Genomic DNA, 57671 nt, shown 5'->3' with positions numbered 1-57671 from the left:
GAGGCTGGAATACCGCTGGAAGCAGCGATACTGGCAACGATTATTTCGTCTGTCGCCGGCTGTTTGATTATGGGATTTTATGCAAACGTGCCGATTCTTTTAGTACCAGGTATGGGGATCAATGCTCTATTCTCTTATACGATTGTCCAATCAATGGGAATCACATGGCAGGAAGCGCTGGCCGTTGTGTTTATTTCCGGCTTATTGTTCATGTTCATTGCATTTTCCCGGTTTGCGAAAAGATTAAGTGAGGCGATCCCCCAATCGTTAAAAGAGGCTATCACGGTAGGGTTAGGGTTGTTTTTAATGCTGATCGGCCTCGAAAAAGGCGGGCTGGTAGAAAAAGGGACCAACTCGATTATCGCGCTTGGTGATCTGGGCGAACCTCAGGTCCTTGCCACGATACTAACTTTTTTGATTGCCATCATCCTGTTCATCCGCAACATACCAGGAAACTTCTTGATTACCGTAATTGCCGGCACATTGCTTGCATGGCTATTCGGTTTGATTGATGTGCAGTCTGCTGAAGAAACAGCATTCTCTTTCTCCGAATACATGGAAGTTTTCGGTGTGATGTCATTTGATAACATTCTTTCATTGACCTTTTGGATTGCCGTGTTTTTAATTACCATGGTACTAGTGTTTGAAAATATCGGACTTACCCATGGCCATGTTGCTTTCATCAACCGTCCGGAGAAATTCGCCCGTGCATTTCAGGCAAATTCCGTGTCTGCAGCGTTGTCCGGTTTGTTTGGCACAAGTCCGACGGTTGCAACGGTCGAAACAACTGCAGGAATGGCTGCAGGCGGCAGAACAGGCTTAACTACCGTAACTACGGGCGTCCTTTTTTTACTTTCAGCATTTTTCATCCCGGTCATTAAGCTTATTCCAGATAGTGCGATTGCACCGATTTTAATGATTATCGGGGCACTGATGCTCGAAAATATTCGCCACTTAGACTTGGAAGACTTAAGTGAAAGCTTTCCGGCGTTTCTCATAATTGCCATGATTCCGTTCACCTATAGTATTGCAGACGGAATTGCAGTAGGGTTTATTCTTTACCCAATTTTAAAAATCGCCATTGGTAAAGCAAAGGAAGTCTCATTGGCATTGTATGTAATTGCCGGATTGTTTTTGTTTAATTTCATCTTTCATGTGATGAGTTGAGTTTCATGGGAGAAGCACATCATTGTGCTTCTCTTTTTACTGTTTTTATTATCGATTAGAAAGCTGAATTCTAACTGTATCTGTTGGATTACATAATAAAGCACCAGCGGATGAAATATCAGCTGGTGTCCTTTTTGTGTGGTTATGGCAACTTATTGCCTGCCGCCCGATATAGTTCGTACCATTCTTCCCGTGTTACTTCGATGTCAGAGGCTTTGGCGATATCCGCCATACGTTGTGGGTTCATCGTGCCAACAACTGGCTGGATGCTGGCCGGATGACGCAAAATCCAAGCAATGGCGATGGCAGAGTCTGTGACACCTTTCTTCTCGGCCAGTTCCTGCAGCTTGGCGTTCAATTCAGGGAATTTATCATTACCGACAAATACACCTTCAAACATTCCAAACTGGAATGGCGACCAGGCTTGGACGGTCATCTCGTTTAGACGGCTATAATCAAGGATACTGCTGTCCCGGACAACCGAAGGGTCATGCTGCATATTTACATTCAAGCCAGCATCAATCATTGGGGTAAACATCAAACTTAATTGCAGCTGATTGATGATCAGGTCATCCTTTAAGTATTTTTTCAGTAGTTCGATTTGCATCGGATTCTGATTACTGACCCCGAAGTGGCGGACCTTCCCGCTTTGCTTCAGCTTGGTAAAAGCTTCCGCGACCTCTTCAGGCTCCATTAATGCATCCGGTCGGTGGAGCAGGAGAATATCAATATAATCCGTCTTCAACCGTTCCAGACTGCCATCTACAGAAGCAAGGATATGCTGTTCGGAAAAATCAAAAAAGCCATCGCGGATACCGCACTTCGTCTGAATTTTTATTTTTTCCCGTATGGACGGGGACATATTAATTGCGTCAGCAAAGACTTCTTCTGATTTTCCGCCGCCATAAATATCGGCATGATCAAACAAATCAACGCCTTGATCAAGTGCGTTTTCGATTACCCTGGCTGCATCCTGCTTTGACAACTTGTCCATGCGCATACAGCCAAGAGAAATTTCGCCTACCTCCAAATCACTCTTACCCAACTTTATTTTGTTCACAACGCCACCTCTTTTCCTATAATACTTTTATTCTACCAGTTTGCCTGCGGAAAGTCGCAACGAATACTCGCTGCGCTCTTTAAATGAATTCAACGTTTTTGCAGTGCCGGGGAAGTGGAGCGATTATCCCGGAAAGTAGAGCAACTCCGGGGGAGTGGAGCAACTTTCCCCTAAAGTAGAGCTACTTTCAGGTGAAGTAGAGCGATTGTCCCGGAAAGTAGAGCAACTGCCATCCGAAGTAGAACAGTTATCCCGAAAAAGCAGATTCCCTTCCCATTATTGTTAATTTATTCACAATAACGACATATCTTATTGAACAGTATGTGAATTAATTCACAATATCCTTTCGTAGGATGGAAATCATGCTAAGATATAAGTGTAGTAAGAAAACAAACAAGATCTTATCAAAAATTATGTGAAATGTTGAACAAAATAACACCAATTAATTTAAAAGGAGATGTTTCATTATGTTTGACGTATTAAGAAGAAACAATGTGATTGCCGGTATGTTAGCCATCATTCGAATCTATCTTGGATACCAATTCCTACACGCGGGCATTGAAAAAATAGCAGGCGGCGGGTTTGACGCAAGTGGATTTCTGCAAGGTGCCGTCGCTTCTGCTACTGGAGAGCATCCGGCCGTACAGGGCTGGTGGGCAGCTTTCCTGGAGCATGTCGCACTACCAAATTCCAGCCTCTTCTCTTTCCTGGTTATGTGGGGAGAAGTACTTGTCGGAATTGCCTTGATTCTTGGACTTTTGACCAACTTTGCAGCATTGATGGGAATGGTGATGAACTTCGCCTTCCTGTTCAGCGGCACTGTCAGCACTAATGGACAAATGATCTTATTAGCCTTCTTCGTCATCGTTGCCGGAGCAAACGCTGGAAAATACGGCTTGGACAGATGGGCAATCCCTTATCTTCGCAGCCTTACTCCCAGCAAAAAAGTAAAAAAAGAAACAGCAACGGTTTAAGTAATAATAAATACTTTAAAAGAGATCAGCATTATGTGCAGCTGGTCTCTTTTTTCTGCTTCTTTCAGTCAATGCAACCTTTAGTAGAGAGAATTTCTTCAGAAAGAAGGCTCGGAGTATGTCAGAATCTGCCCAAACGGCTGCTGCAAATAAAACACGGCGCCCGCTAGTCCTGGCAATCTTGGGAATATCGATGTTTATGGCTGCCATCGAGGGAATTTTTAACACAAAAAAGCCTATCAAATGTTGATTCATTTGATAGGCTTCTAAAACATCTGCTTTGCTATAGATTAACGCTGCTCCAATCGTGCAATTCGTTCATCCAGATCCGGGTGGGAGGAAAACAGCTTGGCTACCCCACTCTTTCCATTGATTTTCATGGTCTGGATTGCTGCGTCATCCGTACGATCGTTATTTAGATGGGCCCGGTTCACTTGCGCTTTCAGTGAGCGCAGCGCATGGGCCATTTTGTCACGGCCCGCCAAGTCTGCACCTCCACGGTCAGCCCGGTATTCCCGCCAGCGGGAATAGGCACTAACGACGATGCTTCCCAGAATGGAGAATAATATTTGGAAAACAATAATTGCCGCAAAACGGACAACCATTTGCATTTCCGAACGGACTAAACGCGACACAATAATGGCAACAATTCTAGACAAGAAGACGACAAAGGTATTGACCACTCCTTGCAAGAGCGTCATGGTAACCATATCACCGTTTGATACGTGAGCAATTTCGTGGGCAATTACACCTTCCACCGCGTCGTCATCCATTGAACTTAACAACCCTGACGATACAGCAACAAGTGACCGTTTCTTTGTCGGACCGGTGGCAAACGCATTAACTTCCGGCGATTGGTAAATTCCAACCTGCGGCATATGCATCAGCCCAGCTGCGCGTGACAAACGGTGCACCTTTTCAACCAGCGCCCGTTCTTGGGCTGCCAATGAACCATCCGGGTCCAGGACTTTCACTTTCATCATTTTTTTAGCCATCCAGCGTGACATTGCCAGCGACATAAATGATCCAATAAAACCGACCAGCAAGCTGAATACCATTAACGAACCATAATCAATCCCTAATCCTGATCCGCCTGTCTCAAACGAACCTCCGATATCGGTGAACGTAGTAATTATCGACCAGACGATAACAATCGTCGTCATAACAAGTATATTAGTTAATAGAAAAAATAACACGCGTTTTCCCAATTCCTGCACCTCCATTTTCAATTTGCACTTGTTACTATTTTAACATGATTTTACTTTTTATACGGCATAGAAGACAACAGGAACAGAAAAAGGCTGCTAATATTTTAATAACATGTCACAAAAACGCCAAATATTACTTATTGCTGGATAAGTTGAGCAGCTATAAAAAAACAATCGGAGCATGAATGCTCCGATTGCCTTTCTATACGCTAATGCATTAAATCGACAACGATTCTGGAAGAAAACGCCGGCGTTTCAAAAGTTATTCCTTCCTCTTTCAAATCAAAGGCTGCCACAAACGCATTATCCTCCCGCTGGTAATCGATGCTTGAAATAACTGGACTGTTGTTTATTTGCAAGGTACCGCCCGATTCACCCAATTCTCCGCCAATTTCTCCATAAGGTATTTCTAAACGTAATTGGCCGTCCTTTTCTTCCAGCTGATAGTTTGTCACCGTTTTGTTAAGGTCAAACACAATCCGTGAATAGTCAGCATGGATGCCGTAGCGGATATTCTCTACCAATGTGGTTGACACATCAACCTTCCGGGAGGCAGTGTACTCACCATAAGACGCAAGCAATTCCCCTTTCCCTTCACCTTCTGCCTGGAAGACGCCATCGACTACTTGTCCAATATCACCAGACACCGACCAATCAATCTGTGCCGGATCAATCTCCAGACTATCACCCTCTTCGTCATATCCCTTCACTGCCAGTTCCACAGATTCTCCCAGTGAAGCAGAGAGATCCAAAGGCAGTATTCCTAATACTCCGTTGTTTTTATAAGGCTGAGAGCCGCTTGGATAAGGGTTGTATAGCAGGTATTGATTACGGACTTCCTCTGTCCAAGTGTTCAATTCATCCTCCCAGGAAGCGATAATTTGTTCGACTGGCTGGTCGTCCAAAATCATACTTGGTACATCAGGATCACCGATTAGGTTAGCGTAACTGGAAGTCATCTCGAACGCTTCGGGATCCTGGTCGCGCATGGCATCGACCAAATGGAGACCAAGAGCAACTAAATCAATATCGGAAGGATTGTCGATATGCACCTGCACCCCGCCGATTAATTGCCCTTCATGTCTGCCAAACATTGGCGTATAATATGCAGAGCGAAAACTTACACCGTCAAGACCGCGGCTATTCATTTCTTCCGCTAAATCCTCCCCATCGATCCCAGGGCCGCCAACAAGTTCAAACGGTTTAGTTGTCCCCAGCCCTGTAGACAGGTTTGTATCCTCCACCAATTCTGTGCCGGCATACAGGTAAGCTGATTCCTGCGTCGGAATGTTAGGGGAAGTCATTACCCAGGGAAGCCCTGTATCCTCATAATGCATCGTCCGTTTCCAGCCTTTCATTTTGGCTACTTTCAAGTCTACACCCATACTGTACTCATGGTTCCACATTGTCGCCAATTCACCGACGGTCATGCCATGCCTAACCGGAAGTAAAAATCTCCCCATAAAACTGACGGTCTCTTCCGATCGCAGCGGACCTTCTACTCGTGTACCGCCAATCGGATTCGGCCTGTCCAGCACGATAATCTCCTTGTCAAATTCCGCTGCCGCTTCCATGGCAAAACCTAACGTGTAAATGTAGGTATAAACATTGGAGCCGATGTCCTGGATGTCAAATAACAATACGTCAACGTCCTCCAGCATTTCTTCTGTCGGCTTCCAGGTCGGCCCATATAAACTGTACACAGGAAGGCCAGTTTTTTCATCAATGTAGGATTCCACATATTCCCCCGCTTCCTGATCGCCTCTAATCCCGTGTTCCGGGCCAAACAGCGCGGTCAATTGCACGTCTGGATGCTCGTATAATAAATCACTTGTGCTTACCAGATTCCGGTCCACACCGGTTGGATTGGTAATCAAGCCGACACGCTTGTCCTCCACCCAATCAAGATGATTATCTAAAAACACTTCCACCCCGGGCGTTACCTTTGCATTTCCTTTATTGCCCGACTTCCCGTCTGCATGTACAGCTGCCGTTGAAGCTGCCAGGATCAATAGAAATACAGCAGCCATTAAAGTAAATTTGGATCGTTTCATCGAACCACTCCTCTTTAAAGTTTTTCTCCGCTTCTCTCTTCCTGTCGTTTTTCATTTTGCAGCAATTGCTCGATTTGTTTTTTCATATCGTGCTGATTCTTGTACATATGAATCATTTCCCCGATCAAGTCTTTTTCCGACATGACCGTCATCAAATGGTCCTGGGCATGAATTAATAGTATCGGCGGGCTAGCCAATTTTTCAGCAGCATCCTTCTGTAAGAATTTGGTTTGGATTTTATGCGCCTTCAGCAATTCAGCGGATGCTTTTTCCCTGTTTGCTTCTGTGTTTTCCCATTGTCCATTTCTTGCATCATGCAAGGCCTCATGCAAAAATGCCTTGGCATTTCCAGCATATAAAATGATTTGCATGGAAAGATCTTCTACCTTCATTTACAACCCTCCATAATGGATCAAGCCCACCTTGTGTTGTTTCAGCCATTCTTTTAAACGGCTGCTCGTCAAAATCTCCAATTCTTTTGTTCTTGTAAACTGATAGCTGCTCTTTTTTTCCAGCCATGTATCCATGAATGCAGGGTGGCACATAATTTCCGTAACACCTGGCTGCAAAGCGGCACACAACTGCAATAAATAGTCACTAGTAACGTGCTCCTCGCCATAAAAGTCGTAATGGAAGTTATCCGCGGCAGCTATCTGGTCCGGCAGCTTCGTATCGGAAAAAGCCCGGATCGGCAGCTGGTAGCTTTCCGCCACTTCCAACATCGCTTCCAAGGCACAGGGAATGTGTAAGTGCATGTGGTGATGGCTGTCAAGGTGAGTCACTTTGATGCCCTGTTCGAGGAGAAAATGCAGCTGTGCTTCCAATTCACTTTTCACATCCTGTTTGTTCGCTGACTCGATTAATGATTGGCCAGTTAGAAAATCTCCTTTTTGGTCTACCAGGCTCCTGGCAGAAGCAGATAGCGGACGGCCTGCATCAAGAACAAAATGCAAGCCGATTCCTAATTTGGGATACCGTTTTGCCTCCTCCAGACTTTCCCTGGCAAATTCAGTATTTACCATTGCTGTGGTGCTAGTGAGGACGCCATACTTGTGAGCGTAAAGAATCCCTGCTGTTACGCCTGGTGATAGACCGAAATCATCGGCATTGATAATAAGTTTCCGCTTGTGGTTCATATCAAAAAAGACTCCTTACCCTTGTTTGGCAGAGACAGATACATTTTCAGAGCCAGCCTTATCATCCTGCTCTCTTTGTTCTTCTGCAAGCAATTGTTTATCATAGAGGCGGAAAAATGGGTAGTAAATCACCATGGCAATCAATAGGTTCACCATCATTAACACACCTCCGCGCCAGTCACCTGTCGTAAGAATCCCTGAAATCGGCGGTGGTGTCGTCCACGGCACAATCACATACGGCTTACCTACCAATCCAAAGGACATAGAGAAATAGGTGACAATCCCAACGGCAAGCGGCGCCAGGATAAATGGTATTACCAGAAGCGGGTTCATTACTACCGGGGCGCCAAAAATCACTGGTTCACTAATGTTGAAGATACTTGCTCCAATTGACCCTCTGCCTAATCCTTTTAAATGCTTGGAACGCGCCCGCAAGATAAACAACAATGTTAATGCAAGAGCCATGCCGGATCCCCCGACAGCCCACCAAATTGCCATAAATGGCTGGCCAATGATGTTAGGCAGTTGCTCACCGGCTTGATGTGCTGATACATTTTCCTCCGTAAGACTATACCAAATCGGAGCCATCACACTTGCAACCACAGAGATGCCATGAATGCCGAACGACCAGAGCAAATGAATGAGGATGATTGCGGCCATTGCACCCCAAAAGCTTCCGCCAGCCATTTGCAGCGGTTCACGAAGAACAGCCCCGACTATGCCATGGAGCGATAACTCAAAGGCAGACTGGAGAATTAAATCAACCGCCCAGACCATCGCCACGATTGCTGCGCCTGGTATAAGTGCTGTGAACGCCCGCCAAACAGAAGGCGGAACACTATCAGGCATTCGAATCACGATATTCCTCACTTCAAAAAAACGGTAAACTTCTACTGTAAAAATTGCGAGGACAATCGCGATAAACAGTCCTTCGCTGCCCATTAAATTTAATGGGATATTTCCCTCTTCTGTCAGCGGGGTGGCAACGAAGAAAGCAGCGATTGCCAGCACCCCCGCAGACAAACCGTCCATTTTATAACTGATAGCGAGGTTATAGGCAATGGTAAATACAGCAATAAGCCCTAACAATCCAAATGTGGCATTAACCGGAATACTGAGCGCCGAAGCATATGGGGCCATGAAATCCGCCCAAGAAGGTACTGGCGGCGAGCTGATAATTAAAAAGATACTGCCGATAATCAATAAAGGCATGACGGCAATGATGCCGTCACGGATTGCCTTTAAATGGCGCTGTTCCGCCATTTTTCCAGCAACCGGCATGAAATAACGTTCCATAAATGCATTAAACCGGTCCATCGTGTTTCCTCCCTTTAATCGTAATGTGGTTGTTGGATAAACGGCTCCGCCTGTGAACGAGTATTTTGGAGCAAAGGGTGAATGTGTGATGTCAAATTTGTCGATATTGAGATAAGGAGATTTTTATTGCCGTTTTGTTTGTGAATCTATCATTTTCAAAATAGCTCACCTATTTTACTAGCTTTATCGCCTGGTCAAGTACTTTTTCTCCATCCCTAAGACCGTAAGCTTTCATGTCAATGATGTCGATGGGAGTATCGGCATCTTTTGCTTTCGCAAACAGCTCATTCTTTTTGTAGCAGATTTGCGGTCCTAGTAAAACGACATCAGAAGTTTTCAACTGTTCATCGATATCGTCAACAGAATAGGCATCTATTTCCGCCTCAATCGAACGGCTGGCTGCCGCTTTCTTCATTCGTTCCACGAGCAGGCTGGTACTCATACCAAGCGCACATAGCAATGCGATTTTCATTGATTAACCTCCTGACTTTCCGAGTAAAATTGCGGTAAATAGCGTTTATTCACTTCCAGCATTTCATCAAGTATAACTTGCGCCCGTTCTGAGGAAGGAATCAATGGATGGAGTGTCAACGCTTGTAATGCTGTTCCCTTGTTCCCTGTCACTGCAGCTTCCACTGTCAGTTCCTCGTACGCTTGAACAACCTGCAGCAGTCCTCTGATTTGCGGAGGAACGCTCCCAACCTGGAGCGGTGTCACCTGATGACTTTCCACTACACAATTCACTTCAATACAGGCATCATCCGGCAAACAGGAAATAGTGCCATTATTTGGGACATTCAACGTATGGATATGCTTTGTGTTAAGTTGCAGAGAGGTCATCAAACGGACTGCAGCTTCTGAATAGTAGGCCCCTCCACGCTGCTCCAGCGCCCGAGGTTTATCATTTAGATTAGGATCCTGATAGAGTTCGAATAATTCTTTTTCCACCTGCTGCACCTGGTCAGCGCGGGTTTCGTTCTGTTGATACTGGGACTGCTGCTGTTTTAATAGTCGATCGGTTTGATAGTAATACTTGTGGTAGCCGCATGGTATCGCTTCCAAAGATTGCAAAAATGCTGGATCCCAGCCTAATGATGGGATGTTTTTGGCTTCATAGCTGTCTGAAATGCCGGTTAGTATATCTTCTATTCGTGATTTGCCGTTCACATGCAATTCCGTGATCCAGATGAGGTGATTGATACCGACAAAAGTGATGCTGATATTCTCGATTGCTGTGTTGTAAGTCCGCGAAAATCTTTTATAGTAATTAATCGGATTATTACATAAGCCAATTACTTTGACACTGCTATGTTTTAAGATTGCTTCCGTTACCAGGCCTGCAGGATTCGTGAAGTTTAACAGCCATGCATCAGGTGCCAGTTCTTCGATATCCCGGCAAATATCCAACAGTACCGGGATTGTACGCAACGCCTTCATAAATCCGCCTGCACCTGTCGTTTCCTGGCCAATCACCCCATGCTTGATGGAAATGTATTCATCATTCCTTCTCATCTCCAGCTGGCCGACACGTATCTGTGTAATCACATAGGAAGCACCTTTGATCGCTTCTCTACGATCAAGCGTTGCGGTTATTTTTATCGGACAGTCAGCTTTCTCCATCATTCTTGCAGCCAGATTGGCAATAATTGATAGTTTTTTTTGTCCTTCCGGCACATCCACCAGCCAAATTTCCGAGATATCCAGAGCATGCTGCTGCTTAATAATCCCTTCTAATAATTCTGGTGTATAAGAAGATCCCCCTCCTATTACGGTTATTTTCATTGAACACCCTCCTTTCCTTTGCTGAATAATATTACTTAGCTTTATATTATCGCGGCAGCCCATTCACTTGGAGAGGAATTTTTACCATTGCCTATGGCAAAAAATTATCGGTATATACAAAAAAACAAAGGAAACAAGTTCCTTTGCAAATTAGATACTATTCAACAGCTGCTTTAACTGGGCAAAAGACTGGCACTCAATCAGCTGCAACAGTATTTTTCTATTGTCGACCAACTTGGCCAACGCCTGAAACATTGGCTTCACATCTTCTTTTTTTGCTTTATCGATGTTAAGCAAAAAGACGATTTGCACCAATTTATCATCCCATTGGATTGCCTTTTCCAATGTAACAATCGACCAAAAGGTTTTGTCCGTCATCGGTTCAAGCGGATGAGGAATTGCCACCAGATTGCCAAAGCTCGTCGGAGCATAGCTTTCCCGTTCCAACACGGAAGTCAAATAATTATCTGGTACCAGGCCATCCCGAAGCAATTGATTGCTTAAAAAATCAATCACTTCTTCCGGAGTCTGAAAATCACGATTGAAAAACGTGTAAGCTTCCACTAAGTATTTATCGATCAGTTGCTTATCTTTTGTCATCATCCTGTCTATTTTTTCAACGTCGCTATTCCCCAGTATAGTGCTTACAAGTACCACAGGAACTGGTAAATCCTTTCTTATCGGTATCGTACTAACAATAAAATCGACGTGTTCTACCGACTTTGCGTTCAAGTTATAATATTCCGTTGTGGCGACAATCTCCAAATTATCACCGAATTTATCCTTTAGCTTATACAACAATAACTGAGCACTTCCCAAGCCTGATGCACATACAATCAAACAACGGCTGGAGCGGGCGGTGGTCTTTTTTGCCCTTTCTTGAGCAAGTTCAATATGCAGCGCCAGGTAGCCAATTTCATGTTCATTCACTTGTATCTGCAATTGTTCGTCAAGTACTTCAGCTGCAGCTAATGCCGCCTCAAAGGAAAGAGGGTATTTTGTTTTTATTTCCTCCAGAAGCGGGTTTCTTATGTTCATCCCGTATTTATGGCGATTGATCGCCGGCTTTAAATGCAAGCTTAAATGGAGCAAAAGCTCCTCATCGTTGGCAAGGTTGAAGTGATATTGCTCATCAATCCGCTTCACCATATTTTTGACTAATCGATATAGCTGCTTGTCAATCACCGAAACTCCTTGGTTGATAGCGTCGTCCGGAACATTCAATTTTGTGCCCTGTAAATGCAAGGCCAGATATTTCACTTCATTATCAGAAAAAGACACATCTAGTCCTGCTTCAACTTCCTGGACGATTTCTTTTGCTACGGTGAACTCCTTTGCGCCTTTCATTTGGTGCAAATCTTCTGGTACCTTCTTCACTTCATTCGAGCTTTGAATCCGTTTATAAGCAATCGCTAGATGGGTAATCAAGTTTTGCAGGCTAATGTCTGAGATGATGAGGTTATGTTTTCGAAGGCTGGACAAAATACAGTTACGGATCAAGTCTAAATCAGGTTTGGGCAGTATTTCCTGCCACTCATCGATCATCTCGATAAAGGAAGGCTGGTGATTGAAGATAAATTCAGATATACAAAAACGGATATTCGTTTCCTCGCCGATTACTTTTATCCCATAGTTCGGTCGTTGATCAAGGGATAACTGATAATTCCCTAGAATCTTTCGTACTATTTTCAGGTCGCTTTGCAATGTAGAGCGGCTTATATAAAGCTCTTCCGCCAAGTCTTCGATTTTGACGTAATCAGCGTCGAGTAACAGCCGTTCCATTAAAAATTCTACTCTTCTGTCAGGTTCTTCAGGAGTTGCTTCTTTTGCTTCTGCTAGTTGTCCAAGAAAAAACTGTTGAAAAGAACTCTCGTCGCTGGTTTCCAATTGATATCCTATCCCACGGAAGGATGCAATTTTCGCATCGCTGTTTTGCAGGAAGCGGTTAAGTTGTTTTATATCATTTCGCACCGTTTTCGGACTAACCTGTAAATCAGACGACAATTGGGCACCAGTAAGCGGTTCATTTGCAGCCAAAAACAGTTGAATAATTTCCTGCCAGCGGGCATTCATGAAAAACCTCCTTTGCTTGCTTTTAATATAGCATGCCAAACAGTGCTTAAAAACCTTTTTCTTGTTGGAAATCCATCCATTTGGATAAAAGTGAATTCTGCTAAAACTTGCATTTACTACGCCCAAATGTGTCTCTTTAACCAGCGAAAAATTAATTTTCTTACAGCCTGTCGACCGAAAAACGCGAAAAACATCCTCTTTTCTTGCAGGAAAATCTCTTTTTCATCTTTTATGCTTGTCCTACCGCGGAATAAACCATAAAGGCGCCTTTGTAGAAAGAGGATATTGTGGCAGAGGGAGAAATCAAATCTTTCAACGACATATTAACAGAGTATGAAAACATGATTTATTATTTGATCATGAAGCTCGGTATTCGTGATTCAGAAAAAGAGTTTTACCAGGAGGGAATGATCGCTTTATGGGAAGCCGTGGAAAGCTATAATGCAAAACGGGGAAAGTTTTCCAGCTATGCTTATTTCCGCATCGAGAAAGCAATGCTCAGTTTGATTCGAAAACGTAACCGCCAGAAAGAAAACGAGCAGGCGTATATTAGCCAGGTAAAAGCACAACAGGGGAATACTGCCGCCTTCCTGGAGGAAGGGCTGGACCCATATCTGCATGCCCGGATTGCACAAGTGCTGACAGATAAACAAATGAAATGGTTCACCTCATTTGTGCTGGAGGATTTATCCCTTCGAACCATCTCGGAACAAGAACAAGTTACCATTGATGCTGTCAAGAATTGGGCAAGGAATGCCAAACCAAAAATCCAGCCATTGCTGCGTGACGATGGGAGCAGTAAAAAAAAACGGGTAAACAGAAGATAGTGTGGAAAGAGGGTTAAAAACACCCTCTTCCATAGCTTTAGTCAGGGTGGATTTGCAGCGTTTGATGATCGTCTTTCCTGGTTTTTCGCTCTACTTCCTGCTGGAATCGCTCCTCTTATAATCGCAGTTGATCTACTTCTCAAAAATGTAGTCTAAAGTAGTAGAAAAGTTTATTAAACCGATATTATTGTAACCGCGATTCTTTTTAGTAAAGCTTGCCCTGGCGGTATAATACGGTAGACAATTTCATCACGGCATGGATATAACAGTTCTGCCGCAGCGGAAATGGATCCGCGAAAAATTGGGGGAGAATCCTATCCAATGTCGTTTTCATTTTATCCAACTGAAGTTTAAATACTTGCTCTTCACTGTAAAATTGTGTTTCACGGCCTTGTAACCACTCCAGGTAGGAAACAATCACTCCACCAGCGTTAGCGAGTATATCAGGTACAATGATAACTCCTCGCTTACTCAAGGTTTCATCCGCTTCCACCGTTACAGGAGAATTGGCACCCTCGACAATAATCTGCGCTTTTACATCCTCAACATTCTCTTCATGTATTTGATCTTCTAATGCTGCTAAAAATAAAGCATCTACATTGAGACTTAAAATTTTATCGCGGTCATAGATGACAGCCTTGATACTGTTTTGCGCTAGTTCTTCTTCTGTTGTCGGCAAATCTCCATTTTTCACGGTAATGAACTTTACAAGTTCGGGGATATCTAATCCCTCTGAATTATATAACGTCACATTTCGGTCGCTTACGGCTACTACTTTGCTTTGCAAGCGATCACAATTATAAGCTTCCAGAGCTGCAATTGATCCTACATTTCCAAATCCCTGGACAGCAATAGCCAAGGGACGACCAGCATGGGTTAAAGCTGTCTGGGCAAATCTATTTTGGCTATTAGTTAACCATTGTTTATGCTCCTGGATAAAATCGTGGAATAAATAACGAAAGGTGAAATAAACCCCTTTTCCGGTGGCTTCCCTACGTCCTAATGAGCCGCCATTTACGACACTCTTTCCTGTAAAGCTTCCTCTGTAAGGCATACCAGGGTGAATACTCTTATATTCTGCCATCATCCAGTCCATCTCACGATCCCCGGTACCGACATCTGGAGCTGGAATATCTTTATCCGTTCCTAAAATATCGCTGAAATATTGGACATACTTTTTACATATCGAGTGTAGTTCCTTTATCTCAAATTCTCTTGGGTTAATGACAACTCCGCCCTTACCACCGCCAAACGGAACTTCATACAGGGCATTCTTCAATGTCATCAGGGAAGCCAGATTGATAACTTCCTCCTCGTTTACTGATTCATGAAAACGAATCCCGCCTTTATAAGGCCCGAGGGTATCATTGTGCTGCACCCGAAAGGCAGGAACTCGGATAACCTTTCCGTTTTCTAAAGAAATGCGCAAAAAGGATTTATGTATGTGATTGGGGGTAGAAAGGATGGAAACGAGCGATGTAAACGCCTTGTTTCTTGTTTCACCTTGTAGATCTGGTAAAAATGAGTCGTCTTCCAATAAGGCATCTAAAGATTGTTCGACAATTCCTCCTGTATAGCTTTTCAAAAGCGTCCCTCCTTTTATACTTGAAGCATCTTTTTCATCCTGACAAAGAATTAGGAAACAACCAAATAGACGTTTACTTAAGCTTATGCAAGGAGTAACCTTATGTTCTTCCCGCTTCCTATACTATAGGCTGTTATTTAGCATGATTATCAAAATTTTATTTCCCTATACCATTAAACTCCCCGTTTTTCTGCAAATGATTTTGAGCAGGATAGTTCCGTCCAGCTCCTATCCCACTCTTTTATAGACCAATATATTCATCATATGAAACATCTGCGATATTACTTAAAGCTCTCATCCTGTTTTCCTGCTTGGTCGATTTTTTCTTCCAGACGGCGGATTTCGTCCTGTAACTGTTTATTTTCTTCTTCCAGCCTGTTGGCCTGTGAGGAGTAGTGCGGGTCTGTTTCCCACCAATCCATGCCGATTTCTTTTGCTTTATCGACGGATGCGATCAGCAGCCGGATTTTAATGGTGAGTAACTCGACTTCAGCTATGTTCACCTTTATGTCTCCCGCTATGACAACCCCTTTGTCCAGGACTGTTTCCAGTACTTCAACTAAGCCATTGGTTGTTTGCATTGGATGGTTGTCTGTCATGTTACATCCCTCCTAAGCGTCCTTGTATATTTAAAGTAAATTGCCCAGCGGTCCTAAGTCGATATTAAGATCCTCATCTTTTAAGCCAAAAATTTCCTTCAACTCATCCATTTTCTCTTCCAGATTCATTAGTGCGACTCCAAGCTTTTCAATTTCTTCCTCACTTAAATTTCCGCCTTCGACACGTTTCATCGCTTGCCGTTCCACAAGCTGGCGAATAAGTTCCACAACCGTCATTACGAGCTGGGTAAGACCTTCCTCAGCATTATCCGGATTTAAATTGATTCGTCCTTCTGGCTGATTACCGGCTTTATCTACTAGTTGCCGCGTTTGCTCCATCAGCTGTTTCCTCCTTTTCCCATGACCGGATTGTCTCTCCTTTGTCGGTTGCTTGTCTTTTGCCTTGTGCTGAATCGATCAATGTGTCAACCGAACTTAATAAAATGCGTAAATCGAGATAAACCAAATCAATATCTGCTATCGAGATAGTAATATCGCCCCGCAGCACGACCCCTTTTTCCAGGACAGCATCCAAAACATCCAGCAACGAGACATCCTGATTGTCTAACATGTCACGTTCCATGCTGTACACCTCTATCTTGAAAATTGGAAAAGTGATAGGCCGGCCATGGGCCAGTTACTTCAAAGGTTAGCCCTGTCTCCTTGCGGGAAGCTTCTGCTTGTTCCTGCTTGATTGTTTCTAAGAACGCCTCGACCTCTCCTCTTGGCAGAAGATAGGCGCTGTTCCAGTACATCCCATCCGTTTTCCCGGTTACCTTCTTCCCCCAATTCTTCTTAAGCTCTTCCGCTTGACTATAGATTTTTAGTTTTTGGTGGACCTGTTTACAGCTCGTTTCAATTTCCTTTTTTACTTGCTCTTCAATGAACTGGCCCATTTTTTTCTTTTCAAAATATTGCTTCCCTTTTGACAGCTGCTCAATTTCCTGCTGTTTTTTTTCAATCTCCTGATTGCCTGCCATTACCTTCTCTCGAAATTTATCGTCTTTTACATAAATCTTCATATTCCACTCCTCTTTGCCCTGCAAAGCTTGAAATAAAGAAAGGATGTTTTCCTCATGCTCCTGTACTGCAGCCTTCAAGCTGGCAATGGCAGTGTAAATTGTCCCGAATTTCAATGGAATGACCGTATAAGATTTATGTAATTGATTCATCATCTGGTGGTGATGGAAGGCTTTTTCTTGCAGCCAGGCCATGTTTTCTGTGTTTTTAGCTAAATTTTCCTCAGAAAACTCGTCCGGATGCACGTGGCAGGTAACTGCAGTAATTGACCCCAACGGGAGATATTGCAGACTGGCATTCTTTTGTATTCCTTCCATCTCGTCTGGGGGACGGCTTTCATACTCTGAGCTCGGAATAAAAGCATATAGATAATGTAATGTGTCGCTCATTTTCAGCCCTCCTTGTGTATTCCTCCGTTTTGTTCCATTTGCTTGGCAATGCGATATTGGATGAGAAGTTCCTCTTCCTGTTGTTGATAGTGTTCTTCGGATATTTCTTCCATTTCCAGCATCATTTGCAAATGAACCAGCTTCTTTTGAATATGTTCTACGTCGTATAGTTCTTTATCAACCTCTTCTTTCACTTTTTCTCCAACCATCATGACGGTATCAAGCGGCCAGGTAAAAAGCTTTCGAATCATGAAACATCTGCCGCCTTTAATTTAATATCGATAAAATTGTATGCCGGCCACGGACCAGTGTATTTGAAGTCCACCTTTCCTTCCCATTGTTCATAAAGTTCATTCACCTTTTGGTCAAACGCAGTCTCTTTATCCAAGTCAATCAGGAAGGAGGCGTTCAGTAACATGCGTTCACCGATGACCTCATTGCTTTTCGAGGAAACGGCTAGTTCCGTCAACGGTGTGAAAATTTCTGCCTCGCATTGTTTTTGCAGTTGCAGCATGAATTTCCGTGCTGCTTCTCCGAGTTGTATTCTTTCATAATAACCGGCCTCTTTAGATTTACCCGCTATGTTCTCCTGGGCTTGTTTCAGTTCGGGCTGGGCCTGGGCTGCTTGCTCGATCCATTGTTTATGGCCGATTATTTTTAAGCCAACTTCGATTCTGTTTTCAATCTGAGGGAAAATTTTCATCAATTGTTCTTGTAATTGTTCCAATAGCAGGGTGACGTCTTGTTCAGATTCCAGCACATTGCCAAAGCTCATAGGTACAATCGTATGCTGTTCCATCACTAAATTGACGACATCCTGATGGGCCTTTAAGTTGGCGCGGCTCGGATCATAAACTTGGACCGGCGCATCTGCTACGACCATCGCTGTTTCTTTATATGGAATGGTATAGACACCCCTCTGTTCACCGGCCAGTTTCACTTCTCCAAATGTTTTGGAGGTATTTACAGGTATGGCTCCGAACAAGTATACACCCAGTTGATTATCCAGCATTTTTTTCATCCTCCATTCTTTTCAATTCTTGTTTTATGATCGGTTCAACATCCTTCACTTGGCTATAACCTAAACAACGGGCAAGCTGTGCTCCCAGGACATCCACACATAGGCTTTCAAACTGCTCCTCCTTGGCAGTGACCGCCAAATCCTGTTGTTTGGCAATGGAAGCTATCATTACCATTGCTCTTAAACTTGGTCCTTCAGCTTTTTCTTGCTCGCATCGTCTTCTAATCCTGTTGACAAGACTGACGACTTTATTGGTTTTTGCCTGAGCTAAATTCGTTTTTTTGGCGACGATATCGCCCTCTGACTCCTCCGCTCTGCCGTTAACTTCAATCGTGATTAACCGATCCAATAAGGCTTCTTGAGGCTGGTAAATGCCCTGGTATTCTTTAGGATTACTCGTGAAGATGACCTTAAAATCCGGATGGACCCGGACAAAAGGTGTGTTTTGCTTGGTCCCATATAAAGGTAATATTCCTTCCTCTAATAAAGACAGAAACAAACTGTTTGTTTCCGGACGGGAACGGTTAAATTCATCATAGATTAAGGTATAACCATTTTTAACGGCCTCCACTAATCGGCCTGGCGTCCATTTTTCATTGGTGTCCTGCTGCTTTTTGTACACTTGCCGCACAAAATTATCGATCAGCATGTTGGTTGAAACACCTGTAATCCCGCCTAATAAGTCTTGATTGGTAAGTTCATGGTTCCCTTGCAATAACATCACCGGCTTGTTGAACTTCCGAGCAAGATGCAGGGCCATAGAGGTCTTTCCTACTCCGACTGGACCAGTGAAGTGTACAGGATACCCTGCATGAATATAACGTTCTGCCCTGTCAGCAATCTTTTCGATTTGCGGTGTCAAGATAAAATTTTCTCCGTCGATGTTTCGCTTATGTTTATTTTTGTTTGCTGAAGTGGAGGAATCTTTTTCAGACTGTTTTTTTTGATTGTTGTTTGTACTGTTGGGGTCCAAAGGAGACTTACTTGCTTGATGGTTCCCCTGCCGATAGCTGTTCTCTTCTTCTTTACTTTTCCGTTGGCCCTGTTCAAACTTCTTCGGTTTGGGAGCCGAATTGCTTGTTTCCTGCTTCGTCTTATCTTCGTCTGCTTTGTTTGCCGCTTGCCGTTTTTCCTGCTCTGAATCTGTTGTCTGCTTTTTTTCCCTGTTTTTTATTTCTGCCATATTTGCTCCGTTTTTAGATTTGATTACTTTTTTCTTTCTCTTTGCTTTTTTGTTCTTTTCGGTGTTGCTTTTGTCTTTTTCCGGCTGCTTGTTTGCCGAGGTAATGTTATCTCCCTCATTTGATTTGTTTGCTGCCATGTCGGTCAACCTCCTTCTTCGGTGACAAGCGGGGCACTGCGCGGGCGAAGGCTTTTCCGCTGGTAAGAAACCACTTCCATGGCTTCATCCACTTTTACTTCATATTCACCAATCAAATGGTCTTTTGCATACCGCTTCATGTACTCTTTTTCTTCGATGACTTCAACTTCCAGCTTCCATCCGTTTTCCTCCTGAAGAATGGAGGTGATTTTAAATGGCGGGTTGATATGTTCAGTGAAAAAATCCTCTACCGCTTTCTTAACCTGTTCGATTTTCATTTACTTTCACTCCTAAAATCAAAATAGAGCTAGGCATATGCGGAAATACGCATATGCCCTGCTTTCTATTACATTCTGTATAACTAAGCAAAATTCAACTGGCTGCGGCCCCGTTCGCCTTCTTCAACATCACCTTCATCTATGCTTCCTTGTACATCATCACGCAGTAAACCAACAGCTTCTGCGTAACGAAGCCAGGTGTCGACACTGGCGATAACCACTCGTGCCTCTACGGTAATCAGTTCAATCCCTACTAGCGAGACACGCGCATATAAGTCGATGACAACCCCTTTGTCCAAAATACGATCGACTACTTCTGCCAGGCTAGATGTATCGGTACTCTTTTGTATAGCAGCCATTTTATCCGCTCCTTTAACCATCAATTTTTTTTATATTATTTACGCCTTTAATATCTGTTGCACCCTTAATGGAGGATACTCCTTTGAGATCACTGGGTTTTTTAATTCCTTTGCCATCATTGGATGTTCCAGTATTGGTTAGCGCATTGTCCTTGATTTCTTCTTTCGCCTTTTTCCCACGGTTTCTCAAGTTTTCGCCCAGCTGTTCAACATTCTCTTTCGCTTCCTGGCCTTTGTCTTCCAGCTGGTTTCCTAGTTTTTGAAATTGTTGCTTTGCTTCTTCTTTCTTACCTCTCACTTTTTCAAAAGTGTCATAAAATTTCTTTCCAACCATTGTCGCAGCAGCGGCACTCTTTGCCTTTGGCATTTGGTCAATCGTGTCAGCCGCGGCTTCTTTTGTTTCATGTTTTGCCTTTTCTTTCGTGTGATGCGCTTTTTTCTTCAGCTTTTTTTTCTTGCTGCCGGACATTTCCTCTCACCGCCTTTTCCATTCAGAGTGGAAACAGTTCCCGTCCAAGCAGGTGTTTATTTCTACTTTTCTTCCTGTTTTGGTTCTTCTACGGATTCCTCAGCATCGTTTTCATACTCGTAATTTTCGGATATCTTTCCTTTGAGTTTTTCTGCTTTGTTTATTACTCCATCTGCCAGTTCATCCGTTTTCTGCACAGACCATAGTTCAACTTCTTCCGGAAGGGATTCAACCTTTTCTATCACTTGTTTTCCTTTGTCGATCGTCTTTCCATAACTTTCTCCCAACTTGCCTCTAACTTCTTTCCCCGACTTGGGTGAAGATATTAAGCTGACAGCTGCTCCGATAGCAGTTCCAATAACAGCTCCTTTGACGAATTTCTGGTCGGGGGATGAGTTTTTCATTTTTAGAGATTTGTTGTGGCGATTGGCAACCTTACTGTTTACCAAATCATCCTTCTTTTGCTTAATTCGTTCTTTTACATGATGCTCACTCAAAGACCTGCCTCCTTTAGAAAGAAAGTATTTATTTATTAAATTTTCTAACCCATTCCCCTGCCAAGGAGAATCAAACGCATTTAATCGAGGTAAATAGTGGTAATCTGCCATGCAAGGAAAAACGGGTTGGCATTGGGCGATATAATTTTAAAAACAGGGCTGCGATTTATTCTCTTATGTGATTTCTTCATCAAAGGTTATCACTTCAAAAAAATTACAATTTTTCTTAAAAAGTGACTTTAGAACCTTTATTTTTCCAATTTATAGGAAGATAATAGAAGAAAAAGGAGAGCCGTTATGGAGGAGAAACTGGTGTTTAAAAAATCGTTCGGTAAATGTTTACGCCAAAAAAGAACGGAGTCTAAACTGACTTTGCAGCAACTGGGGTTGAAAGCAGACCTGGATGATAACTACATAGGGAAAATTGAGCGGGGACAGAAGATTCCTTCCGTTTATATTTTTACCAAGCTAAGTGAGTCCCTTGATTTAAACCTCCAGTATTTCCTCCATGAAGTGAAAGAAGAAATGGAATCAGAACTTTCCTCAAAAAAATGGCAGCGCCTTCATTGATAGGACGCTGCAAAAAACAATCTGTCAAAAGGAGTGTTCACTTATGACTGAGTTACTCGCTGATTACCAGGTAAACAAGCATACGATGGCTTTGTTGGCAGCCGCACAGCTGGAATATGAAACGGTTGTACTCGAACAGGAGAGGCAGCTATATGTGAAGCAGCCCCCGTTACAGTTAATCAAAAAGGCTTGCCTTGATGCGGGCTCTACCTACGACGGCCGGCGGTTGGCCATTATCTACCATACTGGTTCGCGAAAGAAGGTACCCATCCCGATCAATCCGGAAAAAAACATCTTTGCCTTTCCCACATGTTCACCTGCTTCCTTTTCCTGCTATTGGATTTTTTACCGCCACATATTCGATATCGAGACTGGACCATCCGTAGAAAATTCTTCCGCACAATCTACGATAGTCTTTACCAACGGTCAACAGCTTCCTATGAAAGAATCTGCCTATGTACTAAAAAAGCAGCAGCTGCGCACTGCCCTGGCAATCAGTAAATTTTCCGGGCAAATGCTGGCTGTCCACTATGAAAACTTACCCTCACAGTTTATCAGCCATCCGCTGAACGGGCGGCTGTACCAGCCTGTATCTGGAGACAGCCTAATCGATGGACCATGACAAATACCGATAAACTTCAGTTCCAATCGGTCTCTTAGTCAACATACTTCCCTGAAAATAGTATGTTACGATAACAAAAAGGAAACGTTTACCCTCCTTACCTAGCAATGATTTTGGGCAGGAGCTTTAAAAAAGTACTACAAGAGGAAAGAGGGATTGCATGAAGAAAGCTTTAGTCTTTGGCGGCACCAGGTTCTTCGGAATTCATTTAGTAAAAGGCTTATTGGAAAAAGGATTCAAAGTCACCGTCGCCACCAGGGGAAATGTGGAGGATCCTTTTGGAAATGATGTTAACCGCGTCCAAGTAGACAGAACGGACAAGCAAGGCTTAGCTTATGCCTTCAAAAATGAGACATGGGATGTTATTTATGATCAAATCTGCTTTTCTCCACTGGATGCTTTGCATAGCATTGAAACATTCCGAGGTAAAACGTACAAGTATGTAATGACTTCTTCTCTGTCGGTTTATGACATGGAAACTGCCAGTGTCCCTGTGAAAGAAGAAGACTTTGATCCCTACAATGAAAAGCTGGTGATTGCCGGAGGAGAAGAACTATCCTATCAGGAAGGGAAGCGACAGGCAGAGGCTGTATTTTTCCAAAAAGCGCCTTTCCCAGTTACCGCTGTCCGCTTTCCCATTGTGCTGGGGGAAAATGATTACACCGGGAGATTGGCCTCTTACATAAAAAAGGTTAAATACAACCAAGGCATCTATTTGGGAAATCGGCAAGCGGCAATGAATTTTATCGCCGAACAGGAGGCTGGCCGCTTTCTAGCCTGGCTCTCCCGGCAGCATATCGACGGGCCAATCAATGCGTGTGCCAATGGGGCAATAACATTGGAAAAACTAATGGAACAGATAGGTGACACCACCGGCAGTAGGGTAAGTTATTCTTCCCTTGACTCCGATTCTCCTTTTAACATCCCGGAAACCTGGACAATGAGTAACGAAAAAGCATCCAGCCATGGGTATTCTTTTTCAAACTTATTTGAATGGCTGCCAGAATTGATTCGTTCCGTAGAGAAGGATGTGTGATTTGTTTCAAACGCCCCTAATATCCAGACAGACCCAGAGACGTTTGATATGTTAGGGGCCCCGGTTCACTGATATCCACGGTTACCTGATCTTGTTATAAAAGGGCTTGTTGATCTGCTGGTGTTATCAGGTCTGTATCTGTTGGCGTATAGCCCAGCTGACGGGCCATCGATACAACCTGTCCTTTGTGGTGGAATTCATGAGTGATTGTGTGAGTGAAAAGCCATAAGGCAGAAAGCTGTTCTTCCTTCTCCTGCAAGGGAACATGACCAATGATTTTCTGGCGATAATCCTGCTCATATGTATCCAAAAACCGGTAAACCAACCGATCCATCGCCAGGAACACTTCCCGCATTTCCTTTACGCTGGCAATCGTTTCCGGATGGATTCTGTTCCTGTCTTCTTTAAAAGCGAAATGGCCGAGCCAAGCCTGGTAACAGTCAGCGACGTGAACATGAAGGTTGCGCATTGATCCCCAGCCGAATCCTTCGATCCCTTTCACATAGTCCTCCCCGTTTATTTGTTCCATGAATTGAAACAACGATTCTCTTGTATATCGGATTACTTCATACTGTTCTTTTAAGACATTCATTCTTTCAGCCCCCTTTATTTGCACTGTTCCAGCCAAATGGTTTAACAATAACTGCCTAAATTCATTCTTTCACTAGTATATCAAAAATTTACATCAGACAGCGGGGCGTTACATAACCAGATTCCATTTATTCTGGTAAATGGAGGTCAAAGCTGTTTAACCTCCATTTACTTAGGTAATACCTTAAATGATATGCGAACAAGCTGAGTAAATGACAGGAACAGATGAAAGGAGCAGGGATTAAGTTCTATGGACAACGGTACATATGATATAAACCAGGAGAGCATTCAGTTTCCACCTGTGGAAGGGAACAATCATACATCCTTTCATGCGAGGATGCACACCAGCTCGATCACATTAGGGTTGGTCCCCGCTCCCGACTTAGCAGAAGACATAGCAAATAAGCTTGTAAAAGAGTTACCAGGCTATCTTCCCCGTTACGTAGACAGCACCGTTCCGTGGGAAGTCGAGATAGTTACCGATCCGCTGACAGGATCCACCGCGGACGCCTCCGAACTAATGGAGGAAACAATCGCTTGTAAAAAACGACAGCGATGGGATTATGCTATTTGCATCACTGATCTGCCCATTTTCAAAGATAAGCGACTGGTGGTAGCTGAAGCCAGTGCCTCACAGCATGCGGCCTGGATATCCCTGCCCGCCCTAGGGGCCTCTCCGATGATACGCCGGGTTCAAGAAGCAATAACACAACTTACGAATGAAATGTATCACGGAAGTTCGGAGACAGCCCGTGAACATCAGCAAAAGAAATTCAAAAATAGCAATCGCCGATATAGCAAGCTGCGCCTTAAAGGAGCGCGACAACTGGTAGGTGAACGGCTTCATGAGCGGCTTTCTCCGATACGGAGAGCCACTCTGGAAAAAGATGCGGATATTACCGTCCATTATACTGTTGACTCAAAAATAAGCGGTGGTTGGCGGATGCTGACCGGTATGGTGCGGGCTAATCGGCCTTGGACGATATTCCCTGCATTCAAGCGGGTAATTGCTGCGGCATTTGCTACAGGTGCCTATGGTTTAATCTTCCCTACACTATGGCAGCTGAGCGGAGCATACGAATATTACCGTTTTATATTATTAATGGCAACCGCAGTGACTGCAATGGTTGCCTGGATTATTGTGGTTCATGGCTTATGGGAAAAAACCGATCATGCAAGATCTCCGTATATTGCAAAGCTTTACAATCTCGCCACCATTTTAACGCTGAGCATCGCCGTATTGTTTTATTACGGCGTACTGTTCATCCTTTTTCTACTAGCAGTAATTATCTTCGTGCCCGCCAGTATGCTGGAATCGCAAATCGGTGCCCAGGTTAACCTGTCGAGTTATGTTTCCCTTGCTTGGCTGGCCAGTTCTGTAGCAACGATAGTCGGCGCTCTTGGAGCAGCGTTAGAAAGCGAAGAAACGGTACGTAATGCTACCTACGGCTACCGACAGAGACGGCGTTCTGAAGAGAAGGATAAAGAAAAGGAAGAAAACCACCGCATGCAATAAGCAAATGAAATAAGGAGAAAGAAGGCCGCTGTTCTAGACAGCGGCCTTCTTTCTCTTTTTCCTCGCATTTCTCTTCTATTATTCTGGTAAGGATAAACACCCTTCATACCAAGCTCTTTAAAGGAGTTACCCTTAACGTCTGGTTTTTACAAGTATTGACTTTATAGAAAATTAGTAGTAAAAGAGTAGAGGGGTATCTAAAAAACTATTATTTTGTATAATTATGGTTTATTTTTAGATAAATATGCCGTGAATCGCAGTTTTAGCTATCATCTTACATATTTTGCGCTGTTCGGTCGACACCCTAAAAAAATGAAAAAAGTGGTGGAATACGATGAAAAAACTTTCGAAAAAAACCATCTGGATAATTGCTTTAGCAGTCGTCATTGTCATTGGAGGCTCAATCTCCGCTTCAGCGCTACTAAAGAAAAGTCCAAAAGAGCAATACTTTAGTGCCGAGCTAAACAGTTTTAATTTGATGAAAGACATTGTGAAGGACCGTTACAGCGATGAATTTGCATGGAACGAAGCAACCAAAGAAAAGCCGAGCGAATCAACTATAGAGTTTTCTGCTGAATATAACGATCCATCCGGGTACGATATGACAGGGATGTCTGATTTAATCAATAATGCTACTATTACACTCAAAAACGACTTGGATCCAAAAAAGAAGGAGATGTCTTTAGAAGCTAGTGCAAACATTGCGGAGCTTTCCGTCGACGGTGTCCAGTTTTATTTAACCAGTGAAAAAGCAATGCTGACACTTCCGTTCCTAAATGAGTTTTTGCAGGTAAAGGAAAGCAATGTTGGCAATCTATTGTATCAAGCAGATCCTTACGCATTCACCGGTGACGAAGAGATTGAGTTTGATAAGTTTTTTAACCAAACCCTCATCAGTGAGGATCACCTGACACATTTACAAGATACATATTTAAAGATGATTTATGAAGAATTGCCTGATGACGCCTTTGTATCTGCAGATGAGAAGGTTGATGTTGACGGAAAAACAATCGACGCAGCAAAAATTACACTTTCGCTTTCAGAGGACCAAGTTAAAAAGCTAATTGAAAAAGTGCTTACTACTGCAGAAAATGATGATCAGCTAAAGGAAATTATTAAAGAACAAGCCAGCTTGGATCCAGTCACGTACAATTCTGAAGATGTGGCAACAATGATAGAACATTTTGATGAGAGCATTAAGGAGGCCAAGCAAGACTTGAAAGACTTGCAGGTTCCGGAAGGCTTAACTTCCACGCTTTGGGTGCAAGATGACCTTGTTGTCAAACGGGATTTCTCCGTTGAAATGGGCATTGACGGAATGGAACCAGCGGCTCTAACCGTCGCCGGAACACAATCACTTGCAAAAGAAACACAAGCCTTTGATTATGAATTTGCATTCAAAGACGGATATAGTGAGGAATCTGTAAACCTTACAGGAGACTTATCCTGGAAGGACAACAAAGCGGATGACCAAATTACCATTTCCGTAGCCAACAGTGGATTGGAACTAAGCTACACTGGTACGGAGGAATTAACCGATGGCACAAGAGACTTTGACCGCAAGTTTACGTTCAGCGATCCAAGTTCCATGGCTGCTTACCAACTGATTTGGGTTGGCCAATCTACTTATGAAAAGGACCAAATGAATGCAGAGTACCATTTGGCTTTTGAAGGAGATGGATTAAGCCAGGACATCTTCCAGATGAACATGGACATGGATTCAAAACTTGTTAAAAGTTTAGATATCGATACCGATTCCATGGAAGTTGTAGATTTAGGTACGATGAATGCCGAAGAGATGGAAACTTACTACTTAGAGGATGTTATGCCTCAATTGCAGGAATGGATGATGGAGTTCTACGGAGCTTTTTATAACTCAGATATGGGTTATTAATGAACGGAAGTGGTTAACATGGATAGCTTAAAGCGAATCGCTTTTTTTACCGGACAATATCAGAAACAATTACAAAAGAAGTGGAAGTCTCTTCCTCTTCTTTTGTTATTTCCAATACTTATCATCGGACTATGCTTTTATGTGTTAGTTTCCTTTCTTCTACCTGCTGAAGATAAGCCAATTGAAGTTGGACTAGTCGATCTGGATAAATCGGAAGAAACGACAATGCTGGTAGATGTCATCGATAATTCCTCCTTATTAGGCTCATATATACATATAAATCATCTTACCAATCAGGAAGCAGACCATGCTCTGGAGAAAGGGAAATTGAGTTCTTATATCCTTTTCCCCGAAAATTTTACAAATGACCTGTACTCCGGAAATCCTGTAAACATCCCGATAGTCGGCAATCCTAACCAACCTGTGGAAAGCTATATCATCAAAGAATTGATTGATAGTATGACCCGGTATATTGCATCAGCACAAGCAAGTATCTTAACAATCAATGAGTACGCAAAGCAATTGCCGATAGAAAGTGAACAGCGGCAAGAGATGTTATTAGATCAATTTAACCAATTTATGATTTTTACGCTTTCAGCCAAAGGTAAAATCTTTCATGAAAAAGAGATAGCCAACCTAACGACTACAAGCCCTGTCCAGTATTACTCACTTTCCGGCTGGTTTTTATTAGTTACGATCTGGATTCTCGGTATCTATATTTTATTAGGTAATGAAGAGAAGGCTTCCATGTGGAACAGGATGAGATTGTACGGAGTAACGAAGCTGCAAAGGATGATATCGCGTATAATCATTTCGTTGGCTTACGGCTGCCTACTGGCCCTCACCGGATTTTACCTTTTTATCAAATTCACTAATATTGAATTTTATTTGATTGATTATGGTCGGATTAGTATTATAGTAGGCCTTTACAGCCTAACATTCTTACTCGGCCTGGCCATCATCGATTCCGCTGTACCATCCAAAAAGTTGTCCCTATTGATGCACTTCACTTTTACCGGACTCATTTTATTTATAAGCGGAGCTATTGTACCTTCGATCTATTTTCCGGAGAAAGCTCAAACTGCTCTCCCCTACTTATTTTCTACCCAGGCATTTGATTGGCTGACTCAAGTAGCAATAGAAGGAAGAATGTTTGTGGAGTATGGACCTTTAGCAGTATCCGCCCTTGGCGGCATATTGCTTTTAGTTGCTTTTTCCACTTGGAAGGAGCGTACACAAGGATGAAAGCTATTGTAAGCACAAGAATGATGCATTGGCGCAAGCAGTGGAAGAGTCTTCTATGCTGGCTCCTTTTACCTACTGTTTCCACACTTCTTTTTATCTCTATTGCAGAGCAATGGCAGGAGGAAACAAAAATACCAATCGGACTGGTAGTTGAAGATCATTCTGATTTGGCGCAGCAATTGACTGAGTTAATCAGCAAGAACCCTCTTCTCACTGCCAAACAGATGGAGCTCAGCCAGGCACTTGTTCAGCTGGAGCAACACCAGCTTGATAGTGTGTTTGTCATTGAGGATGGCTATCAGGAAAATATCAAACACGATAATCGTAATCGGGTGGTTACTGCATATGCTTCCGATATGTCGTTTGCCTATACACCGGTAAAGGAAGCCGTTGCTTCTTATGTACAGGAGGACGCCAGCAGCTCGAGAGCAGCTCGTGTTGTGGAACAATTGGCCGCCGATTATGGAGGGGACGCGAATTGGAAATGGGAGGAGATCGTCCTTACCAGCAAGAAAATTCAGGAGGAGGAATCCTTGCTTCATACGAGCTTTGCCTTCTTGAACCAAGCGGAACAAGTCGAAGATGATTCCATATCAATTTGGAAAGTCTCGGGGGTTTGGGCCCTTTTTAACTTGTTTACCACTTTTTTCTTATTTGATTGGCTGATTAAAGAGCGGCGGGCCAGCATTAGAAAAAGGTTATCATTGCTGAGAATTTCTTTTAAATCCTATTTACTTCAGAATGCGTTCCTTTATTTGGTCTTATTAGCGATATTTGATGTCGTTGGTATGGGATTATTGTCTTTTTACTTTCATCAATCGATTCATCTCGACCAACTATTAGCGCTGTTAAGCTTTCAGGTAAGTATTAGCATAGCGGCTTTTTTGTTCGCACTATTGTTTCGAACAACGTTTTTTTACTATGTTTCTGTCATCCCTATTACGCTCCTTATGGCAATTCTAGGGGGAGCAATCGTTTCGGTAGATACACAAACCTGGCCATGGATCGCACATTTAAGCCCGCTTCAGCCTTTTTTAGAAGGAAATGTCGTGCATAGCTGGTTCATTGGTTCGCTGATCATGATAACTATTTGGTACCTAAGAAAGGAGAAATCCCATGCTTAAAGTGGAGTCCATAACCAAACATTACGGGTCTAAGGCAGTGTTATCTGACATTTCTTTTGAACTCCATCAAGGAGATGTGGCTGGATTGGTAGGTGAGAACGGTGCCGGCAAATCAACATTGCTCAACATACTATCGACACTGACCCCCCTGGAAAAAGGCCAGATATCTTATCATGGCCAGAGCTATGGCTCGAACCGGTTAAAGCTAAGAAAACAAATCGGATTCGTCCCCCAGGATATTGCCGTTTGGGAGGAATTTTCTGTGGAAGAGAATATGGTTTTCTTTGAACGCTTATCATGGGGGAAGAAATCAAAGAAAGAGCTGAAACAGCTTTGCTTAGATATGCATTTAGAAAAATGGAAGGAAAAGGTGCAATCTTTATCCGGCGGGATGAAAAGAAAGCTGAACATTGCAATCAGCCTTATCCATGACCCAGAGATTATCCTTCTAGATGAACCAACGGTTGGAATTGATTTAAAATCAAGAAAAGAAATAGGGGCGTATCTTCACCGTCTAGCTAAAAAGCAGGGGAAAATCATCATTTATACTTCCCATGACATGGAAGAGATCATGTCGTTATGTGATTGTATCTATAGTATTGGCGGAGACCCCTTTTATAAACAGTTACTTGAAGACCAAGGGAAAACAGTCTACGAGTTATAGAGTAGAAGATTACAACTTTAATAGATTGCTAAGACAAGTTATAAGTTCCTAAATACCGTCCTACAGGTACATTTCTGCTCCCTCCAGAATAGTATGGGGTAATAACCCATAATAAAGGATGAGGAATGTGCCTACCACGTTACCAGTCAGCATTCAAGCGATGAAAATTAGCAAGGGACCGAAGCAAACGGTCTTTTTCCCGCGGATATCCGGAATGACGGATAAAAGTTTTCAAAAATCAATGAATAAGACTATCGTCTCGCAGACCCAAACACTTATCGATTTGCAGACAGGAAGTATGCCGGAAACGGTAGAGGAAATGATTGGCTCCTTTGAAATAAAAAATAACCAGCGCCAGGTTTTGAGCCTGTCACTATCCAATTACACCTATCATTACAGAGCCGCCCATGGAATGACCTTTATCAGATCACTGACATTCGACCTTGAGAAAAAGCAGCTTTGCACATTGGAAGACTTGTTCAAGCCCGGTAGTGATTATGTAAAACGGCTCTCGGAACTCATTCGCGTTCAAATTGATCAACGTGATATTCCGCTACTGGACGGCTTTTCCGAGATTAAACCAGATCAGGATTTTTATATTGCTGACAAAACCCTGGTCATCTATTTTCAGCTATACGAAATAACTCCATATGTTGTTGGTTTCCCAATGTTTCCGATTTCGGTATATGATTTACAGGATATCATTGTTGAAGATGGCCCGCTCGGCCGAATGGCTGTTAATAATTAGGCAGGATTTCGGCAAATAAAAAATGGAGACTACAAGGATAATGAGCAAGCAGAAAGAGGTTGGGGCATAACACACATCCACTTGTTAAAAGGCCATCTCTAAGCATTCGATACATGAGGCGATGTAATAGTGGTTGATTTCTTAATAGTATTTACCGGATAAGCGCTATTACACCGCAATCTCAAGTAAATCATAAGCATGTATGTACTGCTGAAAACAATACGAAGACTTTCAGAGGAGGAAATTCACGGAGACTCCTGCGGGAGGGAAGGCCTCGTTGAGACCCCGCAGAGTGCTAGCTCGAGGAGGCTCACCAGCCGCCCGCGGAAAGCGTAGTGTATTTCCGCAGCGGTCGTCATGCAATGTAGTAAGAACAGCCCGAATCCGAAGACTCCGTGAAGAAGCCGTGCCCACGGAAGGCGAAATACTCTACCTGTACAAGTTTAAGCACGCAGCCTTGTTAGAAGGAAGAAATAGAATTTTCACTGAGTCCGCGGGTTATCTTAACATTAGCAAAGAAAAACCGAACGAGTTCGAATGTAAAGAATTTCGAATCATCGTTCGATTATTGCTTTTGCCACTATCCTTTGTTCCAACCTCTTGTTTATTTAGCTGCAAAGGAACAGGGCTCGGAGAAGTGTGAAAGTATCGAGCCGTATAATTTCCTAATTCAGCAGAGGTGTAGAATGTTCAACAGCTATTTAAGTTAGGTAATAATGTTTGCAGCTCCATTAAGTCATCAATTACCATATCAGCCTGGGATAGTTCATCTTCTCTTGCAAAATCAAAATTGCACCCTATTGAAATTAAACCATTATTCCTAGCTGCATTTATATCTGATAGGCGATCTCCTACTACTGCTGCATTTGTAATACTATGTTTTTTTATAATACTTTCCACTAAATCTGATTTATTCAACGATTCAATTTGCTGGATACTAAATGTTTCAGTCACCCAATTATCAAGATTATAATAACTGACTATTGCTTTTAAGTATTCGGTTAAACCATTACTAGCTATGTAAATGGTACAATGGTTCTCTTTTAAATATCTGAAAACTTCCTTGACATTAGGATATAAAGCACCTTTTCCATGTCCTATATTCTCAACTAATCTTTCCAAAAAGTAAGCATCCGTATGTTCTCTAACCTCTATAGAATGATTAGGTAACAATGTTTCCCATACTTTTGGCAAGGGCACCCCCATAATCTCCCGGTATTTATCAATAGGAGTTACCGTATCCCATTTATTTAGTGACCGTAAATGATCAAAAGTATCATCAAGTGATACTTCCAAAATTCGATCTGTTTGAAAGAGCGTTCCATCCATATCAAAAATTAGTGAATTTGACATCCCCTTTTCACTCCCTTTATACGATTAGTAGCAGAGGACTACTATGTAAATGACTTATCGAACTAACTGGCATAGGTTGCCAATTCATATCAACCTTTGGACACTCCTTTTGACTTACTCGGTATTATTTTAATTTCTTCTGTTCCTCTCGTTTTCAACTACGTTAGTGCAGCAACTTTAGCCTCACTCTTCACTAGTTCCTTTTCTTTTGATATCGATCATTAGCCAAACAACATAGATGAGGTTTGCGATGATAGAAAGAAACGTCGGTATGAAGTGAAGTTCTCTAGGTAGAACCAACAAGAGGATCACAGCTAATATGGCAATTGGTACTACCACAATAAACCAAGCTCTTACCTGCTTGTTTTTAAAACTAAGTTCAAAGTCCATCTTGCTGCCTCCCTGCAGGAGCCCTGTTAGTGGTCTCCTGTTTTATTTTATTATCCCCTATACCTGATATAAACTAGAACCTAGCGAGTTACTAAGAGATTACTTAACATCTATTAATTTAGCTAGCTTACCCGTATCTTCAGGAGAAACAAAATAGGCATTCTTCTCTTTACCGATATACATGAAGATACTGTCCTCACCTTCGTCTCCAAGCAGAAGATGTAATCCGTGAGTATCTCCATTTTGATAACGAACCAATATGTCGTAGTTAGGTGTTTCATTTGTTATGTCTTTTTTTGTGGGTTCGGCTTCCTTTATAATGTTTTTAAATCTCCATATCACTTCTGGTTCATTAAAAGTAACAAAATAGTTTTCATTTAATCCTCCGTAGCCTTTAGACTCGGAAACGGAAATAGATGATACATTATCCAATAATGGCATGTTTTCACTTTGAGATTGACAAGCAGTTAAGGTAGCACTACAAACTGCTAAAAGTAATAAAAGCTTCCTCATAAGATCTCCCCTCTCTCCGCTGACGGAGCTTCCCTTTCCCTTCTTCCTTCGATGTTTCCAGATTCTCCAACTCACATTTCCTGATGATATGTCTAGAAATATTTTAACATGAAATTACAATTACTTTTGAAGCCTCCATATTTTTCCGGACGTTAAAAAGAGTTTGGGACAAAAATATAGTGGCCAAAACAAAAATCGAACGATGATTCGAATAACATTCGAACTCGTTCGATTTTTCTTTTCTACTGTGGACACAGTGACAACTGTATTTCTTCCTTCTAGCAAGGTTGGGGGCTTAAACTTGCGCAGGCAGAATACTTCGCTTTCCGCGGGCGGCTGGTGCGCCTCCTCGAGCTTGCTCTCGGCGGGGTCTCACCGAGGCCTTTCCTCCCGCAGGAGTCTCCGTGGATTTCCTCCGCTGAAAGCCTGCGTACTTTTTTCAGTAGTACACAAATGCACTTACAACCTTACACGGTTTCTAATGAGCCCTGCTTTAGGAGGCAATGATATTTTACTGAGTAGTGTCCATTATAGTACCGAGCTTATGCTCGTCGAGCAATCGGACTTCGTCTGTATCGGTATGTTCTAATTCCAGAATCACTAATTCATTATCCTTTTCCTTCAATAAAGGGCCTGGTAAATAAAGCCTTTGCTGCGGGCCTGCTGTATTCCAGTACCTGCCCAGATTAAAACCATTAATGAAAATATTTCCTTTCGTGAAGCCAGTACTGTCGATAAATGTGTCATGTAAGCCATCGGCATCAAATGTTCCCCGGAAAAATTTCGGGTACCTGTTATCCCCATTCGGCTGATAGTCCTCAGGCAATCGGTCTAACTCGATGGCGTACATTTCCCAATGGAAAAAGTACTGTCCCCCCAGCCAAATATTATGGGTTATCCCTTTTCTGTCTGCCAGGTGTTCTCCATAATTCGCTCTTCCCATATTCTCCACTAATATTTCCAGCGTGTTACTTTCGCTTTGGAAGTGCAGTGTAATCTCTCGCACTTCATCGTTCTTATAAATAGCAGAGATATACTTTCCATTCATGTAAATGTACGCCCGGTCATGGATAGCGTCGATTCCCATGGTTAAATCGCCTTGTTTGTTGACCTGTGTACGGTAAAGCGTAAAGCCGTAGGATTGATCAATCGCTTCCATAGGCAGAGGCGTCAGATTTTCTACCCGCGTGCTTATTTGCGTTAAAACATCAAACAAGCTGGCCCCTTCCTGTATGCTCACTGTTCCGTAATTTTTGGCTGTAATGGAACTTTTATAGTCTTCTGGAACTTGTATATATTCGCTTAGTGTTCGTTTGACGGCCCGATATTTGTCCGTTATCTCCCCATTTTCGGTTAGTAAACTATCATAATCATAGCTAGTAATTGTCGGATAATACCGGTCATAATGGTTAGCCCCATTCATGAAACCAAAGTTGGTTCCGCCATGGAACATATAAAAATTAACCGAACTTTTCCTCTCAAGTAATTCCTTAAATACTTGGGCTGCGTCTTCCGCGTCCCTCGTATGGTGTTCGCCAGTCCAATAGTCAAACCAGCCAATCCAGAACTCAGCAACCATCTTAGGAGAACCCGGCTTGAATTTTTCCAATTGGTCAAAAGCACTCGCCGCTTTGGAGCCGAAATTTAATGTAGTAGTGATGTCTGGCAGGGATCCTTGTTCGATAAACTCCGGTCCATCCGAAGTAAACAGAAATGTCTCCAGCCGATGCTTCGCATATTCTTGTTTGAAGAACGCCAAGTATTTTTGATCGTTTCCATAGGCCCCGTATTCGTTTTCGATTTGCATCGCTATGATAGGCCCTCCGTGCTGGTGTAAATAAGGACGGAACTTAGGAAGTAAAACATCATAATATTCCTCGATATGCTGCAAATAAGCTGGATCACTACTGCGCAGCACCATATCCTGATCCTTCAACAGCCAGGAAGGCAGGCCGCCCATTTCCCACTCTGCACAAATATAAGGTGATGGCCTGATAATGACATATAGGCCTAGCTCATCTGCCAATTGTATAAACCGTTCGACATTAGCCAGCCCGGAAAAATCAAACGTTCCCTTCCTTGGTTCATGAAGATTCCACGGAACATAGGTTTCTACTGTGTTTAACCCTAATGCCTTTAGTTTTTGAAGTCTGTCTTCCCAATGCTCAGGTACGGTCCGGAAATAATGAATGGCACCGGACAGAATTTGTAATGGCTTGTTATCTAAAAAAAATGCCCCATCTTTAGCTTGTAACATCATCAGTCTTCCTTTCTGCTTTTTCCCTTTTCAAAATAGCCAACCCAAAAGGGGATAACACACAATTTCCAGAAACAGCTGTATCATCCATTAAGCTTGTGAATACTTCTTCCGGCAATTCGACAGACTGCTCTGCTTTACTAAAGTTCATTAGGAAAAGATAATCATGCCTGCCGTCTGTCCTGCATTGCGCTGATACTCCTTCAGGCAGATCCGTAGTGATTGCTTTTTTAATTCCACAGGCTGCGATAATTTTCGAAAAAAATTCATCGTGGAACGGTTGTTTATTGCGGGAAGCTACATAGTAAGCCTTCCCTTTCCCGAACTTATTGACCGTAAGAGCAGGCCGGCCGGCATAGAAGTCGTTCTGGTACGACGCCAATGCTGTTGCCCCTTCTAAATGAATTAAGTCACATAACTCATGGGCCGTATACTCACCGCTCAGCCCTAATTCGTTTTCCCCGATTTTGACACGGTTGGTCTGTCCATCATACAATCCATCGATTTCTTCAGACCAGATGCCGAGCGTTCGGCGCAGCGGCCCTGGGAAACCTCCTAAATTAGTCAAATCGTTTTCGTTTACAATTCCAGACCAGTAAGTAGTAACAAACGTACCGCCTTGTTTGACATACGCCTCTATCTTTTCACCCACTCCCGGTCTGACCATATACAGCATCGGAGCTACCACCAGTTTATAGTTGGAGATGTCACTATCCATATCGATGACATCTGCTGAAACCCCCTGTCTCCAAAATGCCTGATAATGTTCTGCTACCGTTTGTTCATAGTTAATTGCTTGATTGCGGGGACCTTGGACATCTTTTACTGCCCATCTATTTTCAGTATCGAAGATGATGGCAACTTCGGCATCCACCACTGTTCCGACAATAGCGTCTAATTGATCGAGCGTCTCTCCGACGCTGGTTACGTCTTTAAAAACCCTGGTATGTTCGTTTCCAACGTGATCGACCACGGCACCATGGAACTTCTCGCTCGATCCCCTGCTTTTTCGCCATTGAAAATATTGGACAGAGTCAGAGCCGTGGGCCACAGCCTGCATCGAAGCTAGTAAATGCATGCCAGGCCGCTTTAATTTACTGATTGGCTGCCAGTTCGTTAAGCTCGGCGTGCTCTCCATTAACAAAAAAGGCTTGCCGCCTTTGATAGAACGGAACATGTCATGGTTCATCGCTACCCAGGCTGCCTGGTTGATATCACCATTCTGATCGTGCCATGTCGGATAGGAATCCCAGGAAACAAAGTCTAACGCTTCTGCAAACTTTGCATAATTAAGCCCTTCAAACGCCTCCATAAAGTTGGTAGTCACAGGCAAATCCGGATTAACCTTTTTTAATGGCTTCACCTCATGGATAAAGAAATTCAGCGTCTGGTCTGTCACAAACCGCTTCCAGTCCAAATTCAGACCGTGGACCATTGTTTCCCCGTGCGGTGCCGGTGATTCAATTTGTGACCAGGCAGAATACGTATGGCTCCAGAATGATGCCCACCAGCTATGGTTTACGTTATCGAGTGTCCCGTACTTATTCTTCAGCCATTCACGGAAGGCATCCTGGCAATAATCACAATGGCATTCCCCGCCGTATTCATTGGATATGTGCCATCCAATCACTGCTGGATGATTGGCATACCTTTCGGCCAGTTTACTGTTGATAATCGAAACTTTCTCCCGGTAAACCGGAGAAGTATAACAGTGATTGTGCCTTAAACCATGCAAGTTTCTGACCCTGTCTGGGCCTACCCGGAGCACTTCCTCATACTTTTCCGACATCCAGGCAGGGCGCGCCCCGCTTGGGGTAGCTAAAAATGCAAATATACCATTTTCCGCCAGTTTATCGAGGATATTGTCGAGCCACTCAAAGTGAAAGACGCCTTCCTCCGGCTCCAATTTTGCCCAGGAAAAAATGCCAACAGACATCACGTTGCATTTGGCCAGCTTCATTAGCCGCATGTCTTCTTCTAAAATACCTGGATACTGATCCCATTGTTCAGGGTTATAATCAGCGCCATTCAGCATTTTCGGGATTTTCTGGCTGACTGGTTTGTATCGCTTCGTCATATTGATCACCTGTCTTTTTCATTAGTATTCAACCACTTCGTATGGCTGGTAGTAAACAACGGCGTAATTTTCCAGCGGCAAAAAAGAATAGGTATCCCCTTGCCCTCTTTAGAGCTGAAGGGGTACTGTTTTTAATATTTTTCTAACACAACATGATCGAGATAACCCGTATAAGATTCACTAGTATCCGCATCAAAGCGAATCTCTACATTTCCGTTCTTGACTTCAATATTTTTTACTGAATACTTTCGCCAAATCATTTTGCCTTCCGGAACTTTTACCGTTTCTACCGTACCACTGTATTCCTTCCCCTGTGTAAAGGCTGAAAGTTTCATGTCTGTCTGATTTGTTGTTTGGTTATCGCCTCTGGCATAAAGGGACAGCTTGTAAATGCCGTCTGGAAGCTTCTTTGCTTTCTGCCTGAGATTCAGACTATCTCCCGGCGCTAACGAGAACTTAAACGCGTGATCGCCAGCATAAGCTGTTGTCACGTCGTTTTCAGCTGTAATAACTTCAGCAATATCTCCATTTGTCTTCAGCTTCCAGCCATTAAGGTCACCGCTTTCAAAGCCGCCATTGGACAGGAGGTCATCGCTATATTCATAAACTGCTTTATAGCTGGCACTCACGATTGGGCTGTAATCTAACAGCATTTTTGCTGAGCCCCACTGCCCTGACACATAATGGTACCCTGACCGCTTAGCAGCAGCCTGTATATGGACGTTTTGCGAAATTTGGATGGGACCTGCGTAAGTACGAATGGAATCATATGCCTTAATATATGGAGCCCCTACCAGTTGTTTGCTAGCCCCCGTACCACTTATAGGGTCTGCTCCATCCAGCGTAAAATAGATTCCTGCATTGGGAGTTGCTGTTTTCAGTTCGATATAGCTGCCTCCTTCTACCAGATGCCTGGTAGAATAAGAGTATCCATCCCCATCTACTACATCTACTATACTGCCATCGGGTAAGCTAAAGGTTGGAGCTGCAGCAGCGGCCAAATCATCTTCTTTAATGATTACATGAGCAAACGCATTATTCTGTTTACCTGCGACACTGCCAAAGACAATGTATTCTCCTGGAACATGGACATTAATATCGTCGATATCCTCCTTGTTCCATTCCACTGGCTGCTTTGCGATCGTACGCTTGGTATCTCCCATCATTCCGTTGTTTTTAACAGCGCTGATTTTTTCAGGCATTTCAAGGCTGTCACCCTTGTTTATCATGACTTGCGTTTCCCATCCGTAAGCATATGCTCCGGCATTCTGCGGCACGGATTGGTCTCCTCGAACGAGGTTAAATGTTTGTAAGGAAGGAAGTGCATAGCCATTGATATCAAACAACCCCGCTACTTCCCAGCCAGTTCCATAGGGGGCTGCCCATCCTGTCGTATTGCCTGGCAGCCAGGCTGGTTCCCAATAGAAAGCACCGAGTCCCTTTTCATTATTAATTTTTGCGGCCACATTAATTACCTCGCGAAGAGCAGTCGCCTGTCCTTGTACAGAGGCAGCCAAACCAACGGTACTGACGTCGCCATCCTTAAAGTTTTGCGGTGTATCGTCGCCAGCATCTTCCTTGATTGTCCATGGATATGCTGTTTCTGCGATAAAAGCATATTTCCCGTATTTCTCTGTAATATTGTTTAGGTTATTTAACACTGCATCATAAGTTCCATGCCATGATGGATAATAGGAGGCACCGAGGGCATCATAATCGACATTGTTTTTCTCCAAGGCAGATGCAAAACTATTATAAAGCCATGTATTGTTTCCGTTGGCCAGATGAAACGAAACCAATGCTTTATTTTCTGGATCATCAGCATTTGGATCGGTGTTGCGTACGGCCGCCGCACCAGCTTTAAATATGTCTACAGCGATTGGATTCATGTAGCCTTCCGAAGTAAGGTTAAACTGCTGTTCTAAAATATCGCTGTTCGTTTCATTTCCGATACCGACCATGTTCGGATAGACGCCGGCTTCCTTCATTTCCATTAATGATTCGGTGGTAAATTCACTGACAGCGTTCACCAGCTCATCACCGGTTAAATCAGACCATTCCTTTGGTTTGATTTGCTGGCCTGGATGTGCCCAGAAGTCGCTGTAATGGAAGGTGACAAACAATTTCATGTCTCTTTGCTTTGCCTGTTTAGCAAGTGCGATTGTTGTATCCAGATTACTATTTCCGCCACCATAAGGGTTGCCATATTTATCATAGGGATCATTCCATACGCGCAATCGAACCCAGTTGACGCCATTTTCCTCCAGTACGTCGAATAAGTGGGATTCTTGCCCGTTCAGGTCATAAAACTTTTTGTCTGCTTCCATGATTTGATACAAAGAAGAAACGTCTGCCCCCATCATGAAATCCGGTCTATTGTTGTTTTGCAGTTCTGGGATGGGTTCAACGATCGGCGCCGCTCCTGCCGCCACGGTTACTTCGCTGCTCGCCTGATAAGCCTTACCCTCGGCATCGACTGCGTTTAAGGTGATGACAGCCTGCCCAGTACCTAAAGCATCGATTCTGCCTGTCTGCGAATCTACATCTACTACATTTTCATTACTGACTTTCCAGGAATATTCCTCAAGGGAAACTCCTTCAGCAGTTGTAAACTGCAAGACCGAAAAACCACCCGGAACCATCGTAAAGTCTCCGCCCTTGATCTTTATTTGAGAAGTTTGGGCCGTTACAGGCGGTGCTAACGAAAGAAGCATGGCAATAATTAATAGCAAACTAGTTATTTTTCCTAATTTCATTTATACCGGTCTCCTTCTACATAGATTTCATAAATAAACTGTTGATGCAGGGGAAATATGGCGCCATGATCCGACTCACTCTATCAAACTGCTGCTTTTTCATCATGAAACAACGCCGCAGTCTATGCCTCTGCCGACATATAAGACTACCTGGCCCCCGCAAAAGACAGGAAAACAGGTAGTCTGCAATGTCACCAATCAACCTTTGATGAACCTTTCATCCACCTGGCATCTAATTACAGAATAGCCGGTGAACATTCAGACCTTTAATCAAACATCTATTTGATAGATTAAGAGAATTTCATGCTTGCTTTTGGTTCACTTAAAACTCGGCTCCATTTCCAGCCCGAATTGAAAAGACCCGCTTTTTAACTGATACTTATCCAAGACGTCTGGTCCGCAGCTTGCCGAACCAAGCCCATGCTGCCGATGATCAAGCAGGATTGTCACGAAATCCTGTTTGACTAAGTCATACGTGTGCTGTGCCTTTTCCAGGTTCTCTGAGGTATAGAATTGGGCATTAAAATCAAAAACGGGCTGCCCGGTAAACTTGATACCAATTCCCGATTCGTTGGTAGCCTGAGCCCAGCGGACTTGATGCCGACTGCCATTTTCTTGTGGGTAAACATATGGCGTATGCAAATCGTCTACTGTTTTTCTCCAGACGCCGACACGGTTTGCTTGTTTGCTATCTATATAAGACTCTCCCGGTCCAAGTCCATACCACTTCACCCTATGAAGTGCAGCCGGGATTTCCATTTTGAGCCCAATGCGAGGAAAGGTGTTTGGAAGTTTGCCATACGGGTCTCCTTTCACATCGATAATCAGTTTGCCATTAGAATCGATGGTGTAAGTATAAGTTGTCGAAAGACCCCAATTTAAGACCGGCGGGGCAACACGTGCCGCCACGACTACTTCCAACTGATGATGGCCTAATTGTTTATAGCTGACAGAATGGATTCGTTCCTGCAGCCAATGAAGACCATAATCTTTCCATTCCTTAATGGAAGGGATATCCTTCCAATGAACCTGTGCCCATAGATCGTTATCAATAGGTGCCCGCCATAAATTAAGTGCAGGACCTGTTCTCAGCAGATCTATTCCTTGGTACTTATATTCGGTGAGTTTTCCAGATGCTTTATCGATCAAAAGAAGGAAATGCTCCCCTCGTACAAGCAGACTATCCTTTCTATCTTCCACTAGCAGCGGCTGCCCGGACAGGCTTGTTTCTACCGCCTGTTTCCCCTTGTTTACTGGCAGCTCGAACTGAGCCCATGCAATCTGGTGTCCTATATTAGCCCATGCGTTATCGTTCGCAAGCGTAAACTCTATGTCTAGCCAGAAATCGTCAGCTGTGCCGTGGTAACCTTCAAGATGATAGGGCAAATTAATTTGTTTGCTTGTACGTGCGCCAATACCTGAAACGGGGATTGCTCCACTAGCGACGACTTCTTCTCCAGCCTTAATCGACCAAGCAGCGTGTAGATGATCCAGTGATACAAAATCATAACGGTTGGTAATCTTTATTTTGCCTGTTTTCAGATCAACTGCTTCTACCAAAACCGGTTCGATTACTTTTTTGTATTCTTTCAGTGCAGGAGAAGGTGTATGGTCTGCCATTACTAATCCATCAATGACAAAGTTAGAATCGTTTGGCTGCTCCCCAAAATCACCACCGTATGCAAAGTATTCTTCTCCCTCTGGCGTCACCTGGCGAATTCCGTGATCGAGCCACTCCCAAACAAATCCACCTTGAAGGCGGTCATATTTATAGAAGGTTTCCCAGTATTCCTGCAATCCGCCCGGTCCATTGCCCATTGCATGAGCATACTCACATAGAATGTGCGGCTTAGCTAAATCCTTGCGCTGGCCTAATGAGTCCATTACCCCGACCGCAGTGTACATGGTAGTAAACACATCAGATGCTTCCGGGTCTCTCTGTGGATCATAGTCACTTTCTGATCGGGTAAGTGCCCGGCATTCCCCTTCATAATGAAGAAGCCTTGTATCGTCGTATTGCCTCGCCCAATTGGCCATCGCCATATGGTTTCTGCCATAACCGGATTCATTTCCCAATGACCACATGATAATCGAAGGATGGTTTTTATCACGGGCCACCATTCGTTTCATCCGATCGACGTACGCGTCTTCCCATTCCGGATCATCACTTAACTGGTTCCAGTTACCGATTACATCAAATCCATGCGTTTCCAAGTCTGCCTCGTCAATTACATAAAGGCCATACTTGTCGCATAAATCATAGAACCGTGGATCGTTCGGATAATGAGCAGTGCGAACAGCATTAATATTATGTTGCTTCATCAGCTTGACGTCTTCCTCCATCCACTCCAACGGAACAGCACGACCTAAGTCTGGATGATGATCATGACGGTTAACGCCCTTTAACTTAATTGCCGCCCCGTTTACATAAAACAAGCCATCCTTCAACTTTATCGAACGGAAGCCGACTTTTGCCGGGATAACTTCAGCAATTTCATTTGTTTCTTTTTTCAAGGAAAGGAGCAGTTTATACAAATATGGATCCTCTGCAGACCACTTGCTAGGATTATCAACGGAAAAGGTTTGAACCACAGTTTTCTTGCTGTTGGCGGCAACCGAAATAGGTTGGCTTAGTTCCTCATCAATGACCGTCTGTCCGTTTGCATCCAACAAGTGATACTGCAGCTTATAGTCGGAAACATTCCTATTGCTGCTATTTTCAATCAATGCCTCCACATGCAGCACTGCATTTTCCTCATTTTCATCAAAAATTGTCTTAACAAAATAATCTTCTACATGTACCTTAGGGACAGCTAACAAATATACATCCCGAAATATTCCGCTTAGCCACCACATATCCTGATCCTCTATATAGGTGCCATCAGACCATTGATAAACCTGGACGGCCAGTTTGTTGCTTCCTTCTCTTAGATATGCAGTAAGATCAAATTCGGATGGTATTCGGCTTCCCTGGCTATAGCCGACTTCCTTGCCGTTCACCCAAACATAAAACGCGCTGTCTACGCCTTCAAATCTCACCGTCACTTGTTTATCGAGCCAATCCTTCGTTATCCAGAATTCCTTTACATAAGAACCCGTCGGATTTTCGCTCGGAACGAACGGAGGGTCTACCGGAAAGGGGTAAACCACATTGGTATAGGCAGGTTTTCCATAACCATGCATTTGCCAGGAGGATGGAACATATAAATCATCCCAGTCCTTTGTTTGAAAACCTTCCGCATAAAATTCCTCTGGCGAAAGACTTGGATTCTCCGCATAGTGGAATTTCCATATTCCATTCAATAATTTAAAAGCTGACGCATGCTTTCGATCAAACGTCAAGGCACTCCGTTTGTCCGTAAATGGAATGAATTGCGCACGCTCTTTCTTGCGATTCCGCTGTAATACTTGTACATTTTCCCAATCATTTTTGTTTTGGACCATCATCCCTACCTCCTGCTATAAAATATTGACTTCTGCTATTATCCTTTGACAGATCCCATCATTCCTTCGACGAAATGCTTTTGCATAATGAAGAAAACAATCGCTGTCGGAAGCGTTGCGATAACAATTGCTGCCATAATCACACCATAGTCCGGCGAATAACCGGCACCAAGATTGGAAATAAGCAATGGAATTGTTTGATTTTCAGGAGATTGCAAAACAACCAGCGGCCATAGATAGTTATTCCAGCTGTTCATAAAAGCGATGATTGCCGCCGCTGCATAGGTTGTTTTCATTGTAGGCAAATAAATGCGGAAAAAGATTCCTAACTCACTCAACCCATCAATTCTCCCAGCTTCGACCAAATCCTTCGCGAACATCTTTGTGTTCTGACGGAAGAAAAAGATAAAAAATGCTGTAATAATCGTTGGCAGTATCGCTGCTGCTAACGTATCAATCCCAAGGAAAGGCATACTGGAAGAAATGCCCCCAAATAAGCGGTACAAAGGGATCATGATTGCTGCAAAAGGGATCATCATGGAGAGCAAAAGTATATTAAAAATCCTATCCTTGCCCGGTGACCGGTAGATTTCAAATCCATAACCGGCAAGAGAGCCGATTAACAGTGTCAAAAAGGTAGTAATTACCGCGATAATTGTTGAATTCACTAAGGCTGTCAGCATGTCGACGGATTCAAATAACACTTTAAAGTTTTCGAATAAATGTGTCCCCGGCAGCAGCCGGCCTTTGGTAACATCAACCGATTTATTGGTCATACTGACGAGCATCCACAAAAATGGAAAAATTGATACAAGCGCAGCAATACTTAAAAAGGTGTATGTCGCTATTCTTTTAAACTTTCTCACTTGTCATCACCTGCCACTTTAAATTGAATGAGAGATAACAGAACAATCAGGATAACAATGACGTATGATACAGTTGCCGCATACCCAAAATCAGGACTGTACTCAAATGAAAGATTATAAATGTACATAGATATGGAAAGCGTTGCATTTCCCGGTCCGCCGTTAGTAATATTCATTACCTCGTCAAATAATTGCAAGGTCCCGATGGTCGAAATGATCGAAGTAAACAATATAATCGGCTTTAACATTGGTACAGTAATGTAGAAAAATTGCTGAAAGCTTGAGGCTCCATCGATTTTCGCCGCTTCATACATTGATCGGTCGACGTTTTGCAAAGCAGATAAATAGAAAATCATATTGTATCCTGTCCATCTCCACGTAATCGCAACGATAATGGTGATTTTCGCCAAAACGGGATCAGACAGCCAATTTAATGGCTCCGAGATAATAGACAAGTCAAGAAGAAACTGATTGATTAACCCATCAACGCCAAACAGGTACTTAAAGATAACAGCATAAGCAACAAGCGAAGTTACACACGGTAAAAAAATCGCCGTCCGAAAGAACCCTTTAAATTTTAATGTCGCATCATTCAAAAGCACAGAAAAAAACAATGCCAGGATGATCATTACAGGAACTTGAACGAGTAAATAGATAAACGTATTCGACAAGGCCGCAATAAACGTTGGATCACTAAATAGTCTTATATAGTTATCTAAGCCAACATATTCAAGGTTAGATCCCATTCCTGACTGGAAGGAAAGAAGCAGGGCCCGAATCATCGGATAAAAGTAAAATAAACTGATCCCTGCTGCAGCTATCAGGATAAATAACCATCCAATGTAATTGTTTTTGAACCGTCTGCCGATTGATTTTTTACTGGCTGTAGGCAAACTTGCTCTTTTCAAGACTTTACTCATCATTTCTCCTCCTTACACATAAGTGAAGCCCGATTTTGAAAGAAAGGGATTCTTTGAAAGTACAAGCAGCTTTCGCAGAATCCCTTTGTGATTAAAATTTTTACTTTCCAAGGCTTTGTTTTCTGAGATTGCCAGCATTCCACGGACAGCAGACTGTTTTTCCGCGGGAGACTCCCACACTTTTCTGTAAAATAGCAGCAGCGTTTACAGAGCCTTTTTCCAAATAACCGGTGCTTCTCTTATAAGAGTGCCTTCAAGTTTTATCCTTTCGATTTGCGGGTTACTTTAATTGCGATTCTGCCTGTGCCTGAGCATCGGCTAATACTTTGTCCAGGTCTTTTCCTTTTAAATAGTTTTGCATTTCTGCTGCTAAAATGTCTTCAATCGCATACGTATGCAAGCCATAATTAACGCTAGGAATTTCTTCCGTCCAGGCAGAGAAGTCGGAGATGACAGTTTGTCCGCTGAAGTAATCATTTTCAGCCTGGTATGCTTCTCCGTCTGCAGCTGGTGAATAGGTGCCAAGAGCACCAACGTCCAGCACGAGATCCTGGTAAAAATCGCTATTCGAGCCAAACGTATCAGCCAAAAACTCGGCCGCTTTTTCTTTTCCTGGAATATCCAATACGTAGAAAGAGCTTCCGCCCTGGTTGGATGCGTTGACCGCACCGTCCATGTTTAATCTTGGGATCGGAGCAACTGCCCACTTACCAGCCTGTGATTCTTCTGCTTCGATGCTAGGTGCAATCCAGTTACCGCTTGGAACAGTTGCCACATCGCCACTATTGAAAGCAGCAATGAACTGGCTCCAATCCGAATTTGCTTTGACAAAGTCTGCTTCTATCATTGCTTTATAGTTTTCAAAAGCTTTTCTTAATGGTTCGTTATCTACAAGATTGACGGTTTCGCCATCTTCTTCAACATACCAGGAACCAGCACTTTGAATCATTACACGAATAAGTCCTAAATCATTTGGATCAAGTGAAATCATATCTTTTCCTGTTTTTGCTTTAACGTCTTTACCGATTTCGATGTATTCCTGCCAAGTGATGTTTGTTAAGTCCTCCATCGTATATCCGGCTTCTTGAAGGTAGTCGGTACGGAAGAACAAACCTGTTACACCTGTGTCAAAAGGTAATCCATACTGTTTTCCATCAAGACTGGTAGGCGCCAGCTTATAATTGGCGAAATCGTCTGTGTTAAAGTATTCACCGATAGGATAGAAAGCATCTGGATAGGATTGTAAAAAGCTTTGTGCTCGTTGATCTTCGATTAAAACAATATTAGGCATTCCTTTCATACTGCCGGAACTAAGCCCTGTATTTAACTTTTGTACAATATCATCCTGCGCATTTTCGATTATTTCCAGGTTTATATCTTCACTGTATGCCTCTTTTGCAATTTCCAATGCCGCAATATTAAAATGTGGATCCCATGCCCAAGCCGTAATTTTATCCGGCTCTTCTCCTCCATCTGCATTACTGTTCGCATCATCAGAAGAGCATGCTGCTAAAACAAGGAATGTGACAACGGTTAACATCAACAACCAAGTCTTTCTGTACTGAAAATACTTCAATTTGGTAACCCCCTCTATAATGTAAGCGTTATCATTGCGCTTGTTTAAATCATAACATTCAAAAAAAAAGACCGTTAGAACGATCTTTAGGTAATTATTTAACTATCTTTAGAAGTTTTCACCTCCAAGAAAACGAGTTTTGGTATTATCTTTGGAAATAGTATTATTTTTATCATTTTCATCTATTATAGGTAAAATGATTTTTACTTTTGTTCCTTTATTTAATTCGCTTGATACTTCTATACCATATTCTTTGCCAAACAATAATTGGATTCGCTCATGGACGTTCCGCACTCCAATCCCGCTAAACAGTTGTCTTTTTCCTTTATTGCCCTGCATTTTGTTTACTTGCATGCCGTCTCCCGTGTCAACTACTTCGCAAACCAGCCTATCGTCCCGCTCCGCAATCAGGATTTGTATAAATCCTTGTTTCTTCTCGGTAAAGGCATGGAAAAAGGCATTTTCTATAAAGGGCTGGATGACCAGCTTTGGCAAATGATAATGCAAACAATCCGGAGAGATTAGTGTATTCACTTTGATTCTGTCTCCATACCTTGTTTGATTAATCTGCACATAGTTTTTGATATTCGTTACTTCTTGTTCGACCGTAATCGTCTCATCCACATTGCCAAGTGCATTTTGCAATAACGGGATTAGCGCATCAATTGTCTCCAGCGCTTCTGCTTTTTTATTTTCTTTTACCAGAAACTTGACTGACGTCAACGTGTTATAGAGAAAGTGGGGATTAATTTGGTGCTGCAGCGCCTCAAGCTCCGATTTTCGCTGCTTGCGCTGTGCCTTTATTAAATTGTCTACATGCTCTTGTAATTCATTCAGCATATAGTTAAAGGCGTTTGCCAATTTCCTCGCCTCATAGCCGCCACTTGCTGCGACAGGCTTATTAAAGTCATACTTCGCCATATTGGAGATTTGTTTGACAAGTCTTCTTAAGGAAGTCGTCATTCTCCTGGAGATAATAAATACAATACCGACTGCGAGCAGCACAATGGCTATGCTGATCAATACAATTTCTCTTCTATCTACCAAATTATCAATGACTAATTCCTGGTCAACCAGATTGACCAGATACATATCAAGTGCGGGCAAAGCTGATGTTAAGAGCAGATAATCTTTATCAAGGACGTGAACGTCCTTGTACTCAATGCCATTTTCTTCGGTTTCTTTCGCAGCCGCAAGCAACTTCTGTGAAGTTTGTCCAATTAATTCCTGCTGATTACTGGAGATAATTTCTCCACGACCATTCATGACTAGGACACTGTTCCCCTCACTCGTGTAGCCTTCATAAAACTCCCGCAAATCACGCTCCCGAATCGGAATATAGAGATAGCCGTAAACATTTTCCGTGGATCTCTCTGTTAGCGCCTTTGTTGCTACAATCATTGGCCTGCCATTGGTAAAATCCCCTTCTGACACAAATTGATAGAGAATTTCATTCGGATGCTGGTTCGAGTTTTTCGTGATTGGATGGTCAATTAGTGCATCCGCGGAAACCGACCAGTTTATATATTTCATATTAAATAACTGATTGTTTTTGCCTAGGACAATCATGTTTGCGTCACTCGGATTATGGGAAAACATGCGGTCCATTTGCTCTTTTATTGTATAAAAGGAATTGGATGCCTCCAGCGAGCTAACATTCTCCTTTGTCAGCAGCCGCTTTATCGTACCGTTGTTTTGTACGTTGATTGTCGTATATACGACGGAATAGCTATAGGATTCGAATTGCTGTTTAATTTGGTTAAGCACCTTTGTATTAGTAATGCTGAATGTCTCCATGAACAAATTATTAGACATGCGAATGGTACTAAAGGTAATCAGCACTGTAACAGATATAATACTAATGACCATAACAAGAAACATTTTCACAAATAAACTGTTTGTCTGAATCGCTCTTAATAACTTATTCATCATTTATCCTCAAATCTTCGCTTTGCTTTTTTTGCGATAACGTCCAGGAGACAAACCTTCTATTCGTTTGAACACTTTACAGAAATAACTGGGTTCCCCGTAACCGACCATTTCACTTACCCGGCTGATTGGAACAGACCCGGCTGCGAGGATAGCCTTTGCCTTTTCAATCCTTACTTGATTTAAATAATCACTAAACCCAATATGAAGATGAGTACTAAAATAACTGGATAAATAAGAAGGGTTATAGTGAAAATGATCCGCTAAAGTGGTTAAAGAAAGAGGCTCGGCGTAATGTTCCTCAATGTATTGTAATAACGCCTGGATGTTAGTCGAAGATTCCCTGCTGCCATCTACCGCAATCATTGTTTGGACAGCATCAAGAAAATCGTAAAATCGGGCAACCGCCTGCCTGGCATTTGCTGCCTCATTAATATCTGCAAAATATTGGTATTTCGCTATCTCCAATTCTTCTACATCATATTTCATATTGGCTAAAAGCACGATCGTATTAAAGATAATATTCTCCAGCCATGATTTGAATTCAAATATATCCTGGGTATAATTTTTCATTAAACGATCCAAATGTTCCTTTAATGAATCAATTGCAATGTCAAATTTTTTCTGTTTAAAGAGATCAATAAACTGGCTTAAATCAAATGGCCGATGGTTTACTTCCCCCGGCAAAGCATCATAAATTAACACTGGCTCTTCTGTTAAATAAAACAAGTAGTCCTTCATCTTTAACAAGTTATTCTTGTAAACGTCCTTCAACTCATGAATCGATGTAAATGGGACACTCATCAGTATAGAGATATTGGATTCGGACGTTCTATACTGCTTAGCTGCATGTGCGATTATTTGTTTAATGGCTGACAGCTGGTCGGCCTCAAAATTAACAAGCATAACACGGAAATCGCTTACATTATCCGGTGCTAACCATGTATCGACAAGACGCCCCTGCTGCTTTAACTGTTTGTTGATTTCGTCAAAGGGCAAAGCATTTTCCTTATTTTCAGGCAGATAAACTGCTGCAATACAGAATTGGTCGTAAGCAAATCCTTTCGCCAGCCTTTCTTCCATACTCGTGATGGAATATCCCCGAATACTCTTTTCTAATAGTTCCTCTACGGTGACAGGCCTTTGTTTCACTTCGTCAGAACTTAGAGGAACAGGTACTAATTTCCGCAACGTTTTGATTAACTCTTCCCCATTTAATTTTGGCTTCAGAATATAATCTGCTACCCCATTTTGAAAGGTAGACCGGACATAATCAAAATCTTCAAAACTGCTTAAAACAATGATTTCCAGATCTGGGTATTTCTCTTTTGCCAATCTAACTAATTCAGTTCCATCGATATCCGGCATCACAATATCCGTAATCAGAATATGGGGTTGTAACGTTTCAATCATCTGCAAGGCTTCCCTGCCATTCGAAGCCTCACCTACAATCCGGAAACCTTCCTGCTCCCAATCAATATAGTTGATAATTCCTTGTCTGATCAGCATTTCATCATCAACTATTAATACTCTGCACAGACTATTCACAACAATCTCCCCCTTAAGAAACCGCATAGTCTTTTGGAAAACCGGGGCTCTGTTATCTATGCCCGGCGAGGAAACTTAGCGTACGATACGTGTCACAAGCAATGCTACACTCTAGAGTAGATGGAACAACTTTATCATAACGATAGCTTTTCTAAAATAAACTATCAGCTGATTTTCTGACCTTTCCTATATTATAGAACAATCGTTCAAATCAAGCGAATGCAATATTTAGCATATTCCATCTAAAAATAAGGCTTTGCAGTCTTTATGGTTGTCTTTTTAAAGAAATATGCGAAAATTAAGTAAATAATAATCGACAGGAGGAAATCATATGGTGAAAAGCTTGCAGGACACTGTGGCATTACCTAATGGAGTGAAAATGCCATGGCTCGGGCTGGGTGTTTTTAAAGTATCAGATGGAAAAGAAGCTGTCGAGTCTGTGAAAGCGGCGATCAACAATGGCTATATAAGTATTGACACAGCTGCTGTCTATAAAAACGAGGAAGGTGTAGGGCAAGGCATTAAAGAGTCGGGAGTCTCCCGTGATAAACTTTTCATCACCTCCAAGGTATGGAATGGCGACCAGGGCTATGACTCAACCCTTGCCGCTTATCAAGCCAGTCTCGATAAATTAGGGCTGGATTATCTCGATTTGTATTTAATCCACTGGCCGGTGCCATCCCAGGGGAAATTCATAGAAACATGGAAGGCGATGGAGAAGTTGTACAAGGAAGGAAAAGTGCGGGCCATCGGTGTCAGTAACTTCAAAGAACATCATATCGATGTGCTGCTGGATGATGCAGAAATTACGCCGATGATCAACCAGGTAGAGTTCCACCCGCATTTTGCCCAAAAGGAATTAAGAGCTTACTGTAAGAAGCACAGTATTCAAGTAGAAGCCTGGTCGCCGTTGAAGCAGGGCGAACTGTTAGATGATCCAACATTAACAAAGATTGGTGATAAATACGGCAAATCACCTGCACAAGTGATTATTCGCTGGGACTTACAAAGTGGTGTAGTGACAATCCCGAAGTCGACAAAAGAGCATCGTATTATCGCCAATGCCGATGTATTTGACTTCGAGCTGACTGCGGAAGATATGGCAGCGATTGATCAAATGGATACGGGCATACGTGCCTTCGGTGATCCGGATAAAAAGAAATAATAAACAAAGGGGCTGTCCCATAAGTTATACAACTTATAGGGGAGCTCCTTCATTAATAAAGAGGAAAGATTTCTCCACTCCGGACAGTCGCTTTCCGCGGGCACGGGCTCATTCCTTCGTTCTGCGGGCCGCCGGCCACGTGCTGTTCCCGTCTCTCTTCCATTCCAATCTATTGACCATTCCACACGCTATTTAAACAAATGCTCAAATACAGCATCGATAGTTGGAAAACCGCCGAGATCTTCATCTGTTGGATCATCTGTTTCCACTGTCCACTCCTGTCTGGCTAAAGATAATTGCCCATCAGCATTTTTAGTGAACGGCATATGCACCATATACACCCTTCCATCTTTTCTTACGGTATAACCAACATAATAATGTTGATCCTGTCCTTCCTCTTCGAAGGTGCCAATATCGTCAATGTCGTATTTATCCATAAGCGGACGAAATGATTCTTGTAAGTCATTCATTATTTGGTCAATCGATACATTTTCCATAGCTTATCCCTCCATGATCGCATTATTATTAATATGCTTTCCTTACCTACAAGCCATTCATGCAAAAATTTCCTTGTGTATCTCTTCATTTTCTAAGCAAACTATTTGATGAAGACCTAAAAGAACTTGAGAAGGATTTGATTTAATGGATAGAGCAAAGGACCCAAATAACATGAAGCGCGAAAAGAAAGACAACCCCGTTGCTGAACAGCAATTGACGTATCCGGGACAAGAAGCAGACGATTTTCGTGACATCACTTATACTCCAGGAGAAAATCATTATTTAAATGAACCGCGCGGGAAAAAGGAAGAATAATCTTAAAAAAGCAGTTGGATTCCGAAATCCGGAGCCAACTGCTTTTCGCTTATTCTTCTTCCGTATTCATCCATGTTTTTCCGTCCGTGTTATCCCGGACAATTTCTTGAGCAGGCGAAAGCCGACGGTCCCGATCTTTCGTAAGTTCTTCATTTTGGCCGGGATGTTGTTCAAACTCACTATTCACTACATCATTCAATACCGCAGAACTGTCCGTTTCCGTTTTAACATTATTCATCTCTTTCTTTAGCTGCTCGTTGTTTTTCATTGCTGTCCCTCCAGTAAATGTGCGTATACAGTTATTCTTCCTGTATTTTGGTTTTATATGAGTTTAAACTCGATTTATGGTGAACGATAAAATAGTGAAAGAAGCGGCAAAATCACATACCGCTTCTCTTCTACAATTCTGCTAAAAAACAGCCCCCTCTATTAATGCAATATTTACTGGGAATTCACCATTCTTTTTGACAAATTATTTCGTGCCATCTAATCGGTCAACCAACCAGAACGACTGCCAGTCTTTTCTTTCTTCATATGGAATATCTCTTCCTTCTTCACTCAACACAGGGATATTAGGATAATAATCGTTTAATCCGTCTAAAATAACGTGGTGAGCATGTTAATCAGCTAGCGTTAATGGTGATTTATCTGCTTTGGCCTCTACTTCAAAATCCTGGGTATAAACTTTCAATATTTCCTTTCCGGTTTGTAAGGACACGTCCAACAGCTAGTTAAGTCAATATTGCTCATTAAGACGAATACCCCTTTTGTTGCAAATAATCAATAATCATTTGTACTGATTCATCTAATGACTGCTTGTCTGTTTCAATTGTAACTTCCGGATCTTCCGGTTCTTCATATGGATCATCAATTCCGGTAAAGCCCCTAATTTCTCCAGCACGAGCTTAGTTCTAGTAATTAATTACATCATAAATATTGCCCAAGCAGAAAGTTCAAAAATCGTCACTCTTCGAGCAAAAAGATACGCCGAATCATCAGTTCCAAAACAAGCATAAACCTTTTAAATCCTCAAAAATTATAACACAATTTTACAAATTTCGATATCCAAGTAAAAAACTGCGCCGAATCTGCGCAGTTTTCTTTTCAAGCAATATTATCTAGGCAAAGTTTAATTGGAATTAATCATTTCTTTCACTTTGTCAATTTCCTCATCATTTATGACATAATAGTAAATGCCATCTATCTTTGTTCCTGATCCTTGCATCTGATAAGTGGTAACATTCTTTCTGGTATCTCGATAGTTTAGTAACAAATTTTGCATATCTTCAAAATCCATATTACTTGCCATGTTGTTGCCAAGCACTTGAACAATATCATCTATTTTACTTACCGATCCAATCGAAGCCCCTTTATCAATGATTCCCTTAATCACCTTTCTTTGGCGTTCATTACGTCCAAAATCCCCATTTGGGTCCTGTTTACGCATTCTGACATAATCTAAGGTTTCCTCTTGACTAAGCTGAATCTCGCCAAGTGGATAATGATAACCCTTCCGTGTAAACTCTATTTCATTATCTACCGTAATACCTCCTACAGCTCCCACCAGCTCAGTCAAGCCTTCCATATTTAAACGAACATAGTAATCTAACTCAATATCAAGAAATTTCTCTACTGTATTAACAGACATATCTACACCGCCAAAAGCATAGGCATGATTAATCTTGTCTTCGGTTCCTTTACCTACTATCTCTGCTCTCGTATCTCTAGGGATACTTACAAGCTCCATACTATCCTGCTTCGGATTTAATGACAGTACCATCATAGCATCAGATCTACCCGCATCATTTTCTCTCTCATCGACGCCAAGCAGCAATACATTTAAAGGTTCTTGATCTTTTACTTTCTTTTTACCAATAGTCGTATCAATAGAATCCACTGGCTGAGTTATTTTATTTGCTACAGTTTGTTTTGCATTATGGTAAATTGAATATATAAAAGCACCTGAACCTGCCATTAGTAATAAGACTATAACTAATAATCCTTTAATCCATGACTTTTTGGACTTCTTTTTATATTGAGAACGTTTCATCTGTTTACATCTTCCCTTTTCTTATATAATTTTTCTAATATGGTTATTTGTTAAATGACAAGATACCACTCCTGCAAAAATAGTGGAATTTTACATTTCAATTAACTTTCTTGAAAATACAACTTAATTGCATCGGCAATACGCCTTGATGCTTCCCCATCCCCATAAGGGTTTGAAGCATAAGCCATTTTTTCATACATTGCCTTATTTGACAGAAGTTCATTGGCTAAATTAAAGATATTTTCTTCCTCTGTTCCTGCAAGCTTCAATGTCCCTGCATCAATACCTTCCGGTCGTTCTGTAGTGTCTCGCAGAACAAGCACAGGTACACCAAGGGAAGGTGCTTCTTCCTGTACACCTCCGGAATCTGTCAAAATTAAATAAGCACGTGAGGCGAAATTATGGAAATCAACAACACTCAAAGGTTCAATCAACTTAATTCGACCATCATTCCCCAGAATTTCATTCGCTGTTCTTTGGATTAAAGGGTTAAGATGTACTGGATAGACCACTTGGATATCGTCATGTGTTTCTACTAAGCGCTTAATTGCGCGGAACATTTGTTCCATGTTTCCCCCTAAGTTTTCCCTTCGGTGAGCTGTCATAAGTACTAGTTTTTTTCCATTCAGCCCATCAAGCACCTCACTTGTATAGGTGTTGTCAACTGTTGTTTTTAACGCATCAATAGCTGTATTGCCTGTAACGAAAATCCGATCCTCCGCCTTGTTTTCTTGTAAAAGATTTTGTTTGGATTTTTCAGTTGGCGAAAAATGCAAATCAGCCATTATCCCTGTCAACTGGCGGTTCATTTCCTCAGGATAAGGAGAATACTTATCCCATGTACGCAGACCTGCTTCGACATGGCCGACTGCAATCTGGTTATAAAATGCAGCAAGAGAGGCTGCAAAAGTTGTAGTGGTATCGCCATGAACTAAGACTATATCCGGCTTAGCTTCCTTCATTACTTCATCAAGGCCTTTCAACGCTCTATTTGTTATCTCTGTAAGTGACTGCTGTTTCTTCATAATATCTAAATCATAGTCAGGTGTTATCTCGAAAATCTCCAACACTTGATCTAACATTTCCCGGTGCTGGGCAGTTACCGTTACAATACCTTCGAATTCCTGGGGGCGCTTGCTCAATTCCAGGATTAAAGGTGCCATTTTTATCGCTTCTGGTCTCGTCCCAAAGATTGTCATTACTTTAATAGGCTTGTCCAATTATGTCACTCCTGTTAATGTTGAATGTTCGAATATTGTCTATCTTTGATTCATAAATAGAATTATATCATATCACGAAAGATAATTAAAAAAGCAAAAAAAGCCTGCAAAAAATTTGCAGGCTTTTTCTTTACTTATATAATGGTACATCTAAAAATAGAGTAGTTAACCCAATATCTTGATACAAATTGTACATTGTACCGACCTGTTTATATGCCCAGCCAATATCTGTAGCGTATTGATGAGAAGCATAACCATAGGAATCCATGGCTGCTGGATTCCAGCGCATTTTGTACAGGGTATTCTGACCAGCTTTTATAAAGCTGTTGCCAATAAACTTCGCTCCGCCTATGATAGCCTTTTCTGGACTGAACCAGCCTTCACGGTAAGCACGGAACGCTCCTCCCTCATAAGCATTACCATCAACAGCTCCTATGCCATACATATTATAGGTTGTTTTAATGTCTTTTAAACTATTGCGGTTGTCATTATTAACTAATACTAGGGCACCAGAATTGTCTTTCCCGACTTCTACCCCAGTGGAGAGGTCTGCTGTTCCATTACCAGTTTCTAACAGAGCGTGGGAAACTAAGTAAACATCACTTATTCCATGGATATTACTTGCATCTATAAAGGAGCTGCCTTTACCAGAAAGTATTCCTTTACCTGACAAATAACCATCCAATTCCGCTGTTGTAGCATTGCTGGCTCTTCCTAAATCAAGAAATTGAAACTTCTGACGATCATTTTCCAAAAAGTTGTTTGGATTTAGATAGTATCGAACGTCTTCTTCACTGGCAGTAACCCATTGAGCATTCCCATTGAATTTAATCTGATACCAACCATCATATTCACCTAAGATGCTGACCTTAGTCCCGTTGGTCAATTGTCCAATCTCCTTGTATTTAGTTCCAGGTCCCCCTCTAACATTCAACACACTTGCAGTCACTTCATCATTACTGTCTATATAAGACTTGGATACATATCCATAATTTGAATCAGTCTGAGGATTCACCTTCATTTGGAGCTTGACTGCTTCAGTTAAAGTAAGATCATAGTTGGTTTTACTAACACCGTAGATACCCACATCACTTTTATTAACATATCCAACACGATCGGCGAAAACGACTCGCCACCAGTCTCCATAGTCAGTAGCGATAGGAAATACTGTCTCTGCTTCTAAACTTCCGAAAGCCACTAAACTTCCTGACGTATTATCATAGACCGTAACCTTATCATTTGTTACTAAATCACTATCCGAATTAGAATACTTTTTATTTAAGTTAGGAACTTCTGATTCCGTAGCATAACCTGTGTCTGCTTTACGAACATAACCATAAATTTCACCGAACTGGATTCGCCACCAGTTACCGTAATCCCTTAAAATCGGGTAGGCTTGTCCTTTCTTTAATTCACCCACTTTTTTCAATGAGGAACCACTATTATCATACACAGCCAAATTATCTTTAAAGACTCGGAAATAAGCATCCCCACTTTTGAATGCAGCCTTCACCCTATCTTTACTAACATAGCCTACCTGATCGGAGTAAAGAACACGCCACCAGTTGCCGTAGTCGGTTGCGATTGGGAATCTCTCCCCTTTTTCTATCTTACCGAATGGTTTCAAGCTTCCCGATGCATTATCATA

54 protein-coding genes and 1 pseudogene (1 of these 55 running past the window's edge) are annotated in these 57671 nt (G+C 42.4%); 14 read left to right on the top strand and 41 right to left on the bottom strand.

The features are described 5' to 3' along the window. Window positions 1-1167 carry the 3' portion of an NCS2 family permease gene (locus tag BLR93_RS06525; protein ID WP_093212507.1) on the top strand. Its footprint begins 135 nt before the window's first position, so 1167 of the gene's 1302 nt are visible here — the last part of the coding sequence; its start codon lies off the left edge, out of view; its stop codon occupies window positions 1165-1167. Window positions 1168-1309: 142 nt separating this feature from the next. On the opposite strand, the gene BLR93_RS06520 is transcribed toward BLR93_RS06525, so the two are convergent. Then, on the bottom strand, window positions 1310-2227 hold the full coding sequence (locus tag BLR93_RS06520) for an aldo/keto reductase (RefSeq protein ID WP_093212505.1): 918 nt from the start codon (window positions 2225-2227) through the stop codon (window positions 1310-1312). Between the two features lie 467 nt (window positions 2228-2694). Here BLR93_RS06520 and BLR93_RS06515 point away from each other — a divergent pair, with 467 nt between their 5' ends. After that, the gene (locus BLR93_RS06515; RefSeq protein WP_093212503.1) at window positions 2695-3201 is read left to right on the top strand and encodes a DoxX family protein; all 507 of its coding nucleotides are present in this window, start codon (window positions 2695-2697) and stop codon (window positions 3199-3201) included. Between the two features lie 15 nt (window positions 3202-3216). Here BLR93_RS06515 and BLR93_RS06510 read toward each other — a convergent pair whose 3' ends face one another. From BLR93_RS06510 to BLR93_RS06470, 9 genes are all read right to left on the bottom strand, one after another. Further along, window positions 3217-3456, bottom strand: coding sequence for a hypothetical protein (locus BLR93_RS06510; protein WP_093212501.1), 240 nt, complete (start codon window positions 3454-3456; stop codon window positions 3217-3219). Between the two features lie 35 nt (window positions 3457-3491). After that, window positions 3492-4409 carry a protease HtpX gene (gene htpX, locus BLR93_RS06505; RefSeq protein WP_093212499.1) on the bottom strand — a complete coding sequence of 306 codons (918 nt, stop codon included), beginning with the start codon at window positions 4407-4409 and terminating at the stop codon, window positions 3492-3494. 209 nt (window positions 4410-4618) lie between these two features. Further along, the gene (locus BLR93_RS06500) at window positions 4619-6463 is read right to left on the bottom strand and encodes an exo-beta-N-acetylmuramidase NamZ family protein (RefSeq protein WP_093212497.1); all 1845 of its coding nucleotides are present in this window, start codon (window positions 6461-6463) and stop codon (window positions 4619-4621) included. A 14-nt stretch (window positions 6464-6477) separates the two neighbouring features. After that, entirely contained in the window at window positions 6478-6855 is a 378-nt protein-coding gene (locus BLR93_RS06495; RefSeq protein WP_093212495.1) for a PTS lactose/cellobiose transporter subunit IIA, read from the bottom strand. Further along, window positions 6856-7599, bottom strand: a complete 744-nt coding sequence (gene chbG, locus BLR93_RS06490; RefSeq protein WP_093212493.1) for a chitin disaccharide deacetylase — start codon at window positions 7597-7599, stop codon at window positions 6856-6858. A 15-nt stretch (window positions 7600-7614) separates the two neighbouring features. Further along, window positions 7615-8916 (bottom strand): PTS cellobiose transporter subunit IIC, encoded by a 1302-nt coding sequence (gene celB, locus BLR93_RS06485; RefSeq protein WP_093212491.1) that lies wholly within the window; start codon window positions 8914-8916, stop codon window positions 7615-7617. Window positions 8917-9085: 169 nt separating this feature from the next. Continuing rightward, window positions 9086-9388 carry a PTS sugar transporter subunit IIB gene (locus BLR93_RS06480; protein ID WP_093212489.1) on the bottom strand — a complete coding sequence of 101 codons (303 nt, stop codon included), beginning with the start codon at window positions 9386-9388 and terminating at the stop codon, window positions 9086-9088. Then, entirely contained in the window at window positions 9385-10698 is a 1314-nt protein-coding gene (locus tag BLR93_RS06475; RefSeq protein ID WP_093212487.1) for a 6-phospho-beta-glucosidase, read from the bottom strand. The genes BLR93_RS06480 and BLR93_RS06475 overlap by 4 nt, the downstream gene beginning before the upstream one ends. Window positions 10699-10848: 150 nt before the next feature. Next, the gene (locus tag BLR93_RS06470; protein ID WP_093212485.1) at window positions 10849-12771 is read right to left on the bottom strand and encodes a BglG family transcription antiterminator; all 1923 of its coding nucleotides are present in this window, start codon (window positions 12769-12771) and stop codon (window positions 10849-10851) included. A 287-nt stretch (window positions 12772-13058) separates the two neighbouring features. Between BLR93_RS06470 and BLR93_RS06465 the strand changes: the two genes are divergently transcribed. After that, complete coding sequence (locus BLR93_RS06465) at window positions 13059-13598, top strand: sigma-70 family RNA polymerase sigma factor (protein ID WP_093212483.1); 540 nt, start codon at window positions 13059-13061, stop codon at window positions 13596-13598. 205 nt (window positions 13599-13803) lie between these two features. Here BLR93_RS06465 and BLR93_RS06460 read toward each other — a convergent pair whose 3' ends face one another. The 12 genes from BLR93_RS06460 to BLR93_RS06405 form a co-directional block, all read right to left on the bottom strand. Further along, window positions 13804-15183: a Glu/Leu/Phe/Val family dehydrogenase gene (locus tag BLR93_RS06460; RefSeq protein WP_093212481.1), complete on the bottom strand. Its 1380-nt coding sequence runs from the start codon at window positions 15181-15183 to the stop codon at window positions 13804-13806. 281 nt (window positions 15184-15464) lie between these two features. Continuing rightward, complete coding sequence (gene gvpJ / locus BLR93_RS06455) at window positions 15465-15782, bottom strand: gas vesicle protein (RefSeq protein ID WP_093212479.1); 318 nt, start codon at window positions 15780-15782, stop codon at window positions 15465-15467. 30 nt (window positions 15783-15812) lie between these two features. After that, entirely contained in the window at window positions 15813-16121 is a 309-nt protein-coding gene (locus BLR93_RS06450; RefSeq protein ID WP_093212477.1) for a gas vesicle protein K, read from the bottom strand. Next, window positions 16093-16365 (bottom strand): gas vesicle protein, encoded by a 273-nt coding sequence (locus tag BLR93_RS06445; RefSeq protein ID WP_093212475.1) that lies wholly within the window; start codon window positions 16363-16365, stop codon window positions 16093-16095. Before BLR93_RS06445 ends, BLR93_RS06450 begins: the two co-directional genes overlap by 29 nt. Further along, window positions 16355-17191, bottom strand: coding sequence for a GvpL/GvpF family gas vesicle protein (locus BLR93_RS06440; protein WP_093212473.1), 837 nt, complete (start codon window positions 17189-17191; stop codon window positions 16355-16357). The genes BLR93_RS06445 and BLR93_RS06440 overlap by 11 nt, the downstream gene beginning before the upstream one ends. A gap of 2 nt (window positions 17192-17193) precedes the next feature. Continuing rightward, window positions 17194-17442, bottom strand: a complete 249-nt coding sequence (locus BLR93_RS06435; protein ID WP_175559279.1) for a gas vesicle protein GvpG — start codon at window positions 17440-17442, stop codon at window positions 17194-17196. Next, window positions 17439-18203: a GvpL/GvpF family gas vesicle protein gene (locus BLR93_RS06430; RefSeq protein ID WP_093212471.1), complete on the bottom strand. Its 765-nt coding sequence runs from the start codon at window positions 18201-18203 to the stop codon at window positions 17439-17441. Before BLR93_RS06430 ends, BLR93_RS06435 begins: the two co-directional genes overlap by 4 nt. Further along, on the bottom strand, window positions 18193-19533 hold the full coding sequence (gene gvpN / locus BLR93_RS06425; protein WP_245690081.1) for a gas vesicle protein GvpN: 1341 nt from the start codon (window positions 19531-19533) through the stop codon (window positions 18193-18195). Before gvpN ends, BLR93_RS06430 begins: the two co-directional genes overlap by 11 nt. A 5-nt stretch (window positions 19534-19538) precedes the next feature. Continuing rightward, window positions 19539-19811, bottom strand: a complete 273-nt coding sequence (gene gvpO, locus BLR93_RS06420) for a gas vesicle protein GvpO (RefSeq protein ID WP_093212469.1) — start codon at window positions 19809-19811, stop codon at window positions 19539-19541. A gap of 83 nt (window positions 19812-19894) precedes the next feature. Further along, window positions 19895-20170, bottom strand: a complete 276-nt coding sequence (gene gvpA / locus BLR93_RS06415; protein ID WP_093212467.1) for a gas vesicle structural protein GvpA — start codon at window positions 20168-20170, stop codon at window positions 19895-19897. A gap of 13 nt (window positions 20171-20183) precedes the next feature. Then, window positions 20184-20639 carry a hypothetical protein gene (locus BLR93_RS06410; protein WP_093212465.1) on the bottom strand — a complete coding sequence of 152 codons (456 nt, stop codon included), beginning with the start codon at window positions 20637-20639 and terminating at the stop codon, window positions 20184-20186. A gap of 62 nt (window positions 20640-20701) precedes the next feature. After that, complete coding sequence (locus tag BLR93_RS06405; RefSeq protein WP_175559278.1) at window positions 20702-21136, bottom strand: YtxH domain-containing protein; 435 nt, start codon at window positions 21134-21136, stop codon at window positions 20702-20704. Window positions 21137-21433: 297 nt separating this feature from the next. Between BLR93_RS06405 and BLR93_RS06400 the strand changes: the two genes are divergently transcribed. The 3 genes from BLR93_RS06400 (at window position 21434) to BLR93_RS06390 (ending at window position 23364) form a co-directional block, all read left to right on the top strand. Continuing rightward, window positions 21434-21706: a helix-turn-helix domain-containing protein gene (locus BLR93_RS06400; RefSeq protein ID WP_093212461.1), complete on the top strand. Its 273-nt coding sequence runs from the start codon at window positions 21434-21436 to the stop codon at window positions 21704-21706. A 43-nt stretch (window positions 21707-21749) separates the two neighbouring features. Continuing rightward, on the top strand, window positions 21750-22328 hold the full coding sequence (locus BLR93_RS06395; RefSeq protein ID WP_093212459.1) for a competence protein ComK: 579 nt from the start codon (window positions 21750-21752) through the stop codon (window positions 22326-22328). A 160-nt stretch (window positions 22329-22488) separates the two neighbouring features. Then, window positions 22489-23364: an NAD-dependent epimerase/dehydratase family protein gene (locus BLR93_RS06390; RefSeq protein WP_093212457.1), complete on the top strand. Its 876-nt coding sequence runs from the start codon at window positions 22489-22491 to the stop codon at window positions 23362-23364. 94 nt (window positions 23365-23458) lie between these two features. On the opposite strand, the gene BLR93_RS06385 is transcribed toward BLR93_RS06390, so the two are convergent. Further along, a complete protein-coding gene (locus BLR93_RS06385; RefSeq protein ID WP_093212455.1) occupies window positions 23459-23956 on the bottom strand; it encodes a DinB family protein in 498 nt (165 codons plus the stop codon). Window positions 23957-24205: 249 nt separating this feature from the next. Between BLR93_RS06385 and BLR93_RS06380 the strand changes: the two genes are divergently transcribed. The 6 genes from BLR93_RS06380 to BLR93_RS06355 all read left to right on the top strand — a co-directional run bounded on the left by BLR93_RS06380 (window position 24206) and on the right by BLR93_RS06355 (window position 31146). Further along, window positions 24206-25471, top strand: coding sequence for a tripartite tricarboxylate transporter TctB family protein (locus BLR93_RS06380; RefSeq protein ID WP_093212453.1), 1266 nt, complete (start codon window positions 24206-24208; stop codon window positions 25469-25471). 334 nt (window positions 25472-25805) lie between these two features. Beyond that, a complete protein-coding gene (locus BLR93_RS06375; RefSeq protein ID WP_093212451.1) occupies window positions 25806-27365 on the top strand; it encodes a DUF6583 family protein in 1560 nt (519 codons plus the stop codon). An 18-nt stretch (window positions 27366-27383) separates the two neighbouring features. Beyond that, window positions 27384-28610 carry an ABC transporter permease gene (locus BLR93_RS06370; protein ID WP_093212449.1) on the top strand — a complete coding sequence of 409 codons (1227 nt, stop codon included), beginning with the start codon at window positions 27384-27386 and terminating at the stop codon, window positions 28608-28610. Next, the gene (locus tag BLR93_RS06365; RefSeq protein ID WP_093212447.1) at window positions 28607-29734 is read left to right on the top strand and encodes an ABC transporter permease; all 1128 of its coding nucleotides are present in this window, start codon (window positions 28607-28609) and stop codon (window positions 29732-29734) included. Before BLR93_RS06370 ends, BLR93_RS06365 begins: the two co-directional genes overlap by 4 nt. Beyond that, the gene (locus BLR93_RS06360; RefSeq protein ID WP_093212445.1) at window positions 29727-30398 is read left to right on the top strand and encodes an ABC transporter ATP-binding protein; all 672 of its coding nucleotides are present in this window, start codon (window positions 29727-29729) and stop codon (window positions 30396-30398) included. The genes BLR93_RS06365 and BLR93_RS06360 overlap by 8 nt, the downstream gene beginning before the upstream one ends. A 127-nt stretch (window positions 30399-30525) precedes the next feature. Continuing rightward, the gene (locus tag BLR93_RS06355) at window positions 30526-31146 is read left to right on the top strand and encodes a DUF3298 and DUF4163 domain-containing protein (protein WP_425440927.1); all 621 of its coding nucleotides are present in this window, start codon (window positions 30526-30528) and stop codon (window positions 31144-31146) included. Window positions 31147-31836: 690 nt separating this feature from the next. On the opposite strand, the gene BLR93_RS06350 is transcribed toward BLR93_RS06355, so the two are convergent. The 12 genes from BLR93_RS06350 to BLR93_RS06295 form a co-directional block, all read right to left on the bottom strand. Next, window positions 31837-32499, bottom strand: coding sequence for an HAD family hydrolase (locus tag BLR93_RS06350; RefSeq protein ID WP_093212443.1), 663 nt, complete (start codon window positions 32497-32499; stop codon window positions 31837-31839). A 183-nt stretch (window positions 32500-32682) separates the two neighbouring features. Beyond that, entirely contained in the window at window positions 32683-32889 is a 207-nt protein-coding gene (locus BLR93_RS06345) for a hypothetical protein (protein WP_093212441.1), read from the bottom strand. Window positions 32890-32988: 99 nt separating this feature from the next. Next, a complete protein-coding gene (locus BLR93_RS06340) occupies window positions 32989-33402 on the bottom strand; it encodes a YhfM domain-containing protein (protein WP_093212439.1) in 414 nt (137 codons plus the stop codon). Window positions 33403-33913: 511 nt separating this feature from the next. After that, entirely contained in the window at window positions 33914-35659 is a 1746-nt protein-coding gene (locus tag BLR93_RS06335; protein ID WP_175559276.1) for a glycoside hydrolase family 35 protein, read from the bottom strand. After that, the gene (locus BLR93_RS06330; protein WP_093212435.1) at window positions 35646-37736 is read right to left on the bottom strand and encodes a beta-galactosidase; all 2091 of its coding nucleotides are present in this window, start codon (window positions 37734-37736) and stop codon (window positions 35646-35648) included. Before BLR93_RS06330 ends, BLR93_RS06335 begins: the two co-directional genes overlap by 14 nt. Window positions 37737-37867: 131 nt before the next feature. Further along, window positions 37868-40492: a glycosyl hydrolase 53 family protein gene (locus BLR93_RS06325; protein WP_093212433.1), complete on the bottom strand. Its 2625-nt coding sequence runs from the start codon at window positions 40490-40492 to the stop codon at window positions 37868-37870. Between the two features lie 318 nt (window positions 40493-40810). Continuing rightward, window positions 40811-43936, bottom strand: a complete 3126-nt coding sequence (gene lacZ, locus BLR93_RS06320; protein ID WP_093212431.1) for a beta-galactosidase, LacZ type — start codon at window positions 43934-43936, stop codon at window positions 40811-40813. Between the two features lie 38 nt (window positions 43937-43974). Next, window positions 43975-44802 (bottom strand): carbohydrate ABC transporter permease, encoded by an 828-nt coding sequence (locus BLR93_RS06315; RefSeq protein WP_093212429.1) that lies wholly within the window; start codon window positions 44800-44802, stop codon window positions 43975-43977. Next, window positions 44799-45722, bottom strand: coding sequence for a carbohydrate ABC transporter permease (locus tag BLR93_RS06310; protein WP_245690080.1), 924 nt, complete (start codon window positions 45720-45722; stop codon window positions 44799-44801). The genes BLR93_RS06315 and BLR93_RS06310 overlap by 4 nt, the downstream gene beginning before the upstream one ends. A gap of 280 nt (window positions 45723-46002) precedes the next feature. Further along, on the bottom strand, window positions 46003-47262 hold the full coding sequence (locus BLR93_RS06305) for an ABC transporter substrate-binding protein (protein ID WP_093213439.1): 1260 nt from the start codon (window positions 47260-47262) through the stop codon (window positions 46003-46005). Window positions 47263-47406: 144 nt separating this feature from the next. Continuing rightward, window positions 47407-49227, bottom strand: a complete 1821-nt coding sequence (locus tag BLR93_RS06300) for a sensor histidine kinase (protein WP_093212425.1) — start codon at window positions 49225-49227, stop codon at window positions 47407-47409. Window positions 49228-49236: 9 nt separating this feature from the next. Further along, the gene (locus BLR93_RS06295) at window positions 49237-50775 is read right to left on the bottom strand and encodes a response regulator transcription factor (protein WP_093212423.1); all 1539 of its coding nucleotides are present in this window, start codon (window positions 50773-50775) and stop codon (window positions 49237-49239) included. A 331-nt stretch (window positions 50776-51106) separates the two neighbouring features. Here BLR93_RS06295 and BLR93_RS06290 point away from each other — a divergent pair, with 331 nt between their 5' ends. Beyond that, window positions 51107-51940, top strand: a complete 834-nt coding sequence (locus BLR93_RS06290) for an aldo/keto reductase (RefSeq protein ID WP_093212421.1) — start codon at window positions 51107-51109, stop codon at window positions 51938-51940. A 188-nt stretch (window positions 51941-52128) separates the two neighbouring features. Here the strand turns inward: BLR93_RS06290 and BLR93_RS06285 are convergent, their stop codons facing one another. Then, window positions 52129-52437 (bottom strand): DUF5634 family protein, encoded by a 309-nt coding sequence (locus tag BLR93_RS06285; protein ID WP_093212419.1) that lies wholly within the window; start codon window positions 52435-52437, stop codon window positions 52129-52131. Between the two features lie 145 nt (window positions 52438-52582). Between BLR93_RS06285 and BLR93_RS17970 the strand changes: the two genes are divergently transcribed. After that, entirely contained in the window at window positions 52583-52753 is a 171-nt protein-coding gene (locus tag BLR93_RS17970; RefSeq protein ID WP_175559275.1) for a hypothetical protein, read from the top strand. Between the two features lie 49 nt (window positions 52754-52802). Here the strand turns inward: BLR93_RS17970 and BLR93_RS06280 are convergent, their stop codons facing one another. The 5 genes and pseudogenes from BLR93_RS06280 to BLR93_RS06260 form a co-directional block, all read right to left on the bottom strand. Continuing rightward, window positions 52803-53021 carry a hypothetical protein gene (locus tag BLR93_RS06280; protein WP_093212417.1) on the bottom strand — a complete coding sequence of 73 codons (219 nt, stop codon included), beginning with the start codon at window positions 53019-53021 and terminating at the stop codon, window positions 52803-52805. A 481-nt stretch (window positions 53022-53502) separates the two neighbouring features. Next, window positions 53503-53646: pseudogene (locus BLR93_RS06275) on the bottom strand (adenylyl-sulfate kinase); the annotation flags it as partial. 236 nt (window positions 53647-53882) lie between these two features. Then, window positions 53883-54803, bottom strand: a complete 921-nt coding sequence (locus tag BLR93_RS06270) for an LCP family glycopolymer transferase (RefSeq protein WP_093212415.1) — start codon at window positions 54801-54803, stop codon at window positions 53883-53885. Between the two features lie 101 nt (window positions 54804-54904). Next, complete coding sequence (gene wecB, locus BLR93_RS06265) at window positions 54905-56023, bottom strand: non-hydrolyzing UDP-N-acetylglucosamine 2-epimerase (RefSeq protein WP_093212413.1); 1119 nt, start codon at window positions 56021-56023, stop codon at window positions 54905-54907. 130 nt (window positions 56024-56153) lie between these two features. Continuing rightward, on the bottom strand, window positions 56154-57671 hold a 1518-nt coding region (locus BLR93_RS06260; RefSeq protein ID WP_175559274.1), incomplete at its 5' end, for an SH3 domain-containing protein.

It is taken from the genome of Sediminibacillus albus (assembly GCF_900101125.1).
In the GTDB taxonomy this organism is placed as follows: Bacteria; Bacillota; Bacilli; order Bacillales; family Amphibacillaceae; genus Sediminibacillus; species Sediminibacillus albus.
The sequence above is the reverse complement of the archived record's forward strand: the minus strand, read 5'-3'. Positions and strand labels throughout refer to the sequence as shown.

Excerpts from the sequence above, each read along its gene's own strand:
- BLR93_RS06330 (WP_093212435.1), bottom strand. The coding sequence starts at position 37,736 with ATGACGAAGCGATACAAACCAGTCAGCCAGAAAATCCCGAAAATGCTG.
- BLR93_RS06270 (WP_093212415.1), bottom strand. The coding sequence starts at position 54,803 with ATGAAACGTTCTCAATATAAAAAGAAGTCCAAAAAGTCATGGATTAAA.
- BLR93_RS06440 (WP_093212473.1), bottom strand. The coding sequence starts at position 17,191 with ATGAGCGACACATTACATTATCTATATGCTTTTATTCCGAGCTCAGAG.
- BLR93_RS06370 (WP_093212449.1), top strand. The coding sequence starts at position 27,384 with ATGGATAGCTTAAAGCGAATCGCTTTTTTTACCGGACAATATCAGAAA.
- BLR93_RS06340 (WP_093212439.1), bottom strand. The coding sequence starts at position 33,402 with ATGAGGAAGCTTTTATTACTTTTAGCAGTTTGTAGTGCTACCTTAACT.
- BLR93_RS06515 (WP_093212503.1), top strand. The coding sequence starts at position 2,695 with ATGTTTGACGTATTAAGAAGAAACAATGTGATTGCCGGTATGTTAGCC.
- BLR93_RS06390 (WP_093212457.1), top strand. The coding sequence starts at position 22,489 with ATGAAGAAAGCTTTAGTCTTTGGCGGCACCAGGTTCTTCGGAATTCAT.
- BLR93_RS06470 (WP_093212485.1), bottom strand. The coding sequence starts at position 12,771 with ATGAATGCCCGCTGGCAGGAAATTATTCAACTGTTTTTGGCTGCAAAT.
- BLR93_RS06430 (WP_093212471.1), bottom strand. The coding sequence starts at position 18,203 with ATGCTGGATAATCAACTGGGTGTATACTTGTTCGGAGCCATACCTGTA.
- BLR93_RS06310 (WP_245690080.1), bottom strand. The coding sequence starts at position 45,722 with ATGAGTAAAGTCTTGAAAAGAGCAAGTTTGCCTACAGCCAGTAAAAAA.
- chbG (WP_093212493.1), bottom strand. The coding sequence starts at position 7,599 with ATGAACCACAAGCGGAAACTTATTATCAATGCCGATGATTTCGGTCTA.
- celB (WP_093212491.1), bottom strand. The coding sequence starts at position 8,916 with ATGGACCGGTTTAATGCATTTATGGAACGTTATTTCATGCCGGTTGCT.
- BLR93_RS06375 (WP_093212451.1), top strand. The coding sequence starts at position 25,806 with ATGAAAAAACTTTCGAAAAAAACCATCTGGATAATTGCTTTAGCAGTC.
- BLR93_RS06280 (WP_093212417.1), bottom strand. The coding sequence starts at position 53,021 with ATGAAAAACAACGAGCAGCTAAAGAAAGAGATGAATAATGTTAAAACG.
- lacZ (WP_093212431.1), bottom strand. The coding sequence starts at position 43,936 with ATGGTCCAAAACAAAAATGATTGGGAAAATGTACAAGTATTACAGCGG.
- BLR93_RS06395 (WP_093212459.1), top strand. The coding sequence starts at position 21,750 with ATGACTGAGTTACTCGCTGATTACCAGGTAAACAAGCATACGATGGCT.
- BLR93_RS06325 (WP_093212433.1), bottom strand. The coding sequence starts at position 40,492 with ATGAAATTAGGAAAAATAACTAGTTTGCTATTAATTATTGCCATGCTT.
- gvpJ (WP_093212479.1), bottom strand. The coding sequence starts at position 15,782 with ATGACAGACAACCATCCAATGCAAACAACCAATGGCTTAGTTGAAGTA.
- BLR93_RS06290 (WP_093212421.1), top strand. The coding sequence starts at position 51,107 with ATGGTGAAAAGCTTGCAGGACACTGTGGCATTACCTAATGGAGTGAAA.
- BLR93_RS06300 (WP_093212425.1), bottom strand. The coding sequence starts at position 49,227 with ATGAATAAGTTATTAAGAGCGATTCAGACAAACAGTTTATTTGTGAAA.
- BLR93_RS06480 (WP_093212489.1), bottom strand. The coding sequence starts at position 9,388 with ATGAAAATCGCATTGCTATGTGCGCTTGGTATGAGTACCAGCCTGCTC.
- BLR93_RS06380 (WP_093212453.1), top strand. The coding sequence starts at position 24,206 with ATGGACAACGGTACATATGATATAAACCAGGAGAGCATTCAGTTTCCA.
- BLR93_RS06510 (WP_093212501.1), bottom strand. The coding sequence starts at position 3,456 with ATGAATCAACATTTGATAGGCTTTTTTGTGTTAAAAATTCCCTCGATG.
- BLR93_RS06400 (WP_093212461.1), top strand. The coding sequence starts at position 21,434 with ATGGAGGAGAAACTGGTGTTTAAAAAATCGTTCGGTAAATGTTTACGC.
- BLR93_RS06475 (WP_093212487.1), bottom strand. The coding sequence starts at position 10,698 with ATGAAAATAACCGTAATAGGAGGGGGATCTTCTTATACACCAGAATTA.
- gvpA (WP_093212467.1), bottom strand. The coding sequence starts at position 20,170 with ATGGCTGCTATACAAAAGAGTACCGATACATCTAGCCTGGCAGAAGTA.
- BLR93_RS17970 (WP_175559275.1), top strand. The coding sequence starts at position 52,583 with ATGGATAGAGCAAAGGACCCAAATAACATGAAGCGCGAAAAGAAAGAC.
- BLR93_RS06495 (WP_093212495.1), bottom strand. The coding sequence starts at position 6,855 with ATGAAGGTAGAAGATCTTTCCATGCAAATCATTTTATATGCTGGAAAT.
- gvpN (WP_245690081.1), bottom strand. The coding sequence starts at position 19,533 with ATGGCAGCAAACAAATCAAATGAGGGAGATAACATTACCTCGGCAAAC.
- BLR93_RS06335 (WP_175559276.1), bottom strand. The coding sequence starts at position 35,659 with ATGTTACAAGCTAAAGATGGGGCATTTTTTTTAGATAACAAGCCATTA.
- BLR93_RS06410 (WP_093212465.1), bottom strand. The coding sequence starts at position 20,639 with ATGTCCGGCAGCAAGAAAAAAAAGCTGAAGAAAAAAGCGCATCACACG.
- BLR93_RS06435 (WP_175559279.1), bottom strand. The coding sequence starts at position 17,442 with ATGATTCGAAAGCTTTTTACCTGGCCGCTTGATACCGTCATGATGGTT.
- BLR93_RS06445 (WP_093212475.1), bottom strand. The coding sequence starts at position 16,365 with ATGGAACGTGACATGTTAGACAATCAGGATGTCTCGTTGCTGGATGTT.
- BLR93_RS06345 (WP_093212441.1), bottom strand. The coding sequence starts at position 32,889 with ATGGACTTTGAACTTAGTTTTAAAAACAAGCAGGTAAGAGCTTGGTTT.
- BLR93_RS06500 (WP_093212497.1), bottom strand. The coding sequence starts at position 6,463 with ATGAAACGATCCAAATTTACTTTAATGGCTGCTGTATTTCTATTGATC.
- BLR93_RS06365 (WP_093212447.1), top strand. The coding sequence starts at position 28,607 with ATGAAAGCTATTGTAAGCACAAGAATGATGCATTGGCGCAAGCAGTGG.
- BLR93_RS06360 (WP_093212445.1), top strand. The coding sequence starts at position 29,727 with ATGCTTAAAGTGGAGTCCATAACCAAACATTACGGGTCTAAGGCAGTG.
- BLR93_RS06285 (WP_093212419.1), bottom strand. The coding sequence starts at position 52,437 with ATGGAAAATGTATCGATTGACCAAATAATGAATGACTTACAAGAATCA.
- gvpO (WP_093212469.1), bottom strand. The coding sequence starts at position 19,811 with ATGAAAATCGAACAGGTTAAGAAAGCGGTAGAGGATTTTTTCACTGAA.
- BLR93_RS06350 (WP_093212443.1), bottom strand. The coding sequence starts at position 32,499 with ATGTCAAATTCACTAATTTTTGATATGGATGGAACGCTCTTTCAAACA.
- BLR93_RS06385 (WP_093212455.1), bottom strand. The coding sequence starts at position 23,956 with ATGAATGTCTTAAAAGAACAGTATGAAGTAATCCGATATACAAGAGAA.
- BLR93_RS06305 (WP_093213439.1), bottom strand. The coding sequence starts at position 47,262 with ATGTTAACCGTTGTCACATTCCTTGTTTTAGCAGCATGCTCTTCTGAT.
- BLR93_RS06450 (WP_093212477.1), bottom strand. The coding sequence starts at position 16,121 with ATGGAGCAAACGCGGCAACTAGTAGATAAAGCCGGTAATCAGCCAGAA.